General features: G+C 71.4%; 49 protein-coding genes and 1 pseudogene (2 of these 50 only partly in view). 33 read left to right on the forward strand and 17 right to left on the reverse strand.

The window, feature by feature from the left end; all coding sequences use genetic code 11:
- The 5 genes in view from lepB (CLT68_RS13280) to CLT68_RS13300 are tightly spaced (at most 54 nt apart) and all read left to right on the forward strand, a layout consistent with a single transcriptional unit that may run on beyond the window.
- Positions 1-714: the 3' portion of a signal peptidase I gene (gene lepB / locus CLT68_RS13280; protein ID WP_099851203.1), read on the forward strand. The gene continues 156 nt to the left of window position 1, outside the view; the window shows 714 of its 870 coding nt (coding positions 157-870); the start codon falls outside the window, past its left edge; its stop codon occupies positions 712-714.
- Positions 715-724: 10 nt separating this feature from the next.
- Entirely contained in the window at positions 725-1,360 is a 636-nt protein-coding gene (gene lepB, locus CLT68_RS13285; RefSeq protein WP_088946624.1) for a signal peptidase I, read from the forward strand.
- Between the two features lie 54 nt (positions 1,361-1,414).
- Positions 1,415-1,948 (forward strand): NUDIX hydrolase, encoded by a 534-nt coding sequence (locus CLT68_RS13290; RefSeq protein ID WP_486482429.1) that lies wholly within the window; start codon positions 1,415-1,417, stop codon positions 1,946-1,948.
- The gene (locus CLT68_RS13295) at positions 1,942-2,754 is read left to right on the forward strand and encodes a ribonuclease HII (RefSeq protein ID WP_099851207.1); all 813 of its coding nucleotides are present in this window, start codon (positions 1,942-1,944) and stop codon (positions 2,752-2,754) included. Before CLT68_RS13290 ends, CLT68_RS13295 begins: the two co-directional genes overlap by 7 nt.
- The gene (locus CLT68_RS13300; protein ID WP_007075222.1) at positions 2,751-3,074 is read left to right on the forward strand and encodes a DUF2469 domain-containing protein; all 324 of its coding nucleotides are present in this window, start codon (positions 2,751-2,753) and stop codon (positions 3,072-3,074) included. The genes CLT68_RS13295 and CLT68_RS13300 overlap by 4 nt, the downstream gene beginning before the upstream one ends.
- An 81-nt stretch (positions 3,075-3,155) precedes the next feature.
- On the opposite strand, the gene CLT68_RS13305 is transcribed toward CLT68_RS13300, so the two are convergent.
- On the reverse strand, positions 3,156-4,283 hold the full coding sequence (locus tag CLT68_RS13305; protein WP_099851208.1) for a sulfite oxidase: 1,128 nt from the start codon (positions 4,281-4,283) through the stop codon (positions 3,156-3,158).
- A 255-nt stretch (positions 4,284-4,538) separates the two neighbouring features.
- Between CLT68_RS13305 and CLT68_RS13310 the strand changes: the two are divergent.
- Positions 4,539-5,120, forward strand: a pseudogene (locus CLT68_RS13310) (murein hydrolase activator EnvC family protein); the annotation flags it as partial.
- Positions 5,121-5,169: 49 nt separating this feature from the next.
- On the opposite strand, the gene CLT68_RS13315 reads toward CLT68_RS13310, so the two are convergent.
- The 5 genes from CLT68_RS13315 to CLT68_RS13335 form a co-directional block, all read right to left on the reverse strand.
- The gene (locus CLT68_RS13315; RefSeq protein WP_099851212.1) at positions 5,170-6,351 is read right to left on the reverse strand and encodes an aminotransferase class V-fold PLP-dependent enzyme; all 1,182 of its coding nucleotides are present in this window, start codon (positions 6,349-6,351) and stop codon (positions 5,170-5,172) included.
- A gap of 43 nt (positions 6,352-6,394) precedes the next feature.
- Entirely contained in the window at positions 6,395-7,453 is a 1,059-nt protein-coding gene (locus CLT68_RS13320) for a tyrosine-type recombinase/integrase (protein WP_099851214.1), read from the reverse strand.
- 294 nt (positions 7,454-7,747) lie between these two features.
- Entirely contained in the window at positions 7,748-8,956 is a 1,209-nt protein-coding gene (locus CLT68_RS13325) for a DNA-processing protein DprA (protein WP_099851216.1), read from the reverse strand.
- Complete coding sequence (locus CLT68_RS13330) at positions 8,953-10,473, reverse strand: YifB family Mg chelatase-like AAA ATPase (RefSeq protein WP_099851217.1); 1,521 nt, start codon at positions 10,471-10,473, stop codon at positions 8,953-8,955. Before CLT68_RS13330 ends, CLT68_RS13325 begins: the two co-directional genes overlap by 4 nt.
- A 32-nt stretch (positions 10,474-10,505) precedes the next feature.
- Complete coding sequence (locus CLT68_RS13335; RefSeq protein ID WP_099851219.1) at positions 10,506-10,865, reverse strand: YraN family protein; 360 nt, start codon at positions 10,863-10,865, stop codon at positions 10,506-10,508.
- A gap of 196 nt (positions 10,866-11,061) precedes the next feature.
- Here CLT68_RS13335 and CLT68_RS13340 point away from each other — a divergent pair, with 196 nt between their 5' ends.
- From CLT68_RS13340 to CLT68_RS13375, 8 genes are all read left to right on the forward strand, one after another.
- Positions 11,062-12,132, forward strand: coding sequence for a hypothetical protein (locus CLT68_RS13340; protein WP_486482159.1), 1,071 nt, complete (start codon positions 11,062-11,064; stop codon positions 12,130-12,132).
- Positions 12,133-12,521: 389 nt separating this feature from the next.
- Positions 12,522-13,436: a 30S ribosomal protein S2 gene (gene rpsB, locus CLT68_RS13345; RefSeq protein WP_088946655.1), complete on the forward strand. Its 915-nt coding sequence runs from the start codon at positions 12,522-12,524 to the stop codon at positions 13,434-13,436.
- Positions 13,437-13,569: 133 nt separating this feature from the next.
- Entirely contained in the window at positions 13,570-14,397 is an 828-nt protein-coding gene (gene tsf / locus CLT68_RS13350; RefSeq protein WP_088946656.1) for a translation elongation factor Ts, read from the forward strand.
- Between the two features lie 161 nt (positions 14,398-14,558).
- Positions 14,559-15,326 (forward strand): UMP kinase, encoded by a 768-nt coding sequence (gene pyrH / locus CLT68_RS13355; RefSeq protein WP_088946657.1) that lies wholly within the window; start codon positions 14,559-14,561, stop codon positions 15,324-15,326.
- 83 nt (positions 15,327-15,409) lie between these two features.
- Positions 15,410-15,967, forward strand: coding sequence for a ribosome recycling factor (frr, locus tag CLT68_RS13360; RefSeq protein ID WP_088946658.1), 558 nt, complete (start codon positions 15,410-15,412; stop codon positions 15,965-15,967).
- Positions 15,968-16,359: 392 nt separating this feature from the next.
- Complete coding sequence (locus tag CLT68_RS13365) at positions 16,360-17,637, forward strand: phosphatidate cytidylyltransferase (RefSeq protein WP_099851222.1); 1,278 nt, start codon at positions 16,360-16,362, stop codon at positions 17,635-17,637.
- A 103-nt stretch (positions 17,638-17,740) separates the two neighbouring features.
- Positions 17,741-18,898: a dual-specificity RNA methyltransferase RlmN gene (gene rlmN, locus CLT68_RS13370; protein WP_099851223.1), complete on the forward strand. Its 1,158-nt coding sequence runs from the start codon at positions 17,741-17,743 to the stop codon at positions 18,896-18,898.
- Positions 18,899-18,929: 31 nt separating this feature from the next.
- Positions 18,930-20,096, forward strand: coding sequence for a DivIVA domain-containing protein (locus CLT68_RS13375; protein ID WP_099851225.1), 1,167 nt, complete (start codon positions 18,930-18,932; stop codon positions 20,094-20,096).
- A gap of 85 nt (positions 20,097-20,181) precedes the next feature.
- Here CLT68_RS13375 and CLT68_RS13380 read toward each other — a convergent pair whose 3' ends face one another.
- Complete coding sequence (locus CLT68_RS13380; RefSeq protein WP_088946662.1) at positions 20,182-20,403, reverse strand: DUF2631 domain-containing protein; 222 nt, start codon at positions 20,401-20,403, stop codon at positions 20,182-20,184.
- Positions 20,404-20,602: 199 nt separating this feature from the next.
- Between CLT68_RS13380 and CLT68_RS13385 the strand changes: the two genes are divergently transcribed.
- Positions 20,603-22,183, forward strand: a complete 1,581-nt coding sequence (locus tag CLT68_RS13385) for a Rieske 2Fe-2S domain-containing protein (RefSeq protein ID WP_099851226.1) — start codon at positions 20,603-20,605, stop codon at positions 22,181-22,183.
- Positions 22,184-22,274: 91 nt separating this feature from the next.
- Here the strand turns inward: CLT68_RS13385 and CLT68_RS13390 are convergent, their stop codons facing one another.
- Positions 22,275-23,870, reverse strand: a complete 1,596-nt coding sequence (locus CLT68_RS13390; protein WP_099851228.1) for a phytoene desaturase family protein — start codon at positions 23,868-23,870, stop codon at positions 22,275-22,277.
- Positions 23,871-23,881: 11 nt separating this feature from the next.
- Positions 23,882-24,721, reverse strand: a complete 840-nt coding sequence (locus tag CLT68_RS13395; protein ID WP_099857116.1) for a YhjD/YihY/BrkB family envelope integrity protein — start codon at positions 24,719-24,721, stop codon at positions 23,882-23,884.
- Between the two features lie 51 nt (positions 24,722-24,772).
- Between CLT68_RS13395 and CLT68_RS13400 the strand changes: the two genes are divergently transcribed.
- Both CLT68_RS13400 and CLT68_RS13405 read left to right on the forward strand, forming a co-directional pair.
- A complete protein-coding gene (locus CLT68_RS13400; RefSeq protein ID WP_099851229.1) occupies positions 24,773-25,324 on the forward strand; it encodes a GNAT family N-acetyltransferase in 552 nt (183 codons plus the stop codon).
- A gap of 378 nt (positions 25,325-25,702) precedes the next feature.
- Positions 25,703-29,395: a CARDB domain-containing protein gene (locus tag CLT68_RS13405; protein ID WP_099851231.1), complete on the forward strand. Its 3,693-nt coding sequence runs from the start codon at positions 25,703-25,705 to the stop codon at positions 29,393-29,395.
- Here CLT68_RS13405 and CLT68_RS13410 read toward each other — a convergent pair.
- Complete coding sequence (locus CLT68_RS13410) at positions 29,385-29,702, reverse strand: hypothetical protein (RefSeq protein WP_099851232.1); 318 nt, start codon at positions 29,700-29,702, stop codon at positions 29,385-29,387. The two genes, CLT68_RS13405 and CLT68_RS13410, sit on opposite strands and share 11 nt — an antisense overlap.
- Before the next feature lie 412 nt (positions 29,703-30,114).
- Between CLT68_RS13410 and CLT68_RS33770 the strand changes: the two genes are divergently transcribed.
- The 6 genes from CLT68_RS33770 (at position 30,115) to ispG (ending at position 35,578) form a co-directional block, all read left to right on the forward strand.
- Positions 30,115-30,237, forward strand: coding sequence for a DUF397 domain-containing protein (locus CLT68_RS33770; protein WP_486482430.1), 123 nt, complete (start codon positions 30,115-30,117; stop codon positions 30,235-30,237).
- 38 nt (positions 30,238-30,275) lie between these two features.
- Positions 30,276-30,752: a hypothetical protein gene (locus tag CLT68_RS13425; RefSeq protein ID WP_199177043.1), complete on the forward strand. Its 477-nt coding sequence runs from the start codon at positions 30,276-30,278 to the stop codon at positions 30,750-30,752.
- Positions 30,753-31,246: 494 nt separating this feature from the next.
- Positions 31,247-31,891 carry a Uma2 family endonuclease gene (locus tag CLT68_RS13430; protein WP_099851235.1) on the forward strand — a complete coding sequence of 215 codons (645 nt, stop codon included), beginning with the start codon at positions 31,247-31,249 and terminating at the stop codon, positions 31,889-31,891.
- A 43-nt stretch (positions 31,892-31,934) separates the two neighbouring features.
- On the forward strand, positions 31,935-33,146 hold the full coding sequence (dxr, locus tag CLT68_RS13435) for a 1-deoxy-D-xylulose-5-phosphate reductoisomerase (protein ID WP_099851237.1): 1,212 nt from the start codon (positions 31,935-31,937) through the stop codon (positions 33,144-33,146).
- Positions 33,146-34,396, forward strand: coding sequence for a site-2 protease family protein (locus CLT68_RS13440; RefSeq protein ID WP_099851238.1), 1,251 nt, complete (start codon positions 33,146-33,148; stop codon positions 34,394-34,396). The genes dxr and CLT68_RS13440 overlap by 1 nt, the downstream gene beginning before the upstream one ends.
- 9 nt (positions 34,397-34,405) lie before the next feature.
- Positions 34,406-35,578, forward strand: coding sequence for a flavodoxin-dependent (E)-4-hydroxy-3-methylbut-2-enyl-diphosphate synthase (ispG, locus tag CLT68_RS13445; RefSeq protein ID WP_088946672.1), 1,173 nt, complete (start codon positions 34,406-34,408; stop codon positions 35,576-35,578).
- A 162-nt stretch (positions 35,579-35,740) separates the two neighbouring features.
- On the opposite strand, the gene CLT68_RS13450 is transcribed toward ispG, so the two are convergent.
- Positions 35,741-36,331 carry a PadR family transcriptional regulator gene (locus CLT68_RS13450; RefSeq protein WP_099851240.1) on the reverse strand — a complete coding sequence of 197 codons (591 nt, stop codon included), beginning with the start codon at positions 36,329-36,331 and terminating at the stop codon, positions 35,741-35,743.
- 111 nt (positions 36,332-36,442) lie between these two features.
- Between CLT68_RS13450 and CLT68_RS13455 the strand changes: the two genes are divergently transcribed.
- Positions 36,443-37,783 carry an MFS transporter gene (locus CLT68_RS13455; protein ID WP_099851241.1) on the forward strand — a complete coding sequence of 447 codons (1,341 nt, stop codon included), beginning with the start codon at positions 36,443-36,445 and terminating at the stop codon, positions 37,781-37,783.
- Positions 37,713-38,552 carry a DUF4081 domain-containing GNAT family N-acetyltransferase gene (locus CLT68_RS13460; protein ID WP_099851243.1) on the forward strand — a complete coding sequence of 280 codons (840 nt, stop codon included), beginning with the start codon at positions 37,713-37,715 and terminating at the stop codon, positions 38,550-38,552. The genes CLT68_RS13455 and CLT68_RS13460 overlap by 71 nt, the downstream gene beginning before the upstream one ends.
- 407 nt (positions 38,553-38,959) lie before the next feature.
- Here CLT68_RS13460 and CLT68_RS13465 read toward each other — a convergent pair whose 3' ends face one another.
- Positions 38,960-39,520 (reverse strand): hypothetical protein, encoded by a 561-nt coding sequence (locus CLT68_RS13465; protein ID WP_099851244.1) that lies wholly within the window; start codon positions 39,518-39,520, stop codon positions 38,960-38,962.
- 1,055 nt (positions 39,521-40,575) lie between these two features.
- On the opposite strand from CLT68_RS13465, the gene CLT68_RS13470 reads away from it, so the two are divergent.
- Entirely contained in the window at positions 40,576-44,115 is a 3,540-nt protein-coding gene (locus CLT68_RS13470) for an ABC transporter ATP-binding protein/permease (RefSeq protein ID WP_099851246.1), read from the forward strand.
- Positions 44,116-44,173: 58 nt separating this feature from the next.
- Here the strand turns inward: CLT68_RS13470 and CLT68_RS13475 are convergent, their stop codons facing one another.
- The 4 genes from CLT68_RS13475 to CLT68_RS13490 form a co-directional block, all read right to left on the reverse strand.
- Positions 44,174-45,241 carry an NADH:flavin oxidoreductase/NADH oxidase gene (locus CLT68_RS13475; protein WP_099851247.1) on the reverse strand — a complete coding sequence of 356 codons (1,068 nt, stop codon included), beginning with the start codon at positions 45,239-45,241 and terminating at the stop codon, positions 44,174-44,176.
- Positions 45,242-45,311: 70 nt separating this feature from the next.
- The gene (locus CLT68_RS13480) at positions 45,312-46,616 is read right to left on the reverse strand and encodes a dicarboxylate/amino acid:cation symporter (RefSeq protein WP_199177219.1); all 1,305 of its coding nucleotides are present in this window, start codon (positions 46,614-46,616) and stop codon (positions 45,312-45,314) included.
- A gap of 223 nt (positions 46,617-46,839) precedes the next feature.
- A complete protein-coding gene (locus tag CLT68_RS13485; protein WP_088946680.1) occupies positions 46,840-47,496 on the reverse strand; it encodes a DUF998 domain-containing protein in 657 nt (218 codons plus the stop codon).
- Positions 47,489-48,454 (reverse strand): glutathione S-transferase C-terminal domain-containing protein, encoded by a 966-nt coding sequence (locus CLT68_RS13490; RefSeq protein ID WP_099851251.1) that lies wholly within the window; start codon positions 48,452-48,454, stop codon positions 47,489-47,491. The genes CLT68_RS13485 and CLT68_RS13490 overlap by 8 nt, the downstream gene beginning before the upstream one ends.
- A 106-nt stretch (positions 48,455-48,560) precedes the next feature.
- Here CLT68_RS13490 and pcaF point away from each other — a divergent pair, with 106 nt between their 5' ends.
- The 6 genes from pcaF (at position 48,561) to CLT68_RS13520 (ending at position 56,188) form a co-directional block, all read left to right on the forward strand.
- Positions 48,561-49,766 (forward strand): 3-oxoadipyl-CoA thiolase, encoded by a 1,206-nt coding sequence (gene pcaF / locus CLT68_RS13495; RefSeq protein WP_099851252.1) that lies wholly within the window; start codon positions 48,561-48,563, stop codon positions 49,764-49,766.
- A 110-nt stretch (positions 49,767-49,876) separates the two neighbouring features.
- The gene (locus CLT68_RS13500) at positions 49,877-50,689 is read left to right on the forward strand and encodes an SAM-dependent methyltransferase (protein WP_088946683.1); all 813 of its coding nucleotides are present in this window, start codon (positions 49,877-49,879) and stop codon (positions 50,687-50,689) included.
- Between the two features lie 4 nt (positions 50,690-50,693).
- Positions 50,694-52,940 carry a putative bifunctional diguanylate cyclase/phosphodiesterase gene (locus tag CLT68_RS13505; protein WP_486482160.1) on the forward strand — a complete coding sequence of 749 codons (2,247 nt, stop codon included), beginning with the start codon at positions 50,694-50,696 and terminating at the stop codon, positions 52,938-52,940.
- A gap of 55 nt (positions 52,941-52,995) precedes the next feature.
- Positions 52,996-53,496, forward strand: coding sequence for a DUF456 domain-containing protein (locus tag CLT68_RS13510; protein ID WP_088951520.1), 501 nt, complete (start codon positions 52,996-52,998; stop codon positions 53,494-53,496).
- A 60-nt stretch (positions 53,497-53,556) separates the two neighbouring features.
- Positions 53,557-54,303 carry an MBL fold metallo-hydrolase gene (locus CLT68_RS13515; RefSeq protein WP_099851254.1) on the forward strand — a complete coding sequence of 249 codons (747 nt, stop codon included), beginning with the start codon at positions 53,557-53,559 and terminating at the stop codon, positions 54,301-54,303.
- Between the two features lie 298 nt (positions 54,304-54,601).
- Positions 54,602-56,188 carry an amino acid permease gene (locus CLT68_RS13520; RefSeq protein WP_099851255.1) on the forward strand — a complete coding sequence of 529 codons (1,587 nt, stop codon included), beginning with the start codon at positions 54,602-54,604 and terminating at the stop codon, positions 56,186-56,188.
- A 17-nt stretch (positions 56,189-56,205) separates the two neighbouring features.
- On the opposite strand, the gene CLT68_RS13525 is transcribed toward CLT68_RS13520, so the two are convergent.
- Positions 56,206-57,351, reverse strand: coding sequence for a PQQ-dependent sugar dehydrogenase (locus tag CLT68_RS13525; RefSeq protein ID WP_099851256.1), 1,146 nt, complete (start codon positions 57,349-57,351; stop codon positions 56,206-56,208).
- 91 nt (positions 57,352-57,442) lie between these two features.
- On the opposite strand from CLT68_RS13525, the gene CLT68_RS13530 reads away from it, so the two are divergent.
- A protein-coding gene (locus CLT68_RS13530) for a glutamine synthetase family protein (protein ID WP_099851258.1) crosses the window boundary here: on the forward strand, positions 57,443-57,671 show its 5' end (the start). 1,136 nt of this gene lie beyond the right edge of the window; only the first 229 of its 1,365 coding nucleotides appear in the window; it begins with the start codon at positions 57,443-57,445; its stop codon lies beyond the right edge, outside the window.

Raw genomic sequence — 57,671 nt, forward strand, 5'->3', positions numbered from 1 at the left:
TTCTTCATCCCGTCCAGCTCGATGGAGGACACGCTCCTCATCGGGGACCGGGTGCTGGTCAACAAGGTCGTCTACGACGTACGCGACCCGCAACGCGGCGAGGTGGTGGTCTTCCGGGGCACCGACCGCTGGGCGCCGCAGGTCGACGAGCAGCCGGCGCCCGGCGTCGCCGGCAAGCTCACCCGCACCGTCGGTGACCTGGTCGGGGTGAGTCGTCCCGGCGAGAAGGACTTCATCAAGCGCGTGATCGGTCTCCCCGGCGACCGGGTCAAGTGCTGCGACAGCCAGGGCCGGGTGACCGTCAACGGCACGCCGCTCAACGAGCCGTACGTGCTGCGGGACTCCCCGCTGGACCTGCCGCCCAACCCGGCGGAGTGCCGCTCCCGGCGCTTCGACGAGGTCGTCGTACCGCCCGGTCAGATCTTCGTGATGGGTGACCACCGCGAGGTCTCGCAGGATGCGCGCTGCCAGGGCCCGGTGCCTATCGACAACGTGGTCGGCCGGGCCTTCATCGTGGTTTGGCCCTCGTCGCGGTGGACTTCGCTGTCGGTGCCGTCGACCTTCGACGACGTGTCCGCGCCAGCGACGGCGTCCCCCGGCGCACCCCCGGTGCAACCGACCCCGCAGGGCGGTGTGCTGCTGATACTCCCGTTGGCAGCCGCACTGCGTGGTTCCCGCGCGTTCCGGTCGGTGGCGTCCAGTTCGGCAACGTAGGCTCCTTGGCGTGATTGACGAGCAGACCGACAAGCCGCGCAGCTCCTTCTGGAAGGAGCTGCCGATCCTGCTGGGTGTGGCGATCCTGGTCGCGGTGCTGGTCCGCGCCTTCGTGCTGCAGACCTTCTTCATCCCCTCCCCGTCCATGGAGAACACTCTCAAGATCGACGATCGGGTGCTGGTCAACAAGCTGGTCTACGACTTCCGATCGCCGCACCGCGGCGAGGTGATCGTGTTCAAGGCTCCGACCGCCTGGAGCGGCAACCCCGACGGTGAGGACTTCATCAAGCGGGTGATCGGCGTCCCCGGTGACCACGTGGTCTGCTGCGACCCGGAGGAACGGCTGATGATCAACGGCAAGTCGTTGGACGAGCCGTACATCTTCTCGATGGACGGCATCCGCGACAAGCCCGCCGATCAGGAGTTCGACATCACCGTGCCGAAGGGCCGGCTGTGGGTGATGGGCGACCACCGCTCGGCTTCCGGCGACTCCCTGGAGCACTGGCAGCAGTCCGGGCAGAACATCACCGAGGCCACGATCCCCGAGGACGACGTCGTCGGTCGGGCGTTCACCGTCTTCTGGCCGGTGAGTCGGGCCACCTGGCTGACCGTGCCAGATCAGTTCGACGGCATTCCCAAGCCGTAGGCCGCCCGGGGCGTGGGCGATCCGCCGCCGGTCTGGCAGGCTGGGGCGGTGACCGTGAGCGCGAGGAGTGAGCCTGCGAGCCCCGCAGCCGCGAGCAGTCCCGACCGTGCCTACACCCCTCGACGCGCCGCCCGCGTGCTGCTCGTCGACGCGGCCGGCCGGGTCCTGCTGTTCGAGGGCTTCGACCCGGCCCGACCAGGGCACCGCTACTGGTTCACCCCGGGCGGTGGCCTCGACCCGGCGGAGTCCCCGGCAGCCGGCGCGGCACGGGAGCTGGCCGAGGAGACCGGGCTGCGGCTCGACCCGGCCGAGTTGGGCGAGCCGGTCTGGTGCGACACGACCGAGTTCACGTTCGACGGCACCTGGTACCGCCAGGAACAGGACTTCTTCCTTTTCCGGGTGCAGTCCTGGCAGGTGGACACCACGGGCTTCAACGACATCGAGCAGCGCAGCATCGCCGATCACCGCTGGTGGCTTCCCGCCGAGTTGGCGGCCAGCGGTGAGCGGTTCTATCCCCCCGAGCTGCCCGTCCTGCTGACCCGGCTGGGGCAGTCGACCGGCGCGGGTCAGGGCGAGGCGTCGTGCTGACCCCGCCGCGCACCGTCGTGCGCCGCGAGGCCGGCCTGTACGCCCTGGAGCGAGCGCTCCAGCGGCGCGGCTTCCGGCACGTCGCCGGCGCGGACGAGGCGGGCCGGGGCGCGTGTGCCGGTCCGCTGGTCGCCGCCGCGGCGGTGCTGCCCGAGGGGCGGCGTGGCGAGATCGAAGGGCTGGCCGACTCGAAGCTGCTCACCGCGGCGAGCCGGGAACGGGTGTACGCGGAGGTGGTGGACCGGGCACTGGCGTACGCCGTGGTGGTCATCCCCGCGGACGAGGTCGACGCCCGGGGGCTGCACGTGTGCAACCTGGCGGCGATGCGTCGGGCGCTCGCCTCCCTCACCACCCGCCCGGAGTACGTGCTGACCGACGGCTTCGGCGTGGACGGCCTGGGCGTGCCCGGCCTGGCGGTGTGGAAGGGTGACCGGGTCGCGGCGTGTGTGGCGGCGGCCAGCGTGCTCGCCAAGGTCACCCGGGACCGGATCATGGTGGAGCTGGACGGGGTGTTCCCGGCGTATGGCTTCGCCGAGCACAAGGGTTACATCACCCCGGAGCACTCCGCTGCGCTGCGGGAGCACGGGCCGTGCCGGGAGCACCGGTTCTCGTACGTCAATGTCGCCGCGGTCTCCGGCCGCGACGGCCGGCCGCCGCGGGCCCGACGGCCCGGCGGCCACGCGCTGGAAGAGCCGATGGAGCGCTCCTGGGCGTCAGGGGGTACCGTCGGCGTGGCGTTGGGCGAGCAGCCTCGGCCTCCGGCGCCGGTGGGGGAAGATGTGGCCATGGAAGGCGGAGTGCGATGAGCGCGGAAGATCTCGAGAAGTACGAGACCGAGATGGAGCTGCAGCTCTACCGGGAGTACCGCGACATTGTCCGCCAATTCTCGTACGTGGTGGAGACGGAACGTCGGTTCTACCTGGCTAACCAGGTCGACCTGCATGTGCGCAACTCCGACGGCGAGGTCTACTTCGAGGTCGAGATGCACGACGCCTGGGTGTGGGACATGTACCGTCCTGCCCGCTTCGTGAAGAACGTCCGGGTGATGACCTTCAAGGACGTCAACGTCGAAGAGCTGGAGAAGCCCGACATCTCGCTGCCCGCCGACTCCGGCTTCGGCGGCTGACCGCACCCACGCCGGTCGGCCGCACCACGGGCCCCCACCCGCGGTGTGACCCCCGCTGCCGATCACTCGGCCGGCACCTCTTCACTCGGCCGGCACCACGACCTCGACCCGCTGCACCAGGTTGTTGGCGAAGCCGCCACGGTTCCACGGCTGCTCGACCGGCTGGGTGCGACCCGACGCGTCGGTCGCCCGGGCACCGAGCACGTGCCGGCCCGGCGTGGCGGACCACTCGTAGCGCCACCGCCGCCAGGCGAAGTCGCCGCCGTCCGCCGGGTCCAGCTCGGCCTGCGCCCAGCTCTGCCCACCGTCGGTGGTGACCTCCACGGAGACCACCGGCGCGTGCCCCGACCAGGCCCGACCGTCCACCGTGCACGGCCCGGGCCGCAGCACCCGGCGGCGGGACATGAAATCGGGAAAGCCAGGCGGGCGGACCAACGCGCGGGGTTCGATCCGGGTGACCGGAACGCCCGGGTCGTCGGCGTCGGTGCGCACCCGGTACGCGACGGCGTTCTGGTAGCCCTCAAACGGCTCGGTGCGGATCTCGACCGACTGGAGCCACTTCACGTGCGCCATGCCGTACCAGCCGGGCACGATCAGCCGAAGCGGGGCGCCGTGCTGCGGCAGCAGGGGAGCGCCGTTCATCTCGTACGCCAGCAGCACCTCCTCGCGCAGCGCGTCGGCGACCGGAAGGGCCCGCTGGTAGTCCTGCTCGACCCCACGCTCGACGCCGTGGTCGGCGCCGGTGAAGACCACGTCCACCGCGTCCGGCCCGAGGCCCGCCTCCCGCAGCAGCGGAGCGAGGGGGGTGCCGGTCCACTCGGCGTTGCCGACCGCCTCGACCAGCCAGGGCTGGCTGACCGGCCGGGGGTGCAGCAGGGCTCGCCCGTTGCCGGCGCACTCCAGGGTCACCTGCTGGGTGACCCGTGGCCGCTCACGCAGGTCGGCGAGGGTGACCGTCAGCGGGCGGTCCACCGCGCCGCCGATGGTCAGCGTGTGCGCCGCCGGGTCGACGTCCGGGATGTCGTAGTGGATCAGCAGGTAGTGCAGCCCGGCCGGGGTGACGTCGTAGCGCAGCGCCTCCAACGGGATGCCGTGGTTGCGGGCGGCGAGCTGCAACTCCTCGGCGCTGATCGCCTCGTCCGGCTCCGCGAGCCGGGACGGGCCGCTCACGTCGGCCACCGTCGGCGTCCGGTCATCGACAGTGGTCATGCCTGGGCCTCCCCGGTCCACACGGCGGCACCCGCCGTACGCGGACCAGCCTAGGCCCTCCCTGGCAGCACGAACATGGCCCGGGGGACGGTGGGGTGAGGTCAGCGGGGGAGGAGAGGGACGTCGGCAGCGACCGGCATCGCCCGGCATAGCAGATCATCGAGGCCATGGGTGGTCGTCCACAGGCCCGTTCGTTGTCCACAGCTTCGTCGGCCGGGCTGGCGGACGACCCGGCCTGGGTCGGAGGCTTCCGGCATGCGACCGCCATCCGTCCGTTCGATCCGCCGTGCGCTGCTGCTCTGCGCCGCGATCCCGCTTGCGCTGACCGTGCAGCTCGGCGGGCTGGCGGTGCTGGTCGCGGCGGTGCCCGGCCAACCACCGACGCCGGCCGTGCCGGTCGCGGCGGCCCTGCCGTCCGCCCCGCAGCCCGCCGGGCGGTTCCGCTGGCCGGTCACCGGGGCGCCTCGTCCGGTACGCCGATTCGACCCGCCGCCCCGGCCGTGGCTGGCCGGTCACCGGGGCGTCGACCTGGCCGCGCCGGCCGGAACGGTGATCCGCAGCGCCGGTCCGGGCACCGTGCTCTTCGCCGGTCTGGTGGCCGGGCGACCGGTGATCACCGTGGGGCACGCCGACGGGCTGCGAACCACCCACGAGCCGGTCCGACCGGCCGTACGTCCCGGCCAGCAGGTCGCCGCCGGCACGCCGCTGGGCGAGCTGCTGCCCGGACACCCGGGTTGCCCGGCCGCGGCGTGCCTGCACTGGGGCCTGCGCCGTGGCACGGATTACCTGGACCCGCTGGCACTGCTCGGCCTCGGCCCGGTGCGACTGCTGCCGGTCCATGAGGCCAGCCCTCCGCTGCCGGTCCATGGGGCTGGCCTCGGCGAGGTCAGCGCTGGGCGAGCAGGGCCGGCAGCCGCACGGCCAGCCGCTCGTACTCGTCGGCGGTGTTGTAGACCTGACCGGTGAGGCGCAACCACCCCCGGCCGTTCCAGCTCATCACCGCCACCTCGGCGGCGAGCCGTTCTCCGATCCGCGCCTGCAACGCCCGCGCCGCGTCGATGGTGGCGGCCAGGCCGGCCGGCAACGGAATGAGGCGCAGAGACACCCCCGGCCCGCCGGGGTCGGGCAGTTGGGCGGGAGGCACCCCCAGCGCGTCCGCGACCACCCGCTGGCCGTACGCGGCGAGCGCGGCGTTGTGCGCCCGCACCCGGTCGACGCCGAGACTGCGCAGCGTGAACAGACCCGCCGGAGCGGCCAGCCAGGACGTGTAGTCGAGGGTCGCCTGCCACTCGACCCGGGCCGGGAAACCAGACTCCTGCTCCCAGGACACCACCAGCGGCTCGATCCGGTCCCGCCACTGCGGTGCCACCGCCAGCAGGGCGGTCCCGCGCGGGGCGTACGCCCACTTGTGCAGGTTGCCCACCCAGAAGTCCGCGCCGATGCTGGCCACCGTCGTGGACAGCATCCCCGGGGCGTGTGCGGCGTCGACCAGGACCGGTACGCCGTGTTCGCGGGCCACCCCGACGATCGCGGCGGTCGGGAAGAGCTTGGCCGTGGCAGAGGTGAGCTGGTCGACGACGAGCACCCGGGTCCGCCCGGGGCGCAGGCCCGCGCGGATGATCTGCACGAGCTGCTCGTCGCTCGCGGCCAGCGGGATCGGCAGCACCCGGCTGACCGCTCCGGTGCGACGGCACTCGCGCTGGATGGCCAGGCTCACCGCCCCGTACCCGTGGTCGGTGCTGAGCACCTCGTCGCCGGGTTGCAGACCCAGCGACTGGAGCACGACGGCGACGCCGGTCGTGGTGTTGCCCACCAGGGCGCTGCCGTCGGGGTCGGCACCCAGGAACCCGGCGAGGTGCCGGCGGGTGTGCGCGATCCGGTCGACCAGGCCCTGGGTGAAGAAGCGCAGCGGGTTGGCCTCCATCTCGTCACGCAGCCGCTGCTGGGCCCGCTGCACCCCGATCGGGACCGCGCCGAACGAGCCGTGGTTGAGGTGGCTGACCGCCGGGTCCAGGGAGAAGAGCAGGCGGGCGCCCGGAATGGGTTCAGGGGGCTGCGGGACGCTCACGTGATGATCGTAACCGCCGGGGCCCCCGCCCTCCGGCCCTTGATCAGGCGCGCGGGTGGGCCTGACGGTAGGCGGCACGCAGCCGCTCCACAGACACGTGCGTGTAGATCTGCGTGCTGGCCAACGACGCGTGGCCGAGCAGCTCCTGCACGGCCCGCAGGTCCGCGCCGCCCTCCAGGAGGTGGGTGGCCGCCGAGTGGCGCAGACCGTGCGGGCTCGTCCGGGGCAGGCCGGCGGCCTCGGCGTACGCACCGACGATCTGACGGGCCGTCGTCGGGTTGAGTCGGCCACCCCTGGCACCCAACAGCAGCGCGTCCCCGGAACGCGCGCCCACCAACGCCGGTCGGCCCCGGCGCAGCCATTCATCCAACGCCCGCTGTGCGGGCACCCCGTACGGCACCGCGCGCTCCCGTCCGCCCTTGCCGAACACGCGGATCACCCGTCGGCCGTGGTCGACGTCCCCGACGTCCAACCCGCACGCCTCGCTGACCCGTACGCCGGTGGCGTAGAGCAGCTCCAGCAGCACCCGGTCGCGCAGCGGCACGGCCTCGGTCTCGGCCGTCTGCGCCGCGCCCGGTGTCGGCCCGGGAGATGGGTCGGTGGGAGCTGGGCTCACGGACGGCGCCGGCCGCACCGGCGGGTTGGTGGGAGCTGAACCCGCGGGCGGTGCCTGCCGTGCCGGTGCCTCGACCAGGGCGGCGGCCTGGTCGGCGCGTAGGACGCTGGGCAGCTCGCGGTGCGCACTCGGACTGGCCAGCGCGGCACCGACGTCGGCGGAGAGCAGCCCGGCCCGGTGCGCCCAGGCGCTGAACGCCCGTGCCGATGCGGCCCGGCGGGCCAGCGAGGTGCGGGCCGCGCCGGTGGTGCGTTGCTTCGCCAGCCAGCTGCGCAGCACCGACAGGTCCAGCTCGGCCAGGTCGACGCAGCCCATCCGGACGGCGTGGTCGAGCAGCGAGACGAGATCGGTGACGTACGCGCGGACGGTGTGCGCCGACCGGTTACGCACCCGGGACAGGTGCTCGGCGAAGTCGTCGACGGCGTCACGCAGCTCGGGCGGTAGTGCCTGGTGCATGGCCCGGGTGCCCCGGTCCGGCCGGCTCATCGTGGCCGCGTCGGCTTGCGGACCGGTCCATCGGCCCCGGCACCTTTACTGGCAGCTGGCACGGCACCAGCCTACGGCCGAGCGACGAGGGTCACCGGCCCCACGGTGCCGGTGTTCGTCGGGCCTCGACTATCGCCTGTTGGACCTCCTGATCAGCACCACCACCAGGCCGGCAATGAGCACGGCGGACGTGAAGAGACAGCACAGCACCGTGATGTGCCACGGCTTGACAGCACCCATGACCGGGCACCGTACCGGTAGGAGCGACATCTCAGTGCCCCCGCGCTGACGCCCTCAGGCCGACCCGGACGTCGCCGCCGTCGTGCGCTTCGGTCGGGAGCGCGGGATGAGGGCGTAACCGCCGTCGCGACGAACCACCATGGACAACTCCTCCAGAAGAGACAACTTGCGCAACGCGGTCCGCACGTCGACACCCGCGCGGGCGGCGAGGCGGTCCACGCCCATCGCGCCTCGCCGCGGCAGCGCCTCCAGCAGCGACCGCGCGTCGTCGTCGAGCGCGTCGGCGGGCCGTTGCGGGCCGCGCGTCAACGGAGCCAGGTCCGCGCCGATCCGGCCCACCTCCTCAAGGACATGCGCCAACCCGGTGACCAGCCGAGCCTTGGGGAACTCGCGGAGGAACTCGTGCGCGCCGACGGACATCGCCGAGGTCACCGGCCCAGGCACCACCATCGCCACCCGGTTGGTGTGGATGGCTCGCCGCGCGGTCTGCGTCGCGCCACTGCGTGCCGACGCCTCCACCAGGACGGTGCCCCGGGTGCCTGCGGCGATCACCCGGTTGCGGATCAGAAACCGGGGCCGCAGGGGTTCGGCGCCGGGCGGCCACTCGCTGACCAGCAACCCGGTGTCGGCGATCCGGTCGAAGAGTGCGGCGTTGCCCATCGGGTACGGCCGGTCCAGCCCACAGGCGAGCACCGCGACGGTCAGGCCGCCGGCGTTGAGGGCACCCCGGTGGGCGGCGGCGTCGATGCCGAACGCGCCACCGGACACGACCGTCCAGTCCCGCTCGGCGAGCCCGTAACCCAACTCGGTCGCGACGTGCTGCCCGTAGCCGGTGGCCGCCCGCGCCCCGACCACGGCCACCGAACGATCCAGGGCCTCGCCCAACGGCCAACTTCCGCGTACCCAGAAGCAGAGCGGCGGGGCGGTCTCCACGTCCACCCGGCGGGTGACATCCGGCAGGCGCAGGTTGGCCAGGACCGCGACCTGGGCTGGCCACTCCTCGTCGTCCGGCGTGACCAGGCGTGCTCCGAGCCGGTCCGCGCGCTCCAGCGCCTCGGCCGCCACCGCCCGGGCGTCGCCGGCCGCCGTCCGGGCGGCCACCGTGCTGTGCAGCCAACCGTCCGGGCTGCCGCCGTCGAGCAGCAGGTCCAGGGTCGCCACCGGGCCGTGCCGTTCGACCAGTCGGTGCACCGCGCGGGTGCCCGGCTCGGCCAGCCAGGTCAGGGCGACCCGGGCCAGCCGCTGTTCGTCGTCGGCGCTCATGTCGCTTCTCCCGTCCGGAGTTGGATCGCTTCCCGCACGTCGTCCAGGTCCGGCCGATCCCGGCCGTCCAGATCAGCGATGGTCCAGGCCATCCGAATGACCCGGTCGAAGCCGCGCGCCGACAGCGAGCCGGAGTCGAGCCGGCCCCGCAGTTCGGCGGTGACCCGGGCGGGCAGCCGCCACGGCGGTCGGCGCAGGTGTGGGCCGTCCACCTCGGCGTTCACCCGCCGGCCGAGACCGGCCCAGCGGGTGGCCGCCGCCTGCCGGGCCGTTGCCACCCGGGCGGCGACCGTCGCCGACGGCTCGGTGTCGCCCTCGGGCGCCAGCAACTCCGCCGCCCGCACTGGCATCAGCCGAACCTGCACGTCGATGCGGTCGAGCAACGGCCCGGAGAGCCTGCCCAGGTAGCGGCGACGGACCAGCGCTGTGCACTCGCAGTGCGCGTCGCCGGACGGCTTCGCACACGGGCACGGATTGGCGGCAAGCACCAGTTGGGTCCGGGCCGGGTACACGGTGCCGCCCCCGCTGCGACTCAGCTGGATGCGACCGTTTTCCAGTGGTTGGCGCAGGGCCTCCAACGCGCCCTTGCTGAACTCGGGGGCCTCGTCCAGGAACAGCACCCCGCGGTGTGCCAACGACACCGCGCCAGGCCGGGCCAGTCCCGAGCCTCCACCGACCAGCGACGGCACGGTCGCGGTGTGGTGCGGCGCCTGGAACGGCGGGCGACGCAGCAACCGGCCGCCCGGCGGCAGCAGCCCGGCAATCGAGTGCAGCGCCGTGACCTCCAGCGCCGCGTCGTCGTCCAGCTCGGGCAGGATCGACGGCAGCCGTTCGGCCAGCATCGTCTTGCCGGCACCCGGAGGGCCGAGCAGGGCCACGTGGTGCCCGCCGGCGGCGGCGACCTCCAACGCGCGTCGGCCCAGCTGCTGCCCGGCGACATCGGCGAGATCCGGTCCGTCGTCCAGCGGTGCCGGGACGGCCGTCGGAGGCTCGATCAGCGGAGTGCCGTCGCGAACGAAGGCGACCAGCCGGTGCAGGTTGTCCACCGCTCGCACCCGTACCCCCGGGATGACCGCGGCCTCGGCGGCGTTGCCGACCGGCACGATCACCCGCCCGACGCCGGCCTGGGCCGCGGCGGCGACCATCGGGAGCACGCCGCGCACCGGTCGGACCGTCCCGTCGAGCCCCAACTCGCCGAGGACCACGACCCCCTCCAGGGGGAGCAGCGGCAGTTCACCGGAGCCGCCGAGTAGCGCCGCGGCGATGGCGAGATCGAAGGCCGAGCCGAACTTCGGCAGCGTGGCGGGCAGCAGGTTGAGGGTGATCCGCCGGTTGGGCCACCGCTGGCCGGAGTTGACCACGGCGGCGCGGACGCGGTCGCGGGCCTCGTGCAGGGCGGTGTCAGGTAACCCGGAGATCACCACCGCCGGCAGGCCGGCGGACAGGTCGGCCTCCACCTCGACCAGGTGACCGGTCACCCCGACCAGGCCCACAGAGAGCACCTTGGCGTAGCTCATGGCGCCGTCACCGATCCTTGAGAGCGCGCATGTCAGAACGCGCCCTTGAGGTGGTCGACCTGAGCCGGGCCGGCGTCGGGCAGCCGTACCGACAGCACGTCGAAACGCACCTCCTCGGCGGTCGTGCCGGTCTCGGTCAGCCAACGGGCGGCGAGCCCTCGCAGCCGGCGGGCCTTGGCCGGAACGACTGCCTCGGCCGGGGTGCCGAAGTTGTCGCCCCGGCGGGTCTTCACCTCGCAGAAGGCGAGCACCGGCCCGTCCCAGGCGATGATGTCGATCTCCCCGGCCGCGCAGCGCCAGTTTCGGGCGATCGGGCGCAGCCCTGCCTCGGTCAGGTGCCGGGCGGCACACCGCTCGCCGTACGCGCCGACCGCCTGGTTCCGATTCGTCATGGCCGGCACGGTGCCCGCCAGAGGGCGCGTTTCGCGACCCCGGTGACGGCCCAGGTGTGGACGACGGGCGTCCTGTGGACAACCGGACGATCATGCCCGGATGTGCTACGACGACATCCTGGACAGGTTGTGCCTGCGGTGTCGCTGAGCTGGGGCCGGATGGCGCGCGGGCTGCCGGTCGCATACGGTGCCTGACGTGGACGGACGACGGAGCTTTCCGGAAGATCAGGAGTCGCGCTGGTACCCCGATGAGCGGGGTCGCGGTTACGGCGAGTCGGAGTGGCGCGGCACTGGCGAATCGCGGTACCGGGACACTGAGGTTCCCGAGCAGCGCGGCCCCGACGAGAGCCGCTCCGTCGAGGACACCGGCGTCGGCCGCCGCCGGGAGCCGGACTCCGGTCGCTTCGGAGCCGTCGATGCGAGCGGCCGTTTCGGTACGCCTGAGTCGGACTCGGGTCGGCTGAGCGCGGTGGACGCGGGCCGTTTCGGCGCCCCCGAACCGGACTCGGGCCGCTTCGGTGCCGTGGAGGCCCAGCCCGGTCGGTTCGGCGCGGGTGAGCCCGACTCGGGACGCTTCGGTGCGGTTGACCCGTTGAGCGATGCACGATCGGAAGCGGACGGTTACCGGGCGACGCGCTCGCGGAGGGCTGACCGGGACCCATCGGAGGTCTCCGGTGAGCTGCCCGGTCGACGGGCCGCCCGTGAGTCGACCGGGCTTGGTTCACCGCTGACCACCGGCCTGCCGGAGGCCACCCGGGACGCCCTGCCGGCGTCCGACACGTCCGCTGCCGTGCTCGCCGACCAGGTGCGTCCCGCCCCGCTGGCTGGCTACCCGATCATCGAGCCGAGCCGGGGCGGTGACACGCCACACCCGCTGGAGATGCCGACCGGCCCGATGCCGGGGATCGGTCCCCGCCCGGACCTGCCCGCGACGGAGCCGTCGACGTACCCCCCGGTGGCTGACGGCGTCTACCGGACCCGCCGGCCGGTGCTGGCCGTACTCTTCGCTCTGCTGGTGTTGATCTTCGAAGTCCCCGCGCTGCGGGTGCTGCTGGCGGGCGTGACCGGCGACCCGGTGGACGCCGGGAACGTGGTGGCGGGTATCGCCCTGGTCGCCGGGCTGCCGATCTTCGCGACCGGGCTCTACGGACTCCGGACCGGCGGTCTGGCGCTCTCCGACGGTGGTCGGGGGTGGCTCCGCCCGCCCACGGCCTACCTGACGGTCGGGCTGGTGCTCTTCCTCGCGGCCGCGCTCGCTGTCGGCTGACCCGTCGCGCCGCCCGCTGTCCGTGGCGCTGCCTGCCGCGTCTTGATCGACTCGGCTTTCAGGAAGTCGCGGTGTCCGGGTGGGCGCGAAGCCGCGGTTTCCAGGAAACCGAGTCGATCATCGCCGAACGCGCCGCCCGGCCGTGCGCCCGCCGCGCATCCCGCGCACTTCGCACCCCGGGGCGGCTGAACGGGCGAGGGGCGTACACTGGCCAACTGGCGACCGCCTCGTGCGGTCGACCTCGCGCGCCCTCTTCACGAATCGTCGTGGAGCGACGGCCTCCCTGGTCCCGATCTTGATCGGGTCCACCATGGGTCGGCGACCAGGCGCCAGGACGCCCGGCCACCGGCCGGGCGTGACAACCAGGGATCTTGAGGAGTACCCCAACCATGGCCGTCGTGACCATGCGCCAGCTGCTGGAGAGCGGTGTCCACTTCGGGCACCAGACCCGGCGCTGGAACCCGAAGATGAAGCGCTTCATCATGACCGAGCGCAACGGCATCTACATCATCGACCTGCGCCAGACCCTCGAGTACATCGAGAAGGCGTACGAGTTCGTGCGTGGGACCGTCGCCGAGGGTGGCAGCATCCTGTTCGTCGGCACCAAGAAGCAGGCCCAGGAGGCGATTGCCGAGCAGGCGACCCGGGTCGGCCAGCCGTACGTCAACCACCGCTGGCTCGGTGGCATGCTGACCAACTTCCAGACGGTGTACAAGCGGCTCCAGCGGATGAAGGAGCTGGAGGGTCTGGGTGACCTCAGCGGCACCGCCGCCGGTTACACCAAGAAGGAGACCCTGCAGCTCTCCCGCGAGAAGATCAAGCTGACCCGCACCCTCGGTGGTCTGCGGGACATGCAGAAGCTTCCCGCCGCGGTCTGGATCGTCGACACCAAGAAGGAGCACATCGCCGTCGACGAGGCCCGCAAGCTGGGCATCCCGGTGATCGCGGTGCTGGACACCAACTGTGACCCGGACGAGGTCGACTTCCCGATCCCGGGCAACGACGACGCGATCCGCTCGGCGGAGCTGCTGACCAAGGTCGTCGCCGCCGCCGTCGCGGATGGTCTGATCGCACGTTCCGGCCGTCGCCGGGGCAACGACGAGAAGCCCGAGGGTGTCGCGAGCGACGAGCCGCTGACCGAGTGGGAGCGCGAGCTGCTGGAGCCGAAGAAGGCCGACGAGTCGGCCGCCCCGGCCGCCCCGGCCGAGCAGCCCGCCGCTGCCGCCGCCGAGCAGCCCGCCGCCACCCCGGAGCAGCCGGCGCAGGCCGCCACCGAGCAGCCGGCGGCCGCCACCGCGGAGTGATCGCACCGTCGCTGCCCGCCGTCCGTTTTCGCGAACGGCGGGCAGCGACGGTACGCCGGGCACGATCCGCCCGGATCCGGGTAACCGTCACCTCTGACCATCCACACGCCGTCTCAACACCGAAGAGAGAGCCATGTCCCAAATCACCGCCGCGGACGTCAAGAAGCTCCGCGACCTCACCGGCGCCGGCATGATGGACAGCAAGAAGGCGCTGACCGAGGCCGAGGGCGACTTCGACAAGGCCATCGAGATCCTGCGCGTCAAGGGCGCCAAGGACGTCGGCAAGCGGGCCGGTCGTACGGCCGCCAACGGCCTGGTCGCCCACTCCGGCAAGGCGCTGCTCGAGCTCAACTGCGAGACCGACTTCGTCGCCAAGACCGAGTCGTTCATCGCGCTGGCCCAGCAGCTGGTCGAGCACGGCGAGCGCGCCGGCGTGAACACCGCCGAGGAGCTGCTCGCCACCGAGCTCGACGGCAAGGTCGTCGCGGACCTGATCCAGGAGCAGTCGGCCAAGATCGGCGAGAAGCTGGTGCTCAACCGGTTCGCCCGGGTCGAGGGCACCACCGCCGTCTACCTGCACCGCAAGGCCCAGGACCTGCCGCCGGCCGTTGGTGTGCTGGTGTCGTACACCGGTAAGACCGACGAGGCGGGCGACGCCGACGCCCGTGGTGTGGCCATGCAGATCGCCGCGATGCGGCCGAAGTACCTGACCCGGGACGAGGTTCCGGCTGAGGTCGTCGAGTCCGAGCGGCGCATCGCCGAGCAGACCGCCCGCGAGGAGAACAAGCCCGAGGCGGCCCTGCCGAAGATCATCGAAGGTCGGGTGAACTCGTTCTTCAAGGACTACGTCCTGATCGAGCAGTCGTCCGTCGCTGACAACAAGAAGTCGGTGAAGCAGTTGCTGGCCGAGGCTGGCATCGAGGTCACCCGCTTCGTGCGGTTCGAGGTCGGCCAGGCCTGAGCCGTCACCGGGCGCCGTGGGCGCCCGTGGGCAGAAGACGTCGACGAGGAGGCCGCCGGTGTACGTGACAGGCACCGCGGCCTCCTTGTCACATAGGGTCGGCAGCGGCAGGTTCGCGGTACGCGCCGCACGGGGCGTGCGCGTGGGGAAGGGCGGGGCGGATGACGCAGGTTGTGAGTGACCGGACGCTGGCGGTGGACGATCCGACGGCACCGCCGCCGGGACGCGCCCGCCGGGTGGTGCTGAAGCTCTCCGGTGAGGTGTTCGGCGGCGGCGCGATCGGCGTCGACCCGGACGTCGTCCAGGCCATCGCCCGGCAGATCGCCACCGTGGTCCGTCGCGGCGTGCAGGTCTCCGTGGTGGTCGGCGGCGGCAACTTCTTCCGCGGCGCGGAGCTGCAGAAGCGCGGGATGGACCGGGCCCGCGCCGACTACATGGGCATGCTCGGCACCGTGATGAACTGCCTCGCGTTGCAGGACTTCCTGGAGAAGGAAGGCATCGAGACGCGGGTGCAGAGCGCCATCACGATGGCTCAGGTCGCCGAGCCGTACATCCCCCTGCGGGCGATCCGGCACCTGGAGAAGGGCCGTGTGGTCATCTTCGGCGCCGGCGCCGGGATGCCGTACTTCTCCACCGACACGGTGGCAGCCCAGCGGGCGCTGGAGATCCGGGCCGACGTGGTGCTGATGAGCAAGAACGGCGTGGACGGCGTCTACACCGCCGACCCGCGGATCGACCCCACCGCCAGCAAGCTCGACTCGATCACCTTCTCCGAGGCGCTGCGCCGCAACCTGCGGGTGGCCGACGCGGCGGCGTTCAGCCTCTGCATGGAGAACGGCCTGCCGATGCTGGTCTTCGGCGCGCAGGGTGACGACACCATCATCCGCGCTGTGGGTGGCGACAAGATCGGCACCCTGATCACCGCCTGAGTCCCGCCGACGGCGATGGCAGCGGCGGTCCTGACGACTTTCAGCAGAGCCCACCACGAGCACAGAAGGAGGCGAGGAGAGCGGTGATCGACGACACCCTCCTCGAGGCCGAGGAAAAGATGGAGCGTGCGGTTGAGCACGCCAAGGAGGAGTTCGGCGCCATCCGTACCGGTCGCGCCAACGCCGCCATGTTCTCCAAGGTCATCATCGACTACTACGGCACGCCCACGCCGCTGACCCAGATGGCGTCCATCGCGGTGCCCGAGCCGCGGATGGCCATCATCAAGCCGTACGACAACTCGCAGATCAATGCGATGGAGAAGGCGATCCGCGACTCGGACCTCGGGGTGAACCCGAACAACGAGGGCAACCAGTTGCGCATCCTGCTCCCGCAGATGACCGAGGAGCGCCGCCGCGACATGATCAAGGTGGCCCGGCACAAGGGCGAGGAGGCCAAGGTGGCGATCCGCAACGTCCGCCGCCGTGGCAAGGAAGAGCTGGACCGGATCGTCAAGGACGGTGAGGCCGGCGAGGACGACGGTCGCCGCGCCGAGAAGGAACTCGACGACCTGACCCAGCGCTACGTCGCCAGCATCGACGACCTGGTCAAGCACAAGGAAACCGAACTGCTCGAGGTGTGACCGTCCGCCCGTCGCTCGGGTGAGATGCGCCGAGGCCCGACCCCCACCGGGGCCGGGCCTCGTGTCGTACGTGAGCGGGGAAGCCGGACGGTCCTGAGGCTCTTCCCGGATCGTGCGGGAGACGAGTCGGATCATGACTGCGGTCTGCGTACCGGATGGGCGGGTATCGCTCGGCGACGGGCCGCCGGCCAGGGGCGATGTCGATCGCCGTGCCTCGTCCGCCGTGCCGATCCGGCGGGTGCAGTAGGCTCGGCAGGATTCCCGGCCACCGGGCGGTGAACACCGGGAGTCGACCGACCGTCGGGGCGGTCAATCGGAGGAACATCGCGCGTGTAGGGGATGCTTGTGGTCTTGCGTCATGTGGTGGTTCTCGCGCCTCGTCGCGGTGCGTGATGTCCCACCCCGACCCCTACGGCAGCGAGCCTCGCGGCTGGGACCGCGCCGAGCGCCCGGTGGCACTGCCGTGGCCCGAGCAGGACCTGGAGGCCGGCCAGTGGAGCCGCCGTCCCACGGCCGGCCCTGAGCTGTACGCCGACCCGCACACCCGGCCGTACGCGGACCCGAACCCGTACGACGAGCGCGGCCGGACCGTCCGCCCGGACGACCGGGACCGTTTCGACGACCGCGACCCTCGCGAGGACGACGAGCCCGGCCGTTACGACGGCCCGCCGTTCGACGGACCGGTCCGCTACGACGACGACGCCGGTTACCCGACCGCGCAGCTCGCGCCCATCGGGGCCGAGATCGCACCGGACCCGGAGCCGGTGATCGAGCCGGAGCCGCCGTCCGGTCGGCGGACGAAGGGCCGACGCCGGGCCAGTGTCGATCGACCGGCCACCCAGCAGCTGGGCACCGGGCGTGCCGGCCGTAACCTCCCGGCGGCGATCGGCGTGGGGCTCGGCCTCGGCGCGTTGATCGTGGTGCCGCTGGTGGTCTACCCGTTGGCGTTCCTACTGGTGCTCGCCGGTGCCGTCGCCGTCGGCATGTGGGAGATGGCCCGGGCGGTCCGACGCAGCGGCGCGCACCCGCCGTTGGTGCCGTTGATCGCCGGTGGCGTGCTGACCGTGGGCCTGGCCTGGTTCGCCGGCCCGGACGCGCTCAGTCTGGGGCTGCTGGTCACCGTGCTGGGCACCATGATCTGGCGGCTGGGTGACGGGCCGGCCGGCTTCCAGCGGGATCTCACCGCCGCCACCCTGATCGCGGTCTACGTGCCGTTCCTCGCCGGGTTCGCGGCGTTGCTCGCGGCGGCCCCCGACGACGGCCCGCTGCGCATCCTGGCCACGCTGATCGCGGTGGTCCTCTCCGACACCGGTGGGTACGCGGCCGGCGTCTCCTTCGGGCGACACCCGATGGCCCCGTCGATCAGCCCGAAGAAGTCCTGGGAGGGCTTCGCCGGCTCGGTCACGGCGGCGGCCCTGGGCAGTGCGCTGCTGTTGTGGCTGATGTTCGAGGTGGCCCCCTGGTGGGGTGCGGTGTTCGGGGTGGCCGTCTCCTGCGCGGCGGTCCTCGGCGACCTGGCCGAGTCGATGATCAAGAGGGATCTCGGCGTGAAGGACATGAGCAACCTGCTGCCCGGCCATGGCGGTCTGATGGACCGGCTGGACTCGATCCTGTTCGCGGTTCCGACGGCCTACCTGCTGCTGGCCGTCTTCGTGCCGGTGGTGAACTGAGGCATGATCACGGCGTTCCGGTCATCTGGCTGCGGCGGTCGCCGCCCGTTCGACACCTCCGCACCGGCACCTGCCGCCGACGGCGTGACACACTAGACCAGCCATGACGAGCCTGCCGTTGATCCCCGCCATCTCGGACGCCACCGCCGCGCGCCGAGCCTCCATGCCACCGAAGCACCTCGCCGACCTGGACCTGGCCGGCCGCCAGGCGCTGGTCACCGAGTTGGGTGAGCCCGCGTTCCGCGCCAAGCAGGTCTCGAATCACTACTTCGGGCGGCTGGTCCGCGACCCGCAGGCCATGACCGATCTGCCCGCGGCGACCCGGGAGCGGCTGTCCGAGCAGCTCATGCCCACCCTGCTCACCCCGGTGCGCGAGCTGGCGTGTGACGACGGCGCGACCCGTAAGGCGCTCTGGCGGCTGCACGACGGCGCTCTGGTGGAGAGCGTGCTGATGGGCTATCCGGACCGGGTGACCGTCTGCATCTCCAGCCAGGCGGGCTGCGGGATGGCCTGCCCGTTCTGCGCGACCGGCCAGGCCGGGCTGACCCGCAACCTGTCCACCGCCGAGATCGTCGACCAGGCCGTGTACATGGCCGGCGTGGCGGCCTCCGGCGCGGTGGTCGGCTCCCCGCCGCGGCTGTCGCGTGTCGTGTTCATGGGCATGGGCGAGCCGTTGGCCAACTACAACCGGGTGATCGGTGCGATCCGTCGCCTGGTCAGCCCTGCTCCGGAGGGGCTCGGCCTGTCCCAGCGGCACATCACCGTTTCCACGGTCGGCCTGGTTCCGGCCATCCGCCGACTGGCCAGCGAAGACCTCTCAGTGACCCTTGCGCTGTCGTTGCACGCGCCCGATGATGATCTGCGCGACGAACTCGTGCCGGTGAACCAGCGCTGGAAGGTAGCCGAGGTGCTGGACGCAGCGTGGGACTACGCCGCCCGGACGGGCCGTCGCGTGTCGATCGAGTACGCGATGATCAAGGACGTGAACGACCAGCCGTGGCGAGCCGACCTCCTCGGGCGGCTGCTGGCCGGCAAGTTGACCCACGTGAACCTCATTCCACTCAATCCGACGCCGGGCAGCCGCTGGGACGCGAGCCCGAAGCCGGTTGAGCGGGAGTTCGTCCGGCGGTTGCGCGATGCCGGGGTGTCCACCACCGTACGGGACACCCGAGGTCGCGAGATCGACGGCGCGTGTGGTCAGCTCGCCGCCGCCGAGGACAACGACACCTTCACCGACCGCGCCGGAGAGGCACCGGCGTGACCGGGCGTGGCGAACGAGACCAGGAGACATAGTGGCGAGTCAGGGTCAGCGTTTCCGGCGCAAGGCGCTCCGCCGGGGATACAAGGTCGACGAGGTGGATGCCTTCCTCGACCGGGTCGAGGCGACACTCGACGGCCGACAGGTCGGCGCGCCGGTGGCCTCCCAGGAGGTCCACGACGTCGTCTTCCGGGTCCGGTTCAACGGCTACGACGAGTGGCAGGTCGACCTGCACCTGGACCGGGTGGAGCGGCAGCTGGCCGAGCTGGAGGAGCGCAACAGCGCCGGGCGCGGTGGCGACCCCCGAATGGGTGACCGGATGGGCCCACCGGACCGGATGGGGCCGCCGATGCGCGATGAGCGGGGCATGGTTCCGCAGCCGATGCCGCCCCGTCCGATGCCCGCGCAGGCCGGCCCGCCCGACCGCTACGGCCGCTACGACGAGCCGACCGGTGCCTTCGCCGGTGGGTACGACGCCCCCCGCGGCGGTTACGACGCGCCGCGCGGCCCGGCCGGTCCTGGCCCGATGGGCCCCGGCGGCCCGATGGGCCCCGGTCCGATGGGTGGCCACGGCGTTCCGCCGCGCGGCCTCCCCGCCGGCCCCTCGGGTTACGGCCAGGACGACCAGCGCTCGCCCGGCGGTTACGGCCAGGACGACCAGCGCTCACCGGGTGGGTACGGCCCGGACGACCAGCGCTCGCCCGGCGGCTATCCGCCGGAGGAGCCGCGCTTCGACGGCTTCGAGGCCGGGCGACACGGTCGGGCCGACATGACCGCCGAGATCCGGATGCCGGAGCGGGACCTGCGCGACATGCGCCGGGGCCCTGCCGGTCCGCCGCAGCTGCCTCAGCAGGGCATCGGTGGCCCGCCGATGGCCGGCCCGCCCGCCGTGGCCGGCCCCCCGATGGGCGGTCCGCCGATGGGTGGTCCGCCGATGGCCGGCCCGCCCGGCAGCGATCTGTACCGGGTCGACCAGATCCGCCGCAGCTTCCAGGTGCGCCGGTTCGGCAGCGGTTACGACCCGGACCAGGTGGACCGGTTCTTTGAGACCCTGCTCGGCGGCATGCAGCGCCGCAACCCGATGCCGGTCGACCCGAAGGACCTGGACACGCTCCGGTTCGGGCTGGTGCCCGGCGGCTACTTCGAGGCTGAGGTCGACGCAGCGCTCAAGGACGTGCAGGACATTCTCTTCGGGCGCTGACCCCGACGCGTACGGACGAGGGCCCGTCCCCCGGGTGGGGGCGGGCCCTCGGCGTCGTCGGCCGGTCGTCCGGCGGTCGGTCGGGTCAGGAGCGCAGACCGTTGCGCCGAAGCACGATGTCGCCGATCACGATGATCAGCAGCAGCGCGGCCAGGCCGATCAGCCAGAGGTCCTCGACCCTGCCCTCGTGGTTGCCGCAGATCATCGCCAGCAGCGCCAGTGCGGACAGCACGGCGCCGATCTGCCCGGCCTTGCGGTGCCCGGGCTTGTGCTGGTCTGGCGACGTTACCGGCTCGCTTCCTGCCACTGTCGGTCCTTCCCTCGCGATCGGATCTTTGGTTAGTCTGGCACGCCTCCTGCTCGGCGCGGCGGGGTGGGGGTTTCCCGGCCGTCAGGCCCTGCCCACCCGGGGCCGAACGGCACTACCGGCGTCGCGGGGCGGCGGTCAGACTCCCTCCGGTAGCGTTTGGCGTACACCTGATTGTCTGTTTGAGGGGGACTGTGCGGTGCGAGTGACCGGAACCGGGCACGCCAGCATGCGGATCGACACGGCCGCGGGCAGCATTCTGTGCGACCCGTGGGTCAACCCGGCCTATTTCGCCTCGTGGTTCCCGTTCCCGGACAATTCCCTGCTCGACTGGGAGACTCTGGGCCAGGTCGACTACCTGTACGTGTCCCACCTGCACCGGGACCACTTCGACGCCAAGCACCTGCGGGACTTCATCTCCAAGGACGCCACGGTCCTGCTCCCCGAGTTCCCCACCTCGGAGATGGAGGACGAGTTCCGGGCGCTGGGCTTCACCAAGTTCCTGAGGGCGCCCAACGAGCAGGTCGTGGAGCTGCCCGGCGGCCTCAAGATCATGATCCAGGCGCTGACCAGCCCGACCGACGGACCGATCGGCGACTCGTCGCTCTGGGTCGAGTACGACGGGGTGCGGCTGCTCAACCAGAACGACGCCCGCCCCACCGACCTGAGCGTCTTCGCCGAGCTGGGGCACGTGCACGCGCATCTGCTCCAGTTCTCCGGCGCGATCTGGTACCCGATGGTCTACGAGCTGCCGCAGGCGGCGAAGACCGCGTTCGGCAAGCAGAAGCGTGATCGGCAGTTCGACCGGACGTGGCGCTACATCGACGACCTGAAGGCCGACCACGTCTTCCCGATCGCCGGCCCGCCGTGCTTCCTCGACGACGAGCTGTGGCAGTTCAACGACATCCACGGCGACGAGGGCAACATCTTCCCCGACCAGTCCGTCTTCCTGGCGGAGTACGCCAAGGTCGGCGGCACCAACGGCATCGTGCTGCTGCCGGGCAGCGTCGCCGAGGTCACCACCGAGGGCGCGAGCACCACCCACCCGGTGCCGGTGGAGGAGTTCTTCGCGAACAAGGTCGCCCACCTGGAGGAGATGCGGGAGCGTAAGCGCCCGGTCATCGAGGCCGAGAAGGCGTCGTGGCGGCACCCCGAGGTGGACGTCCTCGGCGAGATGAAGCGCCGCATCGAGCCGCTGCTGGACGAGTCGATCTACCTCGCCAAGGGCGTGGGTGGCCCGGTCCGCTTCGACCTGGTCGGCTACGACGGCGAGAGCGTCGAATCGATCGTGGTGGACTTCCCGGGCAAGGAGGTCCGGCCGTACGCCGACGAGAAGGTCCGCTACCGGTTCCGCACCGAGCGGTCGCTGATCGAGCACCTGCTCTTCATCGACGAGGTGGACTGGGTCAACTCGCTCTTCCTGTCCTGCCGCTTCTCGGCGGCCCGGATCGGCCAGTACAACGAGTTCGTCTACGCGTTCTTCAAGTGCCTCTCCGAGGAGCGTCTCCAGTACGCCGAGGGCTGGTACGACGAGCACGAGCGCAGCACCGACGCCGAGGACATCACCCTGGGCGACTGGGTGGTGCAGCGGCGCTGCCCGCACCTGAAGGCGGACCTGACCCGGTTCGGCATCGTCGACGGTGACCAGCTCACCTGCCAGCTGCACGGTTGGCGCTTCGACCTGCCCAGCGGCCGTTGCCTCACGAGCGTCGGCCACAAGGTGAGAGCCCACCGGGTGGACGCGGAAACTCCGGCCCCCGCAGGCGAAGCGGTGATCTGACCCGCCTCGTTGATCATGAAGTTATTGCCCCGACACGCCGCCACGGCAGGCAATAATTTCATGATCAACGCACTTCTGCGGTAGGCCGGGGTCAGACCGACAGGTCCGTGAGGATTCGGCGGGCGGCGTTGTGGCCTGCCGCGCCGATGACGCTGCCGGCCGGGTGGCAGCCGGCGCTGCCGGCGTACACGCCGTCGATGCCGGTGGCGTAGGGCATCCGGTCGGTGAACGAGACCGTGTTGTCGACGTGGTGGATGTGCCCGCCGGTGATGCCGAAGTGCTTCTCGATGCCGGGCGGGGGGAGCGGCACCGCGTCGGCGATCAGGTCACCGGTGCCGGGGGCGTACCGCTCGACGATCCCGATGAGCCGGTCGACGTAGCCGGGCAGTGCCGCGTCCCAGGTGGTGCCGGCCAGCTCGTAGGGGACCGACTGGACGAAGAGCGCCGACGAGTGGTGTCCGGCGGCGTCGGAGAGCGACGGGTCGACGGTGGTGTGCAGGTACCACTCGATGGTCGGCTCCGCCGGCAGTCGCCCGGACTGCACGTCCGCCCACATCGAGCGCAGCGCGGTCATCGGCGACGTGTCGTCCCCGCCGACCAGCGACGCGGAGCCGGGCAGCAGGTGGATGGTCGAGCCGAACGGGCTCGGCGTGTCGGCCGGCAGGCAGGAGAACCGGGGCAGCCCGGTGAGCGCCAGGTTGAGCTTGAGGGTGGTGCCGGGGCGGCGGACCGCCGTCATCCGGTCGCCGAGCGGCGCCGGGAGCGCGCCGTCGGGTAGCAGGTCCATCAACCGGTACGGGTCACACGCGCCGAGCACCACCTTGGCGGCGACCTGTCGGCCGTCGGCCAGCACCACTCCGCTGGCCGCGCCGCCGTCGAGGGTCACCGCACTCACCGGCGTACCGGTCAGGATTGTCGCCCCGGCGGCGCGGGCGGCCTCGGCGAACGTCCGTGAGACGGTGCCCATCCCGCCCTCGGCGATCATCCAGGTGCCGCCGGAGCCGGGCAGCCGGCACATGTTGTGCACGAGGAAGTTGTGGCCCGTGCCGGGGTCGTCCGGGCCGGCGTTGAGGCCGGACAGCCCGTCGGTGACCGCGTACATGCTGACCAGCAGCTCGGAGCGGAACTCGAACCGGGCCAGGTAGTCGGCCACCGAGCCCTGCACGAGGTCGACGAAGACCTGCCGCAGCGCCGGTCGCACGTGCCGCTCGGCGGTCTCCTGGACGCTCAGTGGCTCGGCCAGCCAGACCGGGGCGAGATCCTCGCGCAGCGCGGCCAGCTCGGCCTGCATGGCGTCGTCGGCGGCCACGTCGGCGGGAGAGAAGAACTCCGCGAGCTGCGCCCGGGTGGCTGCGGTATCGCTTCCGAAGAGCAGGTACGGCGAGCCGAGGCCACCCGGCGTGGGCAGGAAGTAGTGCGGGTCGCGGCGCAGCACCGGGATCCGGACGTCGAGCGTGGCGAGCAGCTCCGGGGGCACCAACCCGAGCAGGTACGAGCCGGTGGAGTGCCGCAGCCCTGGCACCTTCGGGAACGGGTTCTCGGTGCGGGTCGCGCCGCCGATCACGTCGGCCGCCTCCAGCACCAGGACGTCCAGACCGGCGCGGGCCAGCAGGACTGCGGAGACCAGGCCGTTGTGCCCGGCACCGACGATCACGACGTCGGCGCGGGCCGGAATCTCACTGCTCATGCCGCCGCAGCCTAGTCCGTGGCGCCGGTGCGCTGGGCGCGCCAGCGGGAGAGGGTCAGGGTGGCGGAGTAACCGGCCAGGACGATCACGTGGAACATGTAGAGCCACAGGAGCACGGCCACACCGGCGCCGATCTCGTCGAAGCCACCGAACGGCACTCCCAGGTCCAGGGGGAGCGAGGCGAAGAGCACGAAGCCGTGCAGGAAGCCGGAGAGGTTCGCCGCGGTGAACGAACCGATCCCGAGCGTGGAGAGCCAGTCCGGGGAGGCCGACCCGACGACCCGAAACACCCACACCAGCACCGGCGTGAGCACCAGCCAGACCGCCAGGAACGACAGCACCACGCCCAGCGCGCCGACCCAGCCACCCTGACGGACGAGACGGGTGGTGAGCGGGAGTGCCAGCAGGATCGACAGCAGCAGCGCGGGGGCTGGCGCGAGCAGCGGCAGCAGGAGGATCCGACCCCGCCAGCCGACCAGGTGCTCGTCGGAACGGGGTGCCGCCACCGAGACGAACGCCCGGCGCAGCCCCTCGCCGTACAGGGACGCGGGCAGCAGCGAGGCCAGAGCCAGCAGCGGGGTCAACTCCACCCCGGCGTTGACCAACGCGTCCACCGCGCGGGGTGCGCCGATCGCGGTGGGCAGGGCTTCCACGGCGTACGAGGTGAGCCGGCGTACCCGGTCGGCTCCGGCGACCAGGGAGGTGAGCCAGATCGCCAACAGGGCGACCGGCACCACGGCGATCGCGCCGTAGAAGGTGATCGCGGCGGCGTGCAGTGACAGGTCCCGCCCACGTAGCGGGCGGAACGCGGCCCGGGTGATCCGCTTCGCCTGCTGCCATCCGCTGCCCATCATGATGCCTTTCCCTGTCGTCGGGACCGCCACTCCTTAAGATCGCGGGTCATGACTGTTGTCACCACCGAACGCCTCATCCTGCGCGATTGGACCGACGATCCGGCTGATCTGGCCCGGATCTACGACATCTACTCCCGCCCCGAGATCACCCGCTGGCTGGGTGCGGCACCGGGTCTGCCGCTGACCGACCCGAGCGAGGCCATCGATCGGCTGCGCATCTGGCAGGACCGGCACGCCGCCGACGGAGGCCGGTACGGCACCTGGGCGATGGAGGTACGCGAGACCGGGCTGGTGGCGGGCACAGTGTTGCTCAAGCGGCTGCCGGGAAACCCGGAGACGCAGCTCACCGAGGACATCGAGACGGGCTGGCACCTGCATCCGGACTCGAGGGGTCACGGCTACGCCACCGAGGCGGCACGTGCCCTCATGGCGCGGGAGTTCGCCGCCGGCACCTCGGAGATCTATGCGGTCGTGTCGCCGGGCAACGAGCCGTCGATGGCGGTCTGCCGGCGACTCGGCATGGAGCACGTGGGCCGGCGCACCGAGTGGTACGGCGGTGAGGAGTTGGAGACCTTAGTCCGAGCGGCGGCGACCGCCTGAACACCCGGGCACCTCCGTGCCCGTGCGGTGAGCCCAACGCGTTACGAACCCTGATGCCGGTGAGTCGTTCTGACGACTCGCCGGCATCACTGTTGTGCCGACGGGCGCCCGCCACAGCGAAGCGTGCGACGGCCCGCAGGACGCGCATGCCCATAAATAGTCACGGTGGTCGAAGTGTTGACGCTCCCGTAGCACGTCAGTAACCTTTGGTCAAAGTAGCGCAAGATCTTGACAAAGACGTGCACGATTTAGCGCATGCGCTCGGAAGATTCAACGGGTCCCCTGGAGGGGCCCGTTGATGGTCGTCCCACCGCCGCACCCCCACCTCCCGTGGTCAAGCCGCCGCGGCAGCCGCCCCCCCCGACGACAAGGACAGTGATGAGACGAACGAATCTGTTCAGGATGGTGGCGGCGACAGCCGCGACCACGCTGATCGTCACGGCAGGGGCCACCGCCCTCGCGAACCCCGCCAGTGCCGCCCGCCCCGCCGACACGGCGGCCGCGCCGAGCGCTGGCTTCGCCGCGGCGGCCACCAACCTCGCGCAGGGCCGGCCCACCCAGGAGAACGGCCACGCCGACGTCTACGACTCGTCGAAGGTCGTCGACGGCAACGCGGGCAGCTACTGGGAGAGCGTCAACAACTCCTTCCCGGAGTGGGTCCAGGTCGATCTCGGCTCATCGCAGAGCGTCAACCAGGTCGTACTGAAGCTGCCGACCTCCGGTTGGGGCACCCGGACGCAGACGTTGAGCGTGCAGGGCAGCGTCAACGGTTCGTCGTTCACCGACCTGGTCGGGTCCCAGACATACACGTTCAACCCGGCTAGCGGCAGCACGGTCACCATCAACTTCGGTCAGACCTCCACCCGCTACGTGCGGATCACCATCACCGCCAACAGCGCCTGGCCGGCCGGGCAGCTCTCCGAGCTGGAGGTGTACGGCAGCGGCGGCACCACCCCGGACACCACAGCGCCGAGCGTCCCCGGCAACCTCTCGTACACCCAGACGGGCACCACCATCAGCCTCAACTGGGTGGCCTCGACCGACAACGCGGGTGGCAGCGGCATCGCCGGCTACGACATCTACCGCAACGGCGCGTTCCTCCAGTCCATCGGGAACGTGACCACCTTCAACGACACCCAGCCGACGACGGCCACCGTGTCCTACCACGTCCGGGCGCGCGACGCCGCTGGCAACCTCTCCGGCAACAGCAACACCGTCACCCGGACCGGCAGCAACCCGCCCGCCTGCACCAACGTGGCGCAGGGCAAGAGCATGACGGCGAGCGGCTCCACCTTCAGCTTCACCCCGGACAAGGCCAACGACGGGCAGCTCACCACCTACTGGGAGGGCGCGGCGAGCTACCCGCAGAACCTGACCGTCGCGCTGGGTGCCAACCACTCCATCTCCGGCGTCACCGTCAAGCTCAACCCGGATCCGGCCTGGGGCACCCGTACCCAGACCATCCAGGTCCTCGGTCGCGACCAGGCCTCGTCCTCGTACACCAGTCTGGTGTCGGCGGCGACCTACCAGTTCGTCCAGGGCACCAACGTGGTGAGCATCCCGGTCACCGCGACCACCGCGGACGTGCAGTTGCGGTTCACCGGCAACACCGGCGCCCCGTCCGGCCAGGTGGCCGAGTTCGAGGTGTGCGGCACGCCGGCGCCCAACCCGGACCTGGTCGTCAGCTCGGTGACCTGGTCGCCGACCTCGCCCAGCGAGGTCTCCCCGGTCACGCTCTCGGCCGTGGTGCGCAACATCGGCTCCGCCGCCGCCGCGGCGACCACTGTGAACTTCAGCCTGGCCGGCGCCGTCGCCGGCAGCGCCACGGTGGGCGCGCTCGCCGCGGGCGGCTCGACCACCGTGTCGTTCAACGCCGGCACCCGGCCGATGGGCAGCTACGCCGTCTCGGCGGTGGTCGACCCGACGAACACGATCGTCGAGCAGAACAACGGCAACAACAGCTTCACGGCGGCGTCGCCGCTGGTGGTCGCGCAGGCGCCCGGCCCGGACCTGCAGGTGCTCAGCATCGTCTCGAACCCGCCGAACCCGGCGGTCGGCGCGTCCGTCACCTTCACCGTGGCGGTCCGCAACCGTGGCACCACCGCGACCGGCGCGACCACTGTCACCCGGTTGGTGGTGGGCAGCACCACGCTCAACACCAGCACCGCCTCGATCGCGGCCGGCGCGACGGTCAACGTGGCCGTCACCGGCAGTTGGACCGCCACCAGCGGAGGTGCCACCATCACGGCCACCGCCGACGCGACCAACGCGGTGACCGAGACCAACGAGACCAACAACGGGTTCAGCCAGTCGATCGTGGTCGGGCGCGGTGCAGCCGTCCCGTACGTCTCGTACGAGGCCGAGGCCGCTCGCTACCAGGGCACGCTGCTGGAGCCCGACGCGCTGCGGACCTTCGGCCACACCAACTTCGCCAGCGAATCCTCCGGCCGCAGGTCGGTACGGCTCAACAGCACCGGCCAGTTCGTCGAGTTCACCTCGGCCAACCAGGCCAACTCCATCGTGGTGCGCAACTCCATCCCGGACGCGCCCGGTGGCGGCGGCATCGAGGCGACCATCAGCCTCTACGTCAACGACGTCTTCTCCCGGAAGTTGACGCTGTCGTCGCGGCACAGCTGGCTCTACGGCAACACCGACGGGCCGGAGGCGCTGACCAACACCCCGCAGGCCGACGCCCGACGGCTCTTCGACGAGTCGAACGCACTGCTGGCGCAGTCGTACCCGGCCGGCACCCGGTTCAAGTTGCAGCGCGACTCGGGTGACACCGCCTCGTTCTACGTCATCGACATGATCGACCTGGAGCAGGTGGCACCGGCGGCGAGTCAGCCGGCCGGCTGCACCTCGATCACCTCGTACGGTGCGGTCCCGAACGACGGGCTCGACGACACCGCCGCCATCCAGCGTGCGGTGACCGACGACCAGAACGGCGTCATCGGCTGCGTGTGGATCCCGGCCGGGCAGTGGCGGCAGGAGCAGAAGATCCTGACCGACGACCCGCTGAACCGGGGTACGCACAACCAGGTCGGCATCAGCAACGTCACCATCCGGGGCGCCGGCATGTGGCACTCGCAGCTCTACACGCTGACCGAGCCGCAGAACGTGGTGGGCGGCATCAATCACCCGCACGAGGGCAACTTCGGCTTCGACATCGACAAGAACACCCAGATCTCCGACATCGCCATCTTCGGCTCCGGCCGGATCCGCGGCGGTGACGGCAACGCCGAGGGCGGCGTCGGTCTGAACGGTCGCTTCGGCACCGGCACCCGGATCAGCAACGTGTGGATCGAGCACGCCAACGTGGGTGTCTGGGTGGGCCGCGACTACGACAACATCCCCGACCTGTGGGGGCCGGCCGACGGCCTGGAGTTCACCGGCATGCGGATCCGCAACACGTACGCCGACGGCATCAACTTCAGCAACGGCACGCGCAACTCGCGGGTGTTCAACTCGTCGTTCCGCACCACCGGTGATGACGCGCTCGCGGTCTGGGCCAACCCGTACGTGAAGGACCGCAACGTCGACATCGCCCACGACAACCACTTCGTCAACAACACCATCCAGTTGCCCTGGCGGGCCAACGGCATCGCCATCTACGGCGGCTACGACAACTCGATCGAGAACAACCTCATCTACGACACGGCGAACTACCCGGGCATCATGCTGGCGACCGACCACGACCCGCTGCCGTTCTCCGGCACGACGCTGATCGCCAACAACGGGCTCTACCGCACCGGTGGGGCGTTCTGGAACGAGGACCAGGAGTTCGGGGCCATCACCCTGTTCCCCGCCACCAGGGACATCGTCGGCGTCACGATCCGCGACACCGACATCATCGACTCCACGTTCGACGGCATCCAGTTCAAGAACGGCGGCGGCAACATGCCGAACGTCGCCATCACCAATGTGCGGATCGACAAGTCCAACAACGGCGCCGGCATCCTCGCGATGAGCGGCGCGCGCGGCAACGCCAACCTGACGAACGTGACCATCACGAACTCGGCCGACGGCAACATCGTCATCCAGCCGGGCTCGCAGTTCGTCATCAACCCCTGATCGACACGCGTTGAGTGACGTCGGGGTGTCCGCATGGTGCGGACACCCCGACTTCCGTGGTGGGCACCGCAGCACAGGGTCCGCCGTGGGCGTCGGTCCGCCGGCAGCGAACGGCATCGCCGAGCAGGCCGTCACAGAACACTCGGGTACGCAGAAACTGCCCATCCTCCTCGCTGAGGGTGGTCTCGCCGAAGTCGACAACCGCGAGGTGACCGAGTGAGTTGCTGAGCGCCACGGCCAGGGCGGTGACCTCGTCGAGGCTGGTCAGCGTGGTCGGCAGATGAGTGATCCAGCGCGGCGCGGTCATCGCAGTGCCACCGTTCCTCCCGCCATCCACGTCTGCCCCTGCTGGTCGGTCAGGCCGCGCCTCTCCAGGACGCGACGGCCCCAGCGGTGCAGCCGGCACGGGTGTACTGCCTCGTCCTTCCGGCAACGCTCACCGTCGGGCCGCTCGGGGCATAAACGGTGACCGCCCTCAGCGCCAACACGACGTCCTCCGTGGTGTCTTGGGCCGGCAGCGGTAATTCGTCGATAGGGCCCGTGGTCCTCCCGTCCCGAGCTGTTGTGTGGATGTCCACGATGGTCGTTTCACTGCTGGCCCACCGCAATCTCTCGGCAGAATGCGGACCAACGGACGAGCGCTCCTACGCGGCGGCAGTCGGAGAGATGACGTGGACGACTCCGGCAGCACAGTCCCACGGAGGCAGCTCGGCAGATATCTGAGTGAGCTTCGCGAAGGCGTACGCGACAGCAAGGACCGGCGCCGGCCCGTGCTGACCTTCACCTCCTCAGCATGGGCGGCCTTCGTCACGTTCACGGCGGTGAGCCGGCCCGTGCAATGATCAAGGCCGGCTCGCCGGGGGGAGGCTGACAAACCAGGATGGGTGTCGTCACGACAGGGCTCTGCCTCGCCGTACCCGCTCTGTTCGTGCTCTGGCTGTGGGGCCGACCTCTGCTCACCGGCCGGTGGAAGACTCCGGGCTGGTTCGTCGCGACTGCCGGGCTCTCGATCGTCGCCACCGCCCTCACCTGGTTCGTCGGGGCGTTCGCGGGTTCCTCCATGAGCTCGGAGGAGTCCTGCCGACAGGCAGGCGTCAGCTACGACAGTGCCTACCGCGCCGCGCACTGGCGTGAGGCGTCGCGGTGGTTCCCCCTCCACGACCGATGCAACGCCACCCACGACCTGGTGCCCGCCTGGGTCAACCCGGCCCTGGTGCTGCTGGCCCTGCTGGCCGTCCTCTGCATCGGCGCGGCGGTCTGGTTGGCCGTCATGCGGCAACGCGAACCACGACCGGCGGCGACGTCGCGCGTACCGTTCGATCGAGGTGGCGTAGAGGCGGCGAATCCCTGTGACTAGCGAACAGGCACGCCACGAGACCCTCCCTGTTGTGTTGAATGGGAAGTTCCGGCCGTGGCGATACAGTGGCAGCCATTCTGAGTTGGAGATCAGAGGCAGCGCTGGCCGGGGTGCGGTAACGCGGGTGCTCTTCTTCGGCGTTCTCGGGGTGAAGCTGAAGTCCGTCTACTCTTCCCTGACCCTCAGTTCGGCGAGCGAGATCGAGCGGCGCAGAATCCTGAGCTTTTCGGGAGTCGATGAGCACGCAGGCAGGGTTCGCAGTTCGCACAGTGTTGCTGTCGACCGATCCTGAAGAGGGCTTCGTTGCCTGCCTCTCATTTGTCGTCAGAACGCATCACGGGGGTGAACCTGCCGATCCGTGGGGGATCCCGAACAGCGCCTGACCCGTGGCGGAGGCCGAATGGCCGACGGACCCGGTGTGCGATGACGCGCTTCTGGGGCTGCGGTGGCTAGGCTGACCTGAGCAGGATGGTCCGCTGAGGGGGTGAGCCCGGATGGCCCAGGCAGCGTTCGCGCCGGAGCCGGCGCCGCAGCACACCGAGCCGTCGTTCGACGTGCTGCGGTGGCACGACGAGCCGTGGACCGCGCAGCTCGCCCTCGACCTGTTGCCGGAGACCAACGGCCCCAAGGTTGAGGTCCTGAGCGGAAGCGTGATCGTGACACCACATGCCGGGTACGACCATCAGGACGCGGAGCTGGATCTCGCCTATCTCCTCAAGCAGGCGGCCCGTCGCGCGAAGCTGTGGCTCTATCTTGAGACGAACATCGTCTCGGGCGAGGATCTCTTCATTCCGGACATCGTCATTCTCGATGCGCCCGGCGGCGGTCGCACGACGATGGACATCGGGCACGCCGTGCTTCTCGGGGAGATCGTCTCCCCCGGAAACCGACGCAAGGACATCATCGACCGCCCGCGTGAGTACGCCGCCGCCCGTGTGCCCTTCTTTCTCCGGGTTGACCTGCGCAATCGGGTGCCCACCATCGCGTTGTACGAGCTGACCGAGGGGGAGTACCGTCCGGTGGCTGCCGCTGCGGCCGGGACGCGCTTCGTCATGCGGGAGCCGTTCGAGTTCTCCATCGATCCGGCCGACCTGCTCGGCGAGGAGGCGCTGCCGGAAGCGGCGGACGGGGAGGGTTGAGGCTCCCAGCGGGCATGCAGCGGGGGTGGGGAAGAATGGCCTCGTGACTTCCCCCCGCGACCTTGTCCTGCTCGGGTCCACCGGCTCGATCGGCACGCAGGCCATCGACATCGTTCGGCGTAACCCCGACCGGTTCCGGGTGGTCGCCGTGGGTGCGGGTGGCGGCAACGTCGAGCTGCTCGCCGCGCAGGCCCTCGAACTGGGCGTCGAGGCGGTCGGGGTGGCCAAGGCGTCCGCCGCGCAGGACCTGCAACTCGCTTTCTACGCCGAGGCGAGCCGGCGCGGCTGGGCCACCGGCGATTTCAAGCTTCCCAAGATCGTGGCCGGTCCCGACGCCATGACCGAGCTGGCCCAGTGGCCGTGCGACATCGTGCTCAACGGGGTGGTCGGCTCGCTGGGCCTCGCTCCTACGCTGGCCGCGCTGCGTGGTGGTCGTACCCTCGCGTTGGCCAACAAGGAGTCGCTCGTGGCCGGCGGCCCGCTGGTCAGGGCCGCGGTGACGCGGCCGGGGCAGATCGTCCCGGTCGACTCGGAGCATTCGGCGCTGGCCCAGTGCCTGCGGTCCGGCACGCGCGGTGAGGTGCGCCGGTTGATCGTCACGGCCAGCGGCGGCCCGTTCCGGGGTCGGCGGCGCGACGAGTTGACGCAGGTCACACCCGAGCAGGCGCTCGCACACCCGACCTGGAACATGGGGCCCGTCGTCACGATCAACTCGGCCACCATGGTGAACAAGGCCCTTGAGGTGATCGAGGCGCACGAGCTGTTCGACGTGCCCTATGCCGACATCACCGTGATGGTGCACCCGCAATCGGTGATCCACTCGATGGTCGAGTTCGTCGACGGGTCGACGATCGCCCAGGCCAGCCCACCGGACATGCGGCTGCCCATCGCGCTGGGCATCGGCTGGCCGGACCGGGTGCCGGAGGCGTCCAGGGCGGTGGACTGGACGGCCGCGCACACCTGGGAGTTCGCGCCGCTGGACGACGAGGCGTTCCCGGCCGTCGCGCTGGCCAAGGCGGCGGGGGAGGCCGGGCGTTCCCGGCCGGCGATCTACAACGCGGCGAACGAGGAGTGCGTCGCGGCGTTCGTGGCGGGCCGGCTGCCGTTCCTCGGCATCGTCGACACCCTCGAACGCGTGTTGGAGGACGCTCCGGACTTCGACGAACCAGGTACCGTCGAGGACGTGCTCGCTGCCGAGTCGTGGGCACGCGCGCACGCGCAGGAGATCATCGCGGGTTCGGTGGAAGGAGCTTGATGTCGTACCTGCTCGGGGTGGTCCTCTTCGCCCTGGCCATTCTCATCTCGGTGAGCCTGCACGAGGCGGGTCACCTGCTGACCGCCAAGGCGTTCGGGATGAAGGTCACGAAGTTCTTCGTCGGTTTCGGCCCCACCATCTGGTCGTTCAAGCGCGGCGAAACCGAGTACGGCGTCAAGGGCATTCCGCTCGGCGGCTTCTGCAAGATCGTCGGGATGACCCCGCAGGACGACGACGTCGAGCCGGGTGACGAGTCGCGGGTGATGTGGCGCTACCCGGTCTGGAAGCGGACGATCGTGATGGCCGCAGGGTCGATCACGCACTTCGCGCTCGCCCTGATCACGATCTGGATCCTCGCCGTCTCCGCCGGCCTGCCCAACCCGGACTTCCCGACCACCGACGCGCAGGCCCGCCAGGAGCCCGCGGTCATCCAGCTCAGCGATTGCGTGGTCCCGGAGAACGCGGTCCGCGCGTGCACGAGCGCCGACGCGGCCAGCCCCGCCGCGCAGGCGCAACTGCGCAACGGTGACCGGATCACCTCGGTCAACGGCACGCCGGTCAACTCCTACGGCGACCTGCTCACCACGCTGCGCGGGCTCAAGCCGGGCGACACCGCGCAGATCGCGTACGTCCGCGACGGGCAGCCGGGCACCACCAGCACGGTGCTCGCGCAGACCCAGCGTCCGCCGCTGGACAACCCGACCGGTGCCGCCGCGCCGGTGGCCGCGCTCGGCGTCGGGCTCGTCCCCAGCACGCCCACCCGCGTGACGTACGGGCCGGTCGGCGCCTTCGGTGCCACCGCCGACTTCACCGGTGAGCTGGCCGTCGGCACCGTGAAGGCGCTCCAGCGCCTCCCGCAGAAGGTCCCCGCTCTGTGGACCGCCCTCACCGGCGGCGAGCGGGACGTCGACACCCCGATCAGTGTGGTCGGCGCCAGCCGACTCGGCGGCGAGGCGGTGGAGAACAACGCCTGGCTGGTCTTCTTCATGCTCTTCGTGTCGCTGAACTTCTTCATCGGCGTGTTCAACCTGCTGCCGCTGCTCCCGGTGGACGGCGGCCACATCGCCATCGCCTGGTTCGAACGGGCCCGCTCCTGGGTCTACGCGCGGATCGGGCGGGCCGACCCCGGCCGGGTGGACTACCTCAAACTGATGCCCTTCACGTACGTGGTGATCCTGATCGGTGGCGCGTTCACGCTGCTGACCATCGCCGCGGACGTGGTCAACCCCATCACGCTCTTCTCAAGGTGAGTGCCTGAAGTGACCGCTATCAGTCTCGGTATGCCAGCCGTGCCGCCCCCGCCGCTCGCTCCCCGTCGGGCCAGCCGCCAGATCATGGTCGGTTCGGTGCCGGTCGGCGGCGGTGCGCCGGTGTCGGTGCAGTCGATGACCACGACCCTCACCTCCGACATCAACGCCACCCTCCAGCAGATCGCCGAGCTGACCGCGTCCGGCTGCCAGATCGTCCGGGTGGCCGTGCCGTCCCAGGACGACGTCGAGGCGCTGCCCGCGATCGCCAAGAAGTCGCAGATCCCGGTGATCGCCGACATCCACTTCCAGCCCAAGTACGTCTTCGCGGCGATCGACGCCGGCTGCGCGGCGGTCCGGGTCAACCCCGGCAACATCCGCCAGTTCGACGACAAGGTCAAGGAGATCGCCCGCGCCGCGGGGGCGGCGGGGGTGCCGATCCGCATCGGCGTGAACGCCGGCTCGCTGGACAAGCGACTGCTGTCCAAGTACGGCAAGGCCACCGCCGAGGCGCTCGTCGAGTCGGCGCTGTGGGAGTGCTCGCTGTTCGAGGAGCACGGCTTCCGCGACATCAAGATCTCGGTCAAGCACAACGACCCGGTCGTGATGATCCGCGCGTACCGGCAGCTCGCCGAGCAGTGCGACTACCCGCTGCACCTCGGTGTCACCGAGGCCGGCCCGTCCTTCCAGGGCACCATCAAGTCGGCGGTCGCCTTCGGCGCCCTGCTCGCCGAGGGGATCGGCGACACCATCCGGGTGTCGCTGTCCGCCCCGCCGGTGGAGGAGATCAAGGTCGGCAACCAGATCCTGGAGTCGCTGGGCCTGCGCGAGCGGGGCCTGGAGATCGTCTCCTGCCCGTCCTGCGGGCGTGCCCAGGTCGACGTCTACAAGCTCGCCGAGGAGGTCACCGCCGGTCTGGAAGGGCTGCCGGTGCCGCTGCGGGTCGCCGTGATGGGCTGCGTCGTCAACGGTCCCGGCGAGGCCCGCGAGGCCGACCTGGGCGTCGCCTCCGGCAACGGCAAGGGCCAGATCTTCGTCAAGGGCAAGGTCGTCAAGACGGTGCCCGAGGCGCAGATCGTGGAGACGCTGATCGAGGAGGCGCTGCGGATCGCCGACGAGATGGGCGCCGAGCTGCCCGAGGAGCTGCGCGGGCTGATCACCGGCCCGACGGTCACCGTGCACTGATTTTCCAGTTGGAAAAAGCGGCCGTTCCCTCGGGGGAACGGCCGCTTTTGCTTGCATCCCGGCCCCGTCGGTGCGGGGCGTGGTTGGTGTGCGGTGGGTGCGGCTCGCGTCACTGCGGTTTCGCGTCACTGCGGTTTTGCCTCGCGGTGGTGCGGGCTGGTGTCACTCGGATTCGGCGAGGATCGCGTACAGCTTGCGCCGCGTCTCGTCGAGCACCTGGGCGGCCCGCTCACGCTGGTCGTCGGTGCCGTTCATCATGACCTGTCGTAGCGCGTTCATCGCCTGCGCGCCAGAGTCGCGGATGTCGTGCCAGCTGCTCACCGTGCCCTGGGCGACGTCCGCCCACGCCGGGGTCTGCGCCGCCTCGGTGGCCTCGGCCTGACCGGCCTCGGTGACCGTGAACCGCTTCCGTCCGCCGCCGGACTCCTCCGTGCTGGCGACGATCACGCCCTCGTCCTCCAACAGTTGGAGGGTGGGGTAGATCGAGCCCGGGCTCGGCCGCCACGCGCCGCCGGTGCGGGAGTCAATCTCCTGGATCATCTCGTAACCGTGCATCGGCCGCTCGGTGAGCAGGGCCAGCACGGCCGCCCGGACGTTGGGGCGTCGGCCCCGACCCCGTCCACGGCCCCGACCGCCCCAGGGGCCGCCGTGTCCGTGCTCGCCATGTCCGTGTGGGCCGGGCGGAACCGGCGGGAAGCCGAACCCACGCATCCGGGCCTCGTGCATCGGGTGGTGCTGTCGATGGAACCTCATGGGTTCTCCCTCTCTTCGTACTGTCGCTGATGCATCAACGATATATCGGCAATGCATCGCCGACAAGTAGCTCTTTACAAACCGTACGTACGTCTTGTTAGGGTGTCGGTCATGCGCCTGCTTCCCCCACCGGGCCCGGCCCGGGTCCTCACCGTCGGCACCCTGGTCAAGACCGTCGGGCGTGGCCTGTGGCTCGTCGCCAGCGCGCTCTTCCTGACCCGGTCGGTCGGCCTGTCGGCGACCCAGGTGGGCATCGGCCTGACCATCTCGGCGCTCGTCGGCGTGCTGGCCAGCACACCCAGTGGCTACCTGGCCGACCGCGTCGGCCCGCGCGGCGTACAGGTCGGCGCGTTGTTCGCCGCCGGCACCCTCACCGTCGGCCTCATCGCCGTCCGGTCGTTTCCCACGTTCGTGCTGGTGGGAGCCGCCACGGCGCTCGCCGACGCGGTGGAGCGCGGTGCGCGGGGCGCGCTGATCGCCGGAGCGATCCCGGCCGACCAGCGGGTACGCACCCGCGCCTACCTCCGGGCCACCACCAACGTCGGGATCTCCGTCGGCGCGGTCCTCGGCGGCTTCGCCATCGCCGCCGACACCCGCACCGGGTACGTCGCGCTGATCCTTGCCGCGGCGGCGGCGTCGCTGGCCGCGGCGGTGGTCTTCATCCGACTGCCCAGCATCGCCCCGGTCGCCGCCCCCGCGCACGGCCCTCGACTGGTCGCCCTGCGGGACCGCCCGTTCCTTGCCTTCACCCTGGTCGACGGGCTGATGTCCATGCACTTCAGCCTGCTCACCATCGCCCTGCCGCTGTGGATCGCCGGGCACACCCGGGCGCCCGTCTGGATGATCTCCGCGTTGACGCTGGTCAACACCGTGCTGGTGGTGCTCCTCCAGGTCCGCGCCGCGGGCACCGCCGCCACCCTGCCCGGAGCCGCCCGTGCCGCCCGTCGAGCGGGGGTGGCCATCGCTTTGGCCTGCGTACTCTTCGCCGCCAGCGGCGCACTGCCCACGGCCGGTGCCGTCGGCCTGCTTGCCTGCGGTTCGGTCGCCCACGTGACCGGGGAGCTGTGGCACTCCGCCGCCGGCTGGGGGATCTCCTTCGGCCTCGCGCCAGCGGACGCCCAGGGCCAGTACCAGGGGGCGTACGGCATGGGCTACGAACTGGGCAAGATGCTCGCACCGGTGGTGGTGACCACCCTCGCGCTCGGCTGGGGCGTACCGGGCTGGTTCGTGCTCGGTGGCCTGTTCCTCCTGCTCGGGGCACTGGTGCCACCGGTCGTCCGGTGGGCTGGGCGAACCCGGCCGCTCAGTGAGCCGACAGAGCAGGTGCCAGCCTTGTCACTCGACCGGCGGACCGGGGGGTCGATCTGGCAGGCTGGTAGTCGTGCTGACGGTGCCGGTACGCCAACTGGGGGAATCGGAGCGCCGCGCGGTCGAGCGACTACTCGACCATGACCCGTTCGCGGGCGCGCAGGTCGCCGAACGGATCGCCGCGCGCGGCCTCTCGTGGTGGCGGGCCGAGGGCAGAATCCTGGGGTACGGGGCACGGCGCAACCTCGAATCGCTGTGCTGGCTCGGCGGCAACCTGACGCCGGTGCTGGCGAGCGACGCCGCAGTGGCCGCCTTCGCCGACCTGCTCGCGGGCGAGGAGCGGTTGTGCTCGTCCATCGTCGGTCGGGCCGACGCAGTGCTCGGGCTGTGGGACCGGCTCTCCGACACCTGGGGGCCAGCGCGAGACGTCCGCCCCAACCAGCCGCTGCTGGCCGCCGACTCCCTGCCACCCGTACCGGCCGACCCGGAGGTACGTCAGGTCCGCTCCGGCGAGGTCGACCGGCTCTTCCCTGCGGCAGTTGCCATGTACACCGAGGAGGTCGGCGTATCCCCACTGGCCGAGGACGCCGGGCGCAGCTACCGCCGACGGGTCAACGACCTGGTCCGCGCCGGTCGGGCGTACGCCCGCTTCGTCGACGGCAAGGTCGTGTTCAAGGCCGAGCTGGCCGTGGTGACCAAGCGGACGGCGCAGGTCCAGGGCGTCTGGGTCGCACCCGAGTGGCGCGGCCGAGGGATCGCCACAGCCGCCATGGCGGCCGTGGTCCGCGACGCGTTGCTGCGGGTCGCCCCCACTGTCAGCCTCTACGTCAACGACTTCAACCTCCCGGCCCGCCGGGTCTACGAACGCTGCGGCTTCCAGCCGGTCGGCACCCTAGCCACGGTCCTCTTCTGACCCCTGGCGGGGCGCCGCGTCCAGGGCGCCGCGTCCAAGGCGCCGCGTGCCGCGTGCCGGCCACCGGTCACCCGGTGCCGCGTGTCAAACGCGGGTGCCGCACCGGCCACCGGGCGCCGCGTGCCGGGGTGCCACACCGCCCGCACCTGGCCGCGGATCTGCCGAGCCCTCCGCGCGGCCCCGGCGCAACCGTGCCGCATGCCGAGGGGACCGATCACGGCACTCCGACGCGTCGCCAACCCTAGATCTTGGACAGTTTCCGTTAGCGGCTAACGGAAAGTGTCCAAGATCTGCCGGGCCTGGTTGTCGGTGTCCTTGTGGTTGTGCGGGATATGCCGCTGGCCAGCACCCCGGGTGGGGGTGCCGGCCAGCGGTCGGGTCGTTCAGTGTTCGTGTTGGTATCAGTGTCAGCTGTTCCAGTGCTGGGCGACGAGGTCGGTGGCCTGCTGCTCCCACTGGGCGTAGGCGTCGGGGTAGGCGGAGACCTGGACGGTCTGCGCGGCGTCGGTCAGCGCCATGTCCTGCCACCCGTCAACCTGCTTGAGGCCCTTGAGGAACGCGGTGGTGGAGTAGGCCGGGTCGGTGATCTGCTCCGGGGTGCCCCAACCCGAGCTCGGGCGCTGCTGGAACAGGCCCAGCGAGTCATGGTCATTGGCGTCGCCGAGGTGGCCCAGGTTTTCCAGCTTGGACTCCTGCAGGCTCGTCGCGATGGAGATGACCGCGGCGCGCTCGGGCAGGCCGGCCTTCTTCGTGGCGGCGATGATCGCCTTGACGTTGGCGGTCTGCTCGTCATTCAACGTGATGTGGGACTGCTCGCCCTGCGGCTTTGGGGCGGCCGACTGCACCGCCACCGCGACCGGCTTGCCATCCACGGGGTTGGCGTGGGCGGCGATCGGGCCGGCGAAGACACCACCGGCGAACGCGAGACCAGCAACCGACAGCATGCTCTTACGGAAGATCGTGTTCATGGGGGTAGCTCCTTCGGGGGTAGGAAACACCCGCACACCGCTCGGGGGAGACGGTGGCGCAGGGTGTGAGCACCTCGTCCGGCGCTGCATCAAACAAAGGGAAAAGTCTTCGGGGAGATCGGCACCAGTCAAGCCGGGGGGCTTGTGGGGGGCCGGGTCGGCGACCTGCGAGCGGGGGCTCGGGCGCCGGGGTCGGCGGCCTACGAGCGGGGCTTGTGGCGCCGGGTCCATGTGTAACGACCGGGGGTCGGGGGTCATTCCCCGGTGGGCCCATCCACCGACACCGGCTCGTGTGAAGCGGTGGCGGGGTGGTCGCTCGTGGGGACTGCAACGACCGGGGGCCCGGGGTCATTCCGGGGGCCGAGCCATTCCGTCGCACCCGATGGAGCGCGGGTGCTGGGGAGGCTTCAACGATGCGGGCCGGGTCGGCATTCCAACCCCGCCACCAGCTGCTCCAACCCCGTGGGCGGGGCGACGAACCGGTGGTCCTGCGATCGTCAGGGTATTCAACGACCCCGCCCCGGCCATCATTCCGACCCATGGGCGCGACCGCTCACGACCCACGGAACCCCAGGGCCCGCCAAGTCCCCCAAACCTCTCGTGTCGGCGGTCACGAGCCGGCTTGGCCCGGCATGATCCACTCGTCTTCAAGGAAGTCGGGGCATCCAAGGCGCCTGGATGCCCCGACTTCCTGAAAGCCGAGTCGATCAAGACCAGGACGGGGGTGCCACGGGTTCCACAACCCGACAAACGTCGCAGCAGGTCGGCCCTTCGCTCCTGCGTCAAGCAAGCCGGGGGCACTGCCTCGCCGGCCCGGGGTGCCGCACGCCCGGGCACCCATCGGGCACGCCGCAACCCCCATGCGGGCATGATCCACTCGACTTCACGGAAACCGCGGCATCCGCGACAGGCCGACACCCCGACTTCAATGAAGCCGAGTCGATCATGAGTTCGGCGATGACTGACGCCCTGCTCAGGGCCGGAAATTCGGTTGAATCTACGCGCAGGCGCCGGCAGGCTGAAGTCTCCGCCACCCCACATCCGGAGGACTTTCCATGCGCCTGCTCCGTGATCTGTGGGGCACCTCGGCACGTCGTATGACGGTCGTGGCCGTCCTGATCGTGCTCGGCGCCGCCGGTCAGGCGGGCGCCTCGGCGCTGGCCGGAGCGGTGCTGGTGCATCGTTCGGCCGGCTTCTTCGTCGTGCTGGCCGCAGCGCTGGTCGCCGTGGTGCTCAGCGACCTCGCGGTGAGCCTGCTGATGGCCGGCCTGACCGCCGACTGGTCCGCCGACGTCCGCCGACGGCTCTGCCGGGTCGCCTTCGGGCAGGACCTGCCCACCCTGGAGACCACCCCGGTGGGTGAGCTGCTCGACCGCATCGACGGGGATGTCTACCAGGTGGCGTCGGCGATCCGTAACCAGGGCACCCGGCTCGCCCAGGGGCTCTGCGTCGGCCTGTTGTCGATGGTCGTGGCGTTGGTCGTGTGGTGGCCGGCCGGTGTCGCAATGCTGCTGCTCACTGTGGTGCTCGCAGTCAGTCTGCGCCGGCCCACGGCGCGGATCGCCCCGGCCCGGATGGCTGAGGAGGAGGCGTGGTCCGACCTGGCCGCCGTGATGGAGGAGGCGGTGCACGGCCAGGACGACGTACGGACCAGCCTGGCCCGCCCGTACGTACTGCGGCTGTACGCGCGGCGGGCCGCCGCCGTGCTGTCCCGGGGCGGCCTGGTCTGGGTGTTGTCCGCCCGGGTGGCCGCCGCCGCGACCGCGACGATCCGGGCTGGCATCGGCGCGGTGGTGCTCGGCGGGGCCTGGGCGTTGACCACCGACCGGATCGACGCCGCCCGACTCACCGCCATCTGGCTGCTCGCCCTGGCCTTCGGTGCCACCGCGGAACACGTCAGCCGGATGGTGCCGGAGATCCAGGAGGCTCTCGGCGCGTGGGCCCGGGTGCAGTTGCTGCACAAGGCTCGGCAGGAGCCCGTCGGCGGTGCCAGCCCGGCCGAGGGTGACCTGCGCATCCGCGACCTGACCTTCGGGTACCAGGTGAGTGGCCCGGAGGGTGGCCGGGGTGCGGCGCTGCGCGGGCTCAGCCTCACCTTCGCGCGTGGACGCTCGTACGCGCTGATCGGGCGGACCGGTTCGGGCAAGTCGACGCTCGCGAAGGTGCTCACCAGGGCTGTCGACGTGCCGTCGGGCACTGTCTTCCTCGGCGGCACCGACCTGTGTGACCTCGACGTCGAGCAGTTGCGCCGCTGGGTGGCACTGGTGCCGCAGCGTACCGAGATCGTGGCTGGCACCCTCGCGGAGAACGTGGCGCTCTACGACCCCGAGCTGCTCGACGCTGCGGCCCAGGCACTGAACGAGCTGGGCCTGGCCGGCTGGATCGCCGAGTTGCCGGACGGGTTGGCGACCCGGCTGGGGGAGGGTGGGCACGTGCTCTCCGCCGGCCAGGAGCAGCTGGTGGCGTTCGCCCGGATCCTGGTCCGGGACCCGCATGTGGTGATCCTCGACGAGGCCACCGCACGTCTGGATCCTGTCACCGAGGCGCGGGTGCAGCGGGCCACCGAACGACTGCTGCGCGACCGGATCGGCATCGTCATCGCCCACCGGCTCTCCTCGGTGCGCCGCTGTGACGAGGTGGTCGTGCTGGCCGACGGCGCGGTGGTCGAGGCCGGCCCGTTGGAGACGTCGACGCGCTTCGCCGAACTGCTGGCGACCAGTCACGCGGCCGCGTACGCCGCAGTGGCACCGGCCGGCCGCGCCGGCGCCGGCGCCGGCACCGACCTGCTGGTCGGCCCCGACCCGGCCGACGCCTGGCCGAGCGAGCCGACCACCGAGCCGGTCGAGAAGGCCGGGCAGGTCGAGTCGGTCGAGAAGGCCGGGCCGACGCGGGCCGACCCGCCACCGCTGCCTCCCGTGCCGCCGGCCCGGACGCTGCGGGAGATCATCCGACTCTGCACCAACGATCCCCGGTACGGGCTGGCGGCGATCGGGTTGTTCCTCGGGCTCAGCCTGCTGGGGCTGGACGGCCCGGTGCTGCCCTGGCTGTGGGCCGACCTGGTCGACGGGACCGGCAACCCGTACCTGCCGGCGGTCGGGATCGTGGCCGGGCTACTGGTCACCATGCCGCTGCCGTACTACACCCACGTCTGGTTCCCCCAGTGGTGGGTGCGGCAGATGCTGCGCATCGGCCTGCGCCTGGTGCACGGCCAGACCGGGGCGCGCCGGGTCAGCTCGCACACCCCGGCGGAGGTCGTGGCACAGGGCGGCGACACCGAGCGGGTGGTCCAGCTCGCCGACAACGTGCTGGACCAGGGCGTCGCGCTGGTCCTGGTGGTCGCCATGACAGCGGTCACCGGGAGCGTCGTACCGGGGCTGTTCTTCCTCGGCACGATGGTGGTCTCCGGGCTGGCCGCGACGTTGTTCGGGCCGAAACTCGAACGCGCGGCCCGGGCGACGGTGGCGGCGCGGGCCGCCTTCGCCACGGCGCTGGTCTCCGCGCTCTCCGCGGCGCGGACGGTGAAGCTCGCCGGCGCGACCACGGCGGTGCTGCGTCACCTGGCGGGCCTGGACGTGCTGCGCAGCGACCGGCAGCGGCGGGAGATCTCGGTGCAGGTGTGGGCGCGTTCCACGCCGTCGGTGGCCAGCGGGCTGTTGCCGATCGGCGCGTGGGCGCTCTACCTGAGCGGCTCGCTCTCCGCCGGGGCGGTGCTGGTGGCCGTCTCCACGCTGGGCGCGGCGCGCTGGTTCGCCTGGACCACCGCGTCGTTGATCTCCCAACTGCCCTCGGCGCGGGTCTGGACGCGGCGCACGGCGGCGATGACCGGAGTGAGCGCGTACTCCGCTGGGGTTTCGGCTGTCGACCTGGCCGCCGGGACGGCGCCCGCGCCGACGCCACCACCCCGGCATCCGCTGCGCCGCCTGGAGCTGCGCGGCTTCGGGGTGGTGCATTCCGACGGTACGGTGGCCGTCCGGGACGTCGACCTGACCGTGCAGCGTGGGCAGTTGGTGCTGGTCGTCGGGCCGGTGGGGTCGGGCAAGTCCTCGTTGCTGCGGGCGCTGGCCGGGATCGTGCACCACACCGGTGAGCTGGCCTGGAACGGTGACCCGGTCACCGAGCCGGAGCTGTTCCTGCGCCCCAACCAGGTCGGTTACGTCGGCCAGTTGCCTCGGGTGCTGTCCGGCACTGTCGCCGACAACATCGCGCTCGGGCACGAGGTGGACGCGGCCGGGGCGGTCAGCACCGCACAGCTCGACCACGACCTGGCCGCCGCTGGCGGTGGGCTCGGTCTGCTCATCGGGCACAAGGGCACCCGGCTGTCCGGCGGCCAGTTGCAGCGGTTGGCGCTGGCCCGTGCGCTGGCCCCGCGTACCGAACTGCTGGTCGCCGACGACGTGTCGTCGGCGCTGGACGTCACGACCGAGCTGGCGCTGTGGCAGGCGTTGCGCGACCACGGGGTGACAGTGGTCGGCTCCACCGCGAAGCGCGCCGCGCTGGTCCGGGCCGACCACGTGGTGGTGCTGCTCGGCGGGCAGGTGGCGGCCCAGGGGACCTGGCAGGACCTGGAGGGTCGCTGGTCACACCTGGCCGGCTGAGAGCGGGATGACGGTCGGGCGGCTGCGCACAGCGGCAGCCGCCCGACCGCCCGGAAGATCAGGCCGCGCGGGCGTACTGAGCGGGGCCTGAGTACGCGACGCCGAGCTTGGCGGCGGCCCGGCGCGGCCAGTACGGGTCGCGCAGCAGCTCCCGGCCCAGCAGCACAAGGTCGGCCTCGCCGCTGGCGACGATCTGCTCCGCGTGCTCGGGCTCGACGATCAGGCCCACAGCGCCGGTCGGCACACCGGCGTCGCGGCGGATCTGCGCGGCCAGCGGCACCTGGTAGCCGGGGCCGAGCGGGATGCGCTGGTCGGTGTTGACGCCACCGGAGGACGCGTCGACCAGGTCGACGCCGACGCCGGCCAGCTCGCCGGCGAGCACCACGCTGTCCTCGATCGTCCAGCCGCCCTCAGCCCAGTCGGTGGCGGAGATCCGGGTCAGCACCGGCACGTCCTCGCCGACCGCGGCGCGCACCGCGCGGGCCACCTCCAGGGTGAGTCGCATCCGGGCGGCCCGGTCGCCGCCGTAGGAGTCGGTGCGGTGGTTGGTCAGCGGCGAGAGGAACTCGTTGAGCAGGTAGCCGTGCGCGGCGTGGATCTCCACGGCGGCGAAGCCGGCGTCCAGCGCGCGCTCGGCGGCCGCGGCGAACGCCTGGACCACACCGGCGATGCCGGCCTCGTCGAGGCTGGTCGGCGTCCGGTAGTCGGTGGTGAACGGCTCCGAGCCGGGCGCGACAGGCGTCCAGCCACCCTCGCTGTCCGGCACGCCACCGCGTTCCGGTGCCCACGGCCGGTAGGTGGAGGCCTTGAAACCGGCGTGCGCGAGCTGCACGGCCGGCACGGCGCCGTGGGCGGCGACGAACGCGGTCACCGGTCGCCAGGCGTCGACGTGCGCGCCGGACCACAGCCCGGTGTCCTGCGGGCTGATCCGGCCCTCGGGGAGCACGGCGGTCGCCTCGGTCAGGATCAGACCGGCACCGCCGACCGCGCGACTGCCCAGGTGGATCAGGTGCCAGTCGGTGGGCAGGCCATCGGGGCCGGCGGAGTACTGGCACATGGGGGCCATGGCGATCCGGTTGGGCAGTGTGACCGCGCGCAGGGCCAGGGGGGTGAACAGGGAACTCATGGGGTCATCCTCTCGAGGACGGCGACGGGCCCCTCCGGGGAGGGGCCCGTCGCCGTCGGTGTCAGCTGGATCAGGCGGGTACGGGGCTCAGCTCGTCCTGTCGGGTCGGCCGGGGGTCGGCGACCGGCTCCGGGTCGGTCAGGTCCCGCCGACCGGCGGACTCGTACGCGGCCCGGTCGAGGGTGCCCTCCCGGGCGGCGACCACTGTCGGCACGAGTGCCTGCCCGGCCACGTTGGTGGCGGTGCGGATCATGTCCAGGATCGGGTCGATGGCCAGCAGCAGGCCGGCGCCGGCCAGCGGCAGACCCAGCGTGCTGAGGGTCAGGGTGAGCATCACGATCGCGCCGGTCAGGCCGGCGGTGGCCGCCGAGCCGACCACCGAGACGAAGGCGATCAGCAGGTAGTCGGTCACGCCGAGCTGCACACCGAACACCTGGGCCACGAAGATCGCGGCGAGTGCCGGGTAGATGGCTGCGCAACCGTCCATCTTCGTGGTGGCGCCGAACGGCACCGCGAACGAGGCGTACTCGCGGGGGACGCCGAGGCGCTCGACGGAGCGCTGGGTCACCGGCATGGTGCCGACCGAGGAGCGGGACACGAAGGCCAGCTCGATCGCAGGCCAGGCGCCGGCGAAGAAGCGCAGCGGGTTGAGGCGGCCGGCGAGGATCAGCACCAGCGGGTAGACCACGAACAGCACGATGGCGCAGCCGACGTAGACGGCGGTGGTGAACTTCGCGAGGGGGGCCAGCAGGTCCCAGCCGTACGAGGCGACGGCGTTGCCGATCAGGCCGAGGGTGCCGATCGGGGCGAGGCGGATGACCCACCAGAGCGCCTTCTGGACGATCTCCAGCAGTGACCGGTTCAGCGCCACGAACGGCTCGGCGGGCTCGCCGACCAGCAGGGCCGCGGCACCCACGACGACGGCGAGGAAGACGATCTGGAGGACGTTGCCCTCGACGAACGCGCCGACCGGGTTGGTGGGCACGATGCCGGTGAGGAAGTCGGTCCACGAGCCGGTGTTCTTCGGCGGGGCCGCGCCACCCAGGTCGAGGGTCACGCCCTTGCCCGGGTTGGTGAGCAGCCCGAGGCCGATGCCGATGCTCACCGCGATCAGGGCGGTGATGCCGAACCACATCAGGGTCTTGAGGGCGAGCCGGGCGGCGTTCGCGACGCCGCGCAGGCTGACCACGCTGACCACGATGGCGGTGAAGACCAGCGGCGGCACCGCCAGTTTGAGCAGCTGGATGAAGAGGCTGCCGACGGTGTGCATGGTGGTGGTCAGCCAGCTCAGGTCGTTGGCGCGGGCCAGGAAGCCCAGCGCGACGCCGAGCACGAGGCCGAGCAGGATCTGCACGGAGAAGGGAATCTTGCGCAGGCCGAAAGGCATGAGACGTTGTCCAATTGTCTGGTTCCGAGCGGGTGGGCGTGTGTGTCGCGGCTATGCCGGACAGACGCCGCTGGCCTGCAGTCGGAGATCGACGTACAGGCGCTCGGTGAGGCCCCAGACATTGGTCATCGCTCGCCGACGTTACGCCGATTCCCGCTCGGAGGAAGGGGTGGTCGGCGTGAGGCTCCTTACACCCGGCTCGCCCGCCGTCCTATCGGCGGGCCAGGGCGAGGGCTGTCGCGGTCGAGAGGCCCCACAGCACCGCGACGGCGAGGACCAGCCGTTCCAGCACCCCCACCACCGCACCCCGGCCAAGGACGAGCATCGCCAGCCCCACCGCGGCGCAGAGCGGCAGCGCCACCGCTGCGGCCAGGCCGGCCAGCCGACGGAGCACCGGGCCCGCCGGCCCGGACACGGCGAGCGTGACCATGGCGAGGACCACCGACGCGGTCGCCGCGATGCTCGTGCCGCCGTGCACCAGATCCGCCGCCGTCGCCCGCTCGAACGGTGGCAGCGGGCAGCCGGCGGAGCAGGTCACGGCCCCGGACACGGCGGTGAAGACCGCGCCGGTGGCAAGCAGGGCCGGTGCCGCCCACACCCCGGGAGGCAGCGCCGCGCCGACCAGCAGCAGCGCTGCGGCCAGAGCGAGGATCCCGATCCGGTACGTCGTGGCGTGACCACTGCCGGCGATGCCCGCCTCGCTGACGTACCCGGTGAGCCCCGGACCGGGACCGGCGACCACGGCGACGGTCACCGCGACCGCCCCGGCCAGCGCGCAGCCGGCCGCGGCGGACCCGGCGACCCGGCGGGCGACGTCGGCGCGGGCCCTTGGCGCGGTCGTGGTGCCGGGCCGACCCGGCTCAGCCACGCCCGTGTGGCGTGCTCCAACCGGAGTCGTCAGGCCCGAGCGGCACGATGCCGCTCGGGTTGATCTCCCGGTGGGTGCCGTAGTAGTGCCGCTTGATGTGGTCGAAGTCCACCGTCTCACCGAAGCCCGGGGTCTGGAACAGGTCCCGGGCGTACGCCCAGAGCACCGGCATCTCGGTCAGCTTCTGCCGGTTGCACTTGAAATGTCCGTGGTAAGCGGCGTCGAACCGGACCAGTGTGGTGAACAGCCGCACGTCGGCCTCGGTGATCGCCTCACCCATCAGGTAGCGCTGCCCGGTCAGGCGTTCGGACAAGGCGTCCAGCCGGGCGAAGAGTGCCCGGAACGCCTCCTCGTACGCCTCCTGCGAGGTGGCGAACCCGCACCGGTACACGCCGTTGTTGACGTCGGTGTGGATCTCGGCCATCAGCGCGTCCATCTCGGGACGAAGTTCGACCGGGTACAGGTCCGGTGCGTCGGGCGCGTGCAGCGACCGCCACTCGGTGGACAGGTCGAGGGTGAGCTGCGGGTAGTCGTTGGTGACGACCCGGCCGGTCAGGGTGTCGACCAGCGCCGGCACTGTCACCCGGCCGGTGTAGTCCGCGTCGGTGGCCAGGTACGCCTCGGAGAGGAAGCTGACGCCGAGGACCGGGTCGAAGCCGTCCGGGTCCAGGGCGAACGCCCAGCCCCGCTCGTCGCGGATCGGGTCGACGGTGCCCAGCGAGATCGCGTCGTCCAGGCCGAGCAGGCCCCGCACGATTCTCGCCCGGTGTGCCCACGGGCAGGCGCGGCACCAGATCAGCCGGTACCGGCCGGCCTCCAGCGGCCAACGGTCCTGCTCGTCGGGCCCGCCACCGGGCGGGGAGGTGGAGTCGGCGGTGACCCGACCGGTGAACCGGTTGGGCTGACGGACGAACGCGCCGCCGCCGCTGGTCTCTGCGCTGAACTGGGCCCGGGCCATGCCGCCAACCTATCCGCTGCCGACGCGGATATCCTGGCGGCCGGCAGCCCTCGCGACCCGGTGGGCCTGCCCCACCCCCGCCGTCTGCACCCCCGAAGGACTCGCGATGACCGTGGCATACCTGGTGGCCGGTGTCCGTACCCCGATCGGCCGGTACGCCGGCGCGCTTGCCGGCGTCCGCCCCGACGACCTGGCCGCGCACGTGATCCGCGAGTTGGTCGCCCGGCACCCGTCGGTGGACTGGGCGCGGGTGGACGATGTCGTGCTCGGCTGCGCCAACCAGGCCGGCGAGGACAACCGCAACGTGGCCCGGATGGCGGCGCTGTTGGCCGGCCTGCCGCAGGAGGTGCCGGGCAGCACCGTCAACCGGCTCTGCGGCTCGGGCCTGGACGCCCTGGCCACCGCCGCCCGGTCCATCGTCGCCGGGGACGCGGAACTGGTGATCGCCGGCGGGGTGGAGAGCATGAGCCGTGCCCCCTTCGTCATGCCGAAGGCCACGTCGGCGTACTCCCGCTCCGCCGAGGTGTACGACACCACGCTGGGCTGGCGGTTGGTGAACCCGCTGATGCGCGACGGGTGGGGCGTCGACTCGATGCCGGAGACGGCGGAGAACGTGGCCGCCGAGTACGGCGTGAGCCGGGCCGAGCAGGACGCCTTCGCGTACCGCTCGCAGCAGCGCGCGGCCAAGGCGCAGGCCGACGGCCGGTTCGCCGAGGAGATCGTGGCGGTGTCCGTGCCGGCCGGCCGTCGGGAGACCCGGCTGGTCGAGGTCGACGAGCACCCCCGGGAGACCACGCTTGCGAAGTTGGCCTCGCTGCCGACCCCGTTCCGCGACGGCGGCACGGTGACCGCCGGCAACTCCTCGGGCGTCAACGACGGGGCGGTGGCCCTGCTGGTTGCCAGCGAGGCGGCGGTGCACCGGTACGGCCTCACTCCGCTGGCCCGCATCGGCGGGGCGGCTGCGGCCGGCGTACCGCCCCGGATCATGGGGATCGGCCCGGTGCCGGCCACCCGCAAGCTGCTCGACCGGGTCGGCGTCGAGCTGAGCGCGGTGGACGTGGTGGAGCTGAACGAGGCGTTCGCCGCGCAGTCGGTGGCGGTGTTGCGCGACCTGGGGCTGCCGGTGGACGCCGAGCACGTCAACCCGAACGGTGGGGCCATCGCGCTGGGGCACCCGCTCGGTGCCAGCGGCGCGCGGCTGGCGTTGACCGCCGCCCTGGAGTTGCGCCGTCGCGGCGGTCGCCGGGCTCTGGCCACCATGTGCATAGGTGTTGGTCAAGGGATCTCCCTGTTGCTGGAGTCAGCCGCCTAGAGTGGTCCACACCACACGACCCGCGGGTCGACCGGTGCCCACGCGTGCCCGCTGCGCGCCCCGACGCCGGTGCTGTCCCGCGCCGCGGCGATGAACTGGGGAGCACGCTGATGCCGGACGGACTGCCGACCGAGATCGATCTGACCAGGCCGAGCGCGGCCCGGGTGTACGACTATTTCCTGGGCGGGGCGCACAACTTCGAGATCGACCGGCAGCTGGCCGAACAGATCGCCAGCATGACGCCGAATCTCGCCGCCACCATGCGTTCGGGCCGCGAGTTCCTGCGCCGGGCCGTCCGGGCGCTGCTCGACGCCGGCATCGACCAGTTCCTTGACATCGGCTCCGGAATTCCCACCGTGGGCAACGTGCACGAGGTGGCCCAGGGGGTGAACCCCAAGGCCCGAGTGGTGTATGTCGACATCGACCCGGTGGCGGTCGCGCACAGCCGGGAGTTGCTCGCCGGCAACGAGCTGACCGGGGTCATCCACGCCGACCTGCGTGAGCCGGAGCGGATCCTCGCCGAGACCCGGCAGCTCGGGCTGATCGACTTCAGCCGGCCGATGGGCATCCTGCTGGCCGGGGTGGTGCACTTCATCCCCGACAGCGACCGGCCTGAGGAGATTCTGGCCACCCTGCGGGCCGCCGCCGCGCCGGGCAGCTTCCTGGTCATCTCGCACTCCACGTTCGAGGACCAGCCGCAGGAGATGCTGGACGCCCAGCGTCTCTCCGCCCGGACGGACACCGAGATCACCCTGCGCTCCCGCGCCCAGGTCACCGGTTTCTTCGGGGACTGGACGGTCCTCGAACCGGGCGTGGTGCACATGCCGCTCTGGCGGCCCGACTCACCGTCCGACGTGGACGAGCACCCGGAGCGGTTCGGCGCCTTCGGGGGCGTCGCCCGGTACGACCAGCCCGCCGGCTGATCCCGTGGCCGCCGTCCCGGACCCCGCCGGGGTCGGTGCTGGCCGGGACCCCGCCGGGGTCGGTGCTGGCCGGGACCCCGCCGGGGTCGGTGCTGGCCGGGACCCCGCCGGGGTCGGTGCTGGCCGGGCCGACGCCCAGGGGTACGCCGCCGACTGGGCCCGTGCGGTGCGCCGCCTCGGGTTCGTGCCGCTCAGTGCGGCCGAGACCGAGCGGCTGCTGCTGGTGCACACGATCCGGCTGGCGCAGGCGGTGCGGGCGGAGCCCTTCTCCGCCCGCCCGGCCGAGGAGGTCGGGTGGGCGCTGGTGGAGGCGCACCTCACCGAGCCGCAGGCCCTGGACTGGACGCTGCACGCCCTCGGTGCGGATTTCGCCGACCGGGTGCTGGGTGGCCTCGACCGGCCGGCGGACCTCGCCGACCGGATCGCGGCGGTGCAGGGCGGGCTGGCCGCCGGGTTCGCCCGCGCGCTTCGCGACCGCACCTTCAGTCAGCAGGAACGGATCGCCCGTTCCGCCTGGCAGGCGCGTGACGAGGTCGAGCAGGCGCTGCGCGACAGCGAGGCACGGTTTCGGGCCGTCTTCACCGGTGCCGCCATCGGGATCGGCATCGCCGGCGTGGACGGTCGGATCATCGACGTCAACCAGGCCTTCGCCGACATGCTCGGCTACTCCATGGAGGAGTTGCGCGGGACCAACGTGGCGGCACTGTTCCACGCCGACGACGCCGCCGGGATGTGGGAGCTGTACCAGGAGCTGATCGAGGGCAAGCATGACGCGGCCCGGGTGGAGAAGCGCTACCACCGCAAGGACGGCAGCGTGGTCTGGACGGATCTGGCCGTCTCACTGATCCGGTACGACGACGGCCGGCCCCGGTTCACCGTCGCGATGATCGAGGACATCACCCAGCGGTACGAACTCCAGCAGCGGCTGCGCTTCCAGGCGTTGCACGACCCGCTGACCGGGCTGCCCAACCGGACGTTGTTCTTCGAGACGCTGGCGCGGGTCCTCGACGGCGCGGACAACGGGCGGCGAGTCGGGGTGTGCTTCCTCGACCTGGACGGCTTCAAGGCGATCAACGACAGCCTCGGTCACGACCTCGGTGACCGCCTGCTGGTGATGATCGGCCGGAGGCTGGCCGCGTGCGTGGCCGACCACGGCCACCTGGTCGCCCGGATGGGCGGCGACGAGTTCGTGATCCTCGTCGACGGTGGGGACGACATCGACGACGCGGTGGCCGTCGCGGAGGCCGCGCTGGCCGCCGTCGCGTCCCCGGTGCACGTCGGTGAACACCAGTTGGCCGTCTCGGCCAGTGTGGGCATCGTGCAGTGCCCGGCTGCGGAGACCTCCCCGTCGGAGCTGATGAAGGCCGCGGACACCACGCTGTACTGGGCGAAGGCGGCGGGCCGGGGCCGGTGGGCGGTCTACGACCCGGAGCGCAGCGCCCGGGACATCGCCCGGTCGGCGCTGGTGGCCGGGCTGCCCGCCGCACTGGACCGGGGCGAGTTCGTCCTGCACTACCAGCCGATCGTGTCGCTGCTGGATGGCAGCATGCTCGCGGTGGAGGCGCTGGTCCGGTGGGAGCATCCGGAGCTGGGCCTGATCGGGCCGGACCGGTTCATCGGCCTGGCCGAGGAGACCGGCCTGATCGTCCGGCTCGGTGAGTGGGTGCTGCGGCAGGCCTGTCACGACGCCGAGCGGTGGTGGCGGCAGTTCCCCGAGGCCAGGCTGGTGGTCAGCGTCAACCTGGCCGCGCGGCAGGCCGACGACCCGGCGATCGTGGAGACGGTGGCCGACGCGCTGCACACCAGCGGGCTGCCGGCCGAGCTGCTTCAACTGGAGCTGACCGAGAGCGCCGTGATGGGCAGCGCCGACGAGCCTCTGCGCAGCCTGTACCGGCTCGCCGCGCTCGGCGTCCGGCTGGCGGTGGACGATTTCGGCACCGGATACTCCAACCTGGCGTACCTGAGGCGGCTGCCGATCCACTGCCTGAAGCTCGCCGGCCCGTTCGTCGAGGGCATCCGCGCCGACGGCACCGACGTCGCCGCCGACCACCGGGACGAACGGATCGTCGACGCGCTGGTCCGGTTGGCGCACGCGCTGGAGCTGTGGGTGACCGCCGAGGCGGTGGAGACCGAGGTGCAGGCGGAACGGTTGCGGGCGTTGCGCTGCGACACCGGGCAGGGGCGATTCTTCGGCGCCCCGGCTCCGGCCGACACGATCATCGCCCGGCTCCGTGGCGGGGCGACGGCGTGAGCGGGGGCCCACTACGGTTCGGTCGGCACCGATGGCGGCGATGGGAGGTGGCGACGTGAGCCTGACGGACTCGCAGACCGTGGTGACGGTGGTGGCCGGCCTGGCCATCCTGGCCGGGTTGGCCGGCGTGGTGGTGCCCGGCCTGCCGGCGTTGCCGCTGTGCTGGGGTGGTGTGCTGGTCTGGGCGGTCTTCGGCGGTGCGGGCATGGTCGGCTGGGCGGTGTTCGGCGCTGCCACTGTGGTCGTGGCGGGCGGGACCGTGATCAAGTACGCGTGGCCGGGCCGGAACCTGAAGCGCACCGGTGTGCCGACGTCCACACTGCTCGCCGGCGGCGTGCTCGGCATCGTCGGGTTCTTCGTGGTGCCGGTCGTGGGGCTGGTGCTCGGCTTCGTCGCCGGGGTGTGGGCGGCGGAGCGGCTGCGGCTCGGCAGCAACCAGCTCGCCTGGCCGTCCACAGTGCAGGCGCTCAAGGCCGCCGGTCTGTCGATGCTGGTCGAGTTCGCCGCCTGTCTGGTCGTTACCGCACTGTGGCTGGCCGGCCTGCTGCTGGCGTGATCCCCCGGTCGGACGAGTTCGAGGCGATAAGGCGGAGCGGCAGCGGCTAGGGTCGATTCCATGCGCGTCGTGGTGCTTGGCGGTCTTGGTGCCTGGCCCTCCGCCGAGCAGGCGTGTGCGGGCTTTCTGGTCGAGCACCACGGCTTTCGGCTGTTGGTCGATCCTGGCTACGCGACAGTGCAACCGCTGCTGACCCGGCTGCCCGCCTCGGCGGTCGACGCGGTGTACGTCAGCCACGGCCATCCCGACCACTGCGCCGACCTGCAGCCACTGCTGCGGGCCAGGGTGTTGCCCGACCGGTCCGCGCCGGCCCTGCCGGTGTACGCGCCAAGCGGCAGCCTCGACCCGCTGCTCGCGATCGACGAGTCAGGGCTCATCGACACGGCGTACCGACTGCACGGGTTCACCCCCGGCGACAACTTCGGCGTCGGTCCGTTCACCGTGCGGACATGGTCACTGCCGCACTGGGTGCCGAACGCCGGGGCCCGTTTCACCGCCGGCGGGACGGTGCTGGCCTACACCGGGGACACCGGGCCGAGCCCGATGTTGGTTGAGTTGGCCCGCGACGCCGACCTGCTGATCGCCGACGCGACGTATGTCGACGAGATCCCGGACCGGCATGTCGGATTCCTGTCGAGCGCCGCCGAGGTGGGTCGCTACGCCACCGCGGCACGGAGCAGAGCGGTCCTGCTGACGCACCTGTGGCCTGGCACGGACCCCGACGCGGCCGTCGCCGCGGCACGGCGGGCATACAGCGGTTCGGTCGACGTGGCCCGGTCGGGCCTGCTGGTCGACCTGCCCGCCTGACGCCGGGGCTCGTCGTGACGGGGGTGGGGGCGCGGGGCACTGGTCGGGTACGGCGACGCGCCGTACGTGAGAGAGAGGTGTGCCCCGCGCCGCCGCGGTCCGGGCGGTCCGAGCGCCCGGGGGTACGCCCGTCGCGAACGGGCTGGTCACGGGCTCAAGGATGCGGCCGGGGTGGCCGCCGGGGCAACACAATTAGCCGTCGGCGGTGACATTCCCGCCGAGTATGTATTGACCGTCTTGATCGCGCGGGATCACACTTTGCCCACTCGCACGCGGAACCACCTCAGGGAGGTGTGCAGTGGCAACGACCCCCGTGCCGACCGCCGAGCAACCGATGGACGACGACGCCCGACGGCTCGCCGAACTCGGCTACAAACAGGAGTTGCGCCGCAAGTGGAGTGGCTTCTCCAACTTCGCCATCTCGTTCTCGATCATCTCGATCCTGGCCGGCTGCTTCACCACCTTCGGTCAGGCGTGGAACAACGGCGGCCCGGTCGCCATCTCCTGGGGCTGGCCGCTGATCTCCCTGTTCATCCTGATCATCGGTTTCTGCATGGCCGAGCTGGTGTCGGCGTACCCGACCGCGGGCGGGATCTACTGGTGGGCGGCCACCATGGGTCGCCCGGTGCACGGCTGGTTCACCGGCTGGCTGAACCTCATCGGCCTGGTGGCGGTCACCGCCTCGGTGGACTACGGCTGCGCGACGTTCCTCAACCTCACCCTGTCCGCGCTCTTCGACGGCTGGGCGGGGACGCTGCGGCAGGCGTTCGTCCTCTTCGTGATCATCCTGGTGCTGCACGGGCTGATCAACATCTTCGGGCACCGGATCATCGACGTACTCCAGAACGTCTCGGTCTGGTGGCACGTGGCCGGCGCGGCCGTCGTGGTGGCCATCCTGGTCTTCGTGCCGGACAACCACCAGAGCTTCCAGTTCGTGTTCACCGAGCGCTTCAACAACTCCGGTTTCGGTGACGGCGACGTCGGCGGGCTGACGTTCTGGTTCTACGTGCTGCCCCTGGGTTTCCTGCTGACCCAGTACACGATCACCGGCTTCGACGCCTGCGCGCACGTCTCCGAGGAGACCCGCGGCGCTTCGCAGGCCGCCGCGCGAGGGCTCTGGCAGTCGATCTTCTATTCCGCTGTCGGCGGCTGGATCCTGCTGCTGGCGTTCCTCTTCGCGGCCACCGACGTCGAGGCGGTCAACGCCGCGGGCGGCTTCTCCGGTGCCATCTTCGAGTCCGCGTTGACGCCGGTCTTCTTCAAGATCGTCATCATCATCTCCACCATCGGCCAGTTCTTCTGCGGGATGAGCTGCGTGACCTCGATGAGCCGCATGGCGTACGCGTTCAGCCGGGACCGGGCGGTGCCCGGGTGGCGACTCTGGTCGAAGGTCGACCGCAACGGCACCCCGGTCAACGCGATCATCGGCGCGACCCTGGCCGGCCTGGTGCTGACCCTGCCGGCGCTCTACGAGAGCTCGGCCGGCATTCCGATCGCCTTCTACGCGGTGGTCTCGGTGGCGGTGCTCGGGCTCTACCTGTCCTTCCTCATCCCGATCGCACTGCGGCTGCGGATGGGCGACCGGTTCGTGCCCGGGCCGTGGACGCTCGGCCGCAAGTACAAGCTGCTCGGCTGGATCGCGGTGATCGAGATCGCCGTCATCGCGGTCTACTTCGTGCTGCCCATCGTGCCCGCCGGGGTGCCCGGCAACGACGGGTTCACCTGGTCGGCCGTCAACTACGCGCCACTCGCCGTCGGCGGGGTGCTGCTGGTGGTCGCCGTCTGGTGGTACGCCTCGGCCCGCACCTGGTTCACCGGGCCCGTCCGTACCGTCGAGGAGCCGGCCGCGAGGTCAGAGCCTGCGGCGGTCGACGGCCCCGAATGACCCGAGCCCTGCCGGGGTCAGGGCTGCACCGGGTCCGCGAGACGGAACCCGGCACGGCCGGCGGGCGGCGGCTGCCGCTCGCCGGTCGTGAACCGGAGGATGCGGTCGTCCTGTGGCCTCGGCGTGCCGTTGCCGTCGCGGTTGCTGGTGGCCACCCAGAGGGAGCCGTCCGGAGCCACCTCGACGGTACGGAGCCGGCCGTAGGCACCCACCAACTCGGCGGCCGGTGTGCCGACCGTCCCGGCGGGGCTGATCGGGACGGCCCACAGCCGGGCTCCCCGCAGCGCGGCGACGAACAGGGTGCCGCCCGCGAAGGCGGCACCACTCGGCGACGCCTGCGCCGGGGGCCAGACGACCACCGGGGCACGGAAGCGGGGATCGTTGCTCGGGCCCTCCACGACCGGCCAGCCGTAGTTGCCGCCCGGGACGATGCGGTTCACCTCGTCCCAGGTGGCCTGGCCGAACTCGGTGGCGAACAGTCGGCCCTGCGCGTCCCAGGCCAGACCCTGCACGTTGCGGTGGCCGTAGCTGAACACCGGCGAGCCGGGGAACGGGTTGCTCGCCGGGACGCCACCGTTCGGCCGGATCCGCAGGATCTTGCCATTGCGGCTGGCCAGGTTCTGCGCGTTGGCTGGGACACCGGCGTCACCGACGCCGACGTAGAGCATCCCGTCGGGGCCGAAGGCGATCCGTCCACCGTTGTGGATGGATGCCCGCGCCGGGCCGCTGAAGATCACCTGCTGGCGTTGCGGCGCGTTCAGCCGGAACCGCGCGATCCGGATGTCGGACGCGGTGGTGAAGCAGACGTAGACCCACCGGTCCAGGCGGTACCGCGGCGAGACGGCCAGGCCGAGCAGGCCTCCCTCGCCGCCGCCGACCACTCCGGCGATCCGGGCGACCTGCGCCATCGGTTGGCCGGGTCGAACCCGCAGCACGGTGCCCTGGTTGCGCTGAGCCACCAGGGCGCTGCCGTCGGGCAGGAAGTCGAGCCCCCAGGGTGCTTCCAGCCCGGTCGCGACGACCTCCGGTTGGGTGAAGTCGAACCCGCCGGCACCGGCGGCGGTGACCGACCCGTCCGGCGTACGAACCCCCGCCTCGGCGCTCACCGCCGTGCCGAGCGCGATGGCGAGAGTGACGACGGTCAGGACTGCTCGAAGACGCATGACAACTCCTCGCGTGGTTTGCCGCCGACCACGCCGGGGGCATTGACGGTGATCCGGTTTGCCAGTAGACCTTGGTGATGGAGGCCCGCTCATGAGCAGAACGCCACTGACGCTGGAAGAGTTGCGGGTCGCTGTCGAGGCCGGCGAGATCGACACCGTGGTGTTGGCCCTGGTCGACATGCAGGGCCGCCTGCAGGGCAAGCGGTTCCACGCGCCCTTCTTCCTCGACCAGGTGGTGGCCAACGGCAGCGAGGGCTGCAACTACCTGCTCGCCGTGGACGTCGACATGAACACCGTCGACGGGTACGCGATGTCGAGCT

The sequence above is a fragment of the Micromonospora sp. CNZ299 genome (genome assembly GCF_002754415.1).

What these genes read in the sequence shown, in the direction of transcription:
- CLT68_RS13525 (WP_099851256.1), bottom strand. Translation starts at nt 57,351, where the DNA reads ATGCGTCTTCGAGCAGTCCTGACCGTCGTCACTCTCGCCATCGCGCTC.
- CLT68_RS13475 (WP_099851247.1), bottom strand. Translation starts at nt 45,241, where the DNA reads ATGAGTTCCCTGTTCACCCCCCTGGCCCTGCGCGCGGTCACACTGCCC.
- CLT68_RS13440 (WP_099851238.1), top strand. Translation starts at nt 33,146, where the DNA reads ATGTCGTACCTGCTCGGGGTGGTCCTCTTCGCCCTGGCCATTCTCATC.
- CLT68_RS13500 (WP_088946683.1), top strand. Translation starts at nt 49,877, where the DNA reads ATGCCGGACGGACTGCCGACCGAGATCGATCTGACCAGGCCGAGCGCG.
- CLT68_RS13425 (WP_199177043.1), top strand. Translation starts at nt 30,276, where the DNA reads ATGGGTGTCGTCACGACAGGGCTCTGCCTCGCCGTACCCGCTCTGTTC.
- CLT68_RS13320 (WP_099851214.1), bottom strand. Translation starts at nt 7,453, where the DNA reads ATGAGCCGGCCGGACCGGGGCACCCGGGCCATGCACCAGGCACTACCG.
- CLT68_RS13455 (WP_099851241.1), top strand. Translation starts at nt 36,443, where the DNA reads ATGCGCCTGCTTCCCCCACCGGGCCCGGCCCGGGTCCTCACCGTCGGC.
- CLT68_RS13490 (WP_099851251.1), bottom strand. Translation starts at nt 48,454, where the DNA reads ATGGCCCGGGCCCAGTTCAGCGCAGAGACCAGCGGCGGCGGCGCGTTC.
- CLT68_RS13305 (WP_099851208.1), bottom strand. Translation starts at nt 4,283, where the DNA reads ATGACCACTGTCGATGACCGGACGCCGACGGTGGCCGACGTGAGCGGC.
- CLT68_RS13400 (WP_099851229.1), top strand. Translation starts at nt 24,773, where the DNA reads ATGACTGTTGTCACCACCGAACGCCTCATCCTGCGCGATTGGACCGAC.
- CLT68_RS13470 (WP_099851246.1), top strand. Translation starts at nt 40,576, where the DNA reads ATGCGCCTGCTCCGTGATCTGTGGGGCACCTCGGCACGTCGTATGACG.
- rpsB (WP_088946655.1), top strand. Translation starts at nt 12,522, where the DNA reads ATGGCCGTCGTGACCATGCGCCAGCTGCTGGAGAGCGGTGTCCACTTC.
- tsf (WP_088946656.1), top strand. Translation starts at nt 13,570, where the DNA reads ATGTCCCAAATCACCGCCGCGGACGTCAAGAAGCTCCGCGACCTCACC.
- CLT68_RS13365 (WP_099851222.1), top strand. Translation starts at nt 16,360, where the DNA reads ATGTCCCACCCCGACCCCTACGGCAGCGAGCCTCGCGGCTGGGACCGC.
- CLT68_RS13390 (WP_099851228.1), bottom strand. Translation starts at nt 23,870, where the DNA reads ATGAGCAGTGAGATTCCGGCCCGCGCCGACGTCGTGATCGTCGGTGCC.
- CLT68_RS13325 (WP_099851216.1), bottom strand. Translation starts at nt 8,956, where the DNA reads ATGAGCGCCGACGACGAACAGCGGCTGGCCCGGGTCGCCCTGACCTGG.
- CLT68_RS13330 (WP_099851217.1), bottom strand. Translation starts at nt 10,473, where the DNA reads ATGAGCTACGCCAAGGTGCTCTCTGTGGGCCTGGTCGGGGTGACCGGT.
- pcaF (WP_099851252.1), top strand. Translation starts at nt 48,561, where the DNA reads ATGACCGTGGCATACCTGGTGGCCGGTGTCCGTACCCCGATCGGCCGG.
- CLT68_RS13450 (WP_099851240.1), bottom strand. Translation starts at nt 36,331, where the DNA reads ATGAGGTTCCATCGACAGCACCACCCGATGCACGAGGCCCGGATGCGT.
- CLT68_RS13300 (WP_007075222.1), top strand. Translation starts at nt 2,751, where the DNA reads ATGAGCGCGGAAGATCTCGAGAAGTACGAGACCGAGATGGAGCTGCAG.
- CLT68_RS13515 (WP_099851254.1), top strand. Translation starts at nt 53,557, where the DNA reads ATGCGCGTCGTGGTGCTTGGCGGTCTTGGTGCCTGGCCCTCCGCCGAG.
- CLT68_RS13430 (WP_099851235.1), top strand. Translation starts at nt 31,247, where the DNA reads ATGGCCCAGGCAGCGTTCGCGCCGGAGCCGGCGCCGCAGCACACCGAG.
- CLT68_RS13405 (WP_099851231.1), top strand. Translation starts at nt 25,703, where the DNA reads ATGAGACGAACGAATCTGTTCAGGATGGTGGCGGCGACAGCCGCGACC.
- CLT68_RS13465 (WP_099851244.1), bottom strand. Translation starts at nt 39,520, where the DNA reads ATGAACACGATCTTCCGTAAGAGCATGCTGTCGGTTGCTGGTCTCGCG.
- pyrH (WP_088946657.1), top strand. Translation starts at nt 14,559, where the DNA reads ATGACGCAGGTTGTGAGTGACCGGACGCTGGCGGTGGACGATCCGACG.
- CLT68_RS13395 (WP_099857116.1), bottom strand. Translation starts at nt 24,721, where the DNA reads ATGGGCAGCGGATGGCAGCAGGCGAAGCGGATCACCCGGGCCGCGTTC.
- rlmN (WP_099851223.1), top strand. Translation starts at nt 17,741, where the DNA reads ATGACGAGCCTGCCGTTGATCCCCGCCATCTCGGACGCCACCGCCGCG.
- CLT68_RS13335 (WP_099851219.1), bottom strand. Translation starts at nt 10,865, where the DNA reads ATGACGAATCGGAACCAGGCGGTCGGCGCGTACGGCGAGCGGTGTGCC.
- CLT68_RS13410 (WP_099851232.1), bottom strand. Translation starts at nt 29,702, where the DNA reads ATGACCGCGCCGCGCTGGATCACTCATCTGCCGACCACGCTGACCAGC.